The organism is Streptacidiphilus sp. MAP12-20 (assembly GCF_041262525.1).
Taxonomy (GTDB): domain Bacteria; phylum Actinomycetota; class Actinomycetes; order Streptomycetales; family Streptomycetaceae; genus Streptacidiphilus.
The window spans coordinates 400596-457096 of sequence record NZ_JBGCCK010000001.1; the positions used below are offsets into that span (position 1 = coordinate 400596).

At 69.4% G+C, this 56501-nt stretch carries 55 protein-coding genes (1 of these 55 only partly in view); 33 read left to right on the top strand and 22 right to left on the bottom strand.

Annotated features, from left to right (window positions below; translation table 11 throughout):
• Positions 1-20: 20 nt before the first annotated feature.
• The 4 genes from ABIA32_RS01785 (at position 21) to ABIA32_RS01800 (ending at position 5565) form a co-directional block, all read left to right on the top strand.
• Entirely contained in the window at positions 21-1241 is a 1221-nt protein-coding gene (locus tag ABIA32_RS01785) for a DUF3631 domain-containing protein (protein WP_370091869.1), read from the top strand.
• Between the two features lie 556 nt (positions 1242-1797).
• Complete coding sequence (locus tag ABIA32_RS01790; RefSeq protein WP_370091870.1) at positions 1798-2784, top strand: DUF2637 domain-containing protein; 987 nt, start codon at positions 1798-1800, stop codon at positions 2782-2784.
• Between the two features lie 383 nt (positions 2785-3167).
• Positions 3168-3809: a hypothetical protein gene (locus ABIA32_RS01795; protein WP_370091871.1), complete on the top strand. Its 642-nt coding sequence runs from the start codon at positions 3168-3170 to the stop codon at positions 3807-3809.
• The gene (locus ABIA32_RS01800) at positions 3799-5565 is read left to right on the top strand and encodes a relaxase/mobilization nuclease domain-containing protein (protein ID WP_370091872.1); all 1767 of its coding nucleotides are present in this window, start codon (positions 3799-3801) and stop codon (positions 5563-5565) included. The genes ABIA32_RS01795 and ABIA32_RS01800 overlap by 11 nt, the downstream gene beginning before the upstream one ends.
• 118 nt (positions 5566-5683) lie before the next feature.
• Here ABIA32_RS01800 and ABIA32_RS01805 read toward each other — a convergent pair whose 3' ends face one another.
• Positions 5684-6313, bottom strand: a complete 630-nt coding sequence (locus tag ABIA32_RS01805; RefSeq protein ID WP_370091987.1) for a DUF1963 domain-containing protein — start codon at positions 6311-6313, stop codon at positions 5684-5686.
• Positions 6314-6416: 103 nt separating this feature from the next.
• Here ABIA32_RS01805 and ABIA32_RS01810 point away from each other — a divergent pair, with 103 nt between their 5' ends.
• Positions 6417-6932, top strand: a complete 516-nt coding sequence (locus ABIA32_RS01810; protein ID WP_370091874.1) for a DUF2199 domain-containing protein — start codon at positions 6417-6419, stop codon at positions 6930-6932.
• A 41-nt stretch (positions 6933-6973) separates the two neighbouring features.
• Positions 6974-7324 carry a hypothetical protein gene (locus tag ABIA32_RS01815; protein ID WP_370091876.1) on the top strand — a complete coding sequence of 117 codons (351 nt, stop codon included), beginning with the start codon at positions 6974-6976 and terminating at the stop codon, positions 7322-7324.
• A gap of 20 nt (positions 7325-7344) precedes the next feature.
• On the opposite strand, the gene ABIA32_RS01820 is transcribed toward ABIA32_RS01815, so the two are convergent.
• The 5 genes from ABIA32_RS01820 to ABIA32_RS01840 form a co-directional block, all read right to left on the bottom strand.
• Positions 7345-7593 (bottom strand): hypothetical protein, encoded by a 249-nt coding sequence (locus ABIA32_RS01820; protein ID WP_370091878.1) that lies wholly within the window; start codon positions 7591-7593, stop codon positions 7345-7347.
• 137 nt (positions 7594-7730) lie between these two features.
• Complete coding sequence (locus ABIA32_RS01825) at positions 7731-8483, bottom strand: hypothetical protein (RefSeq protein WP_370091879.1); 753 nt, start codon at positions 8481-8483, stop codon at positions 7731-7733.
• Positions 8484-8621: 138 nt separating this feature from the next.
• Positions 8622-9440, bottom strand: coding sequence for a hypothetical protein (locus tag ABIA32_RS01830; protein ID WP_370091881.1), 819 nt, complete (start codon positions 9438-9440; stop codon positions 8622-8624).
• 251 nt (positions 9441-9691) lie between these two features.
• Complete coding sequence (locus ABIA32_RS01835) at positions 9692-10867, bottom strand: XRE family transcriptional regulator (protein ID WP_370091883.1); 1176 nt, start codon at positions 10865-10867, stop codon at positions 9692-9694.
• 25 nt (positions 10868-10892) lie between these two features.
• Positions 10893-12527, bottom strand: coding sequence for a helix-turn-helix domain-containing protein (locus ABIA32_RS01840; protein WP_370091884.1), 1635 nt, complete (start codon positions 12525-12527; stop codon positions 10893-10895).
• Positions 12528-12751: 224 nt separating this feature from the next.
• Here ABIA32_RS01840 and ABIA32_RS01845 point away from each other — a divergent pair, with 224 nt between their 5' ends.
• From ABIA32_RS01845 to ABIA32_RS01895, 11 genes are all read left to right on the top strand, one after another.
• Positions 12752-12913: a hypothetical protein gene (locus ABIA32_RS01845; RefSeq protein WP_370091886.1), complete on the top strand. Its 162-nt coding sequence runs from the start codon at positions 12752-12754 to the stop codon at positions 12911-12913.
• Entirely contained in the window at positions 12910-13398 is a 489-nt protein-coding gene (locus tag ABIA32_RS01850) for an ATP-binding protein (protein ID WP_370091887.1), read from the top strand. Before ABIA32_RS01845 ends, ABIA32_RS01850 begins: the two co-directional genes overlap by 4 nt.
• A gap of 173 nt (positions 13399-13571) precedes the next feature.
• Positions 13572-14087: an HIT family protein gene (locus ABIA32_RS01855; protein ID WP_370091889.1), complete on the top strand. Its 516-nt coding sequence runs from the start codon at positions 13572-13574 to the stop codon at positions 14085-14087.
• Entirely contained in the window at positions 14084-14911 is an 828-nt protein-coding gene (locus ABIA32_RS01860; protein ID WP_370091890.1) for a phytanoyl-CoA dioxygenase family protein, read from the top strand. The genes ABIA32_RS01855 and ABIA32_RS01860 overlap by 4 nt, the downstream gene beginning before the upstream one ends.
• Positions 14908-15855: an NmrA family NAD(P)-binding protein gene (locus ABIA32_RS01865; RefSeq protein ID WP_370091892.1), complete on the top strand. Its 948-nt coding sequence runs from the start codon at positions 14908-14910 to the stop codon at positions 15853-15855. The genes ABIA32_RS01860 and ABIA32_RS01865 overlap by 4 nt, the downstream gene beginning before the upstream one ends.
• A 161-nt stretch (positions 15856-16016) precedes the next feature.
• On the top strand, positions 16017-17387 hold the full coding sequence (locus ABIA32_RS01870) for a D-arabinono-1,4-lactone oxidase (RefSeq protein WP_370091893.1): 1371 nt from the start codon (positions 16017-16019) through the stop codon (positions 17385-17387).
• A 44-nt stretch (positions 17388-17431) separates the two neighbouring features.
• Positions 17432-19531, top strand: a complete 2100-nt coding sequence (ligA, locus tag ABIA32_RS01875; protein WP_370091894.1) for an NAD-dependent DNA ligase LigA — start codon at positions 17432-17434, stop codon at positions 19529-19531.
• A gap of 278 nt (positions 19532-19809) precedes the next feature.
• Positions 19810-20394 (top strand): suppressor of fused domain protein, encoded by a 585-nt coding sequence (locus ABIA32_RS01880; protein ID WP_370091895.1) that lies wholly within the window; start codon positions 19810-19812, stop codon positions 20392-20394.
• 418 nt (positions 20395-20812) lie between these two features.
• A complete protein-coding gene (gene istA, locus ABIA32_RS01885; protein WP_370091896.1) occupies positions 20813-22288 on the top strand; it encodes an IS21 family transposase in 1476 nt (491 codons plus the stop codon).
• Between the two features lie 62 nt (positions 22289-22350).
• Positions 22351-23124, top strand: coding sequence for an IS21-like element helper ATPase IstB (gene istB, locus ABIA32_RS01890; protein WP_370091897.1), 774 nt, complete (start codon positions 22351-22353; stop codon positions 23122-23124).
• 440 nt (positions 23125-23564) lie between these two features.
• A complete protein-coding gene (locus tag ABIA32_RS01895) occupies positions 23565-24125 on the top strand; it encodes a hypothetical protein (protein WP_370091898.1) in 561 nt (186 codons plus the stop codon).
• Positions 24126-24226: 101 nt separating this feature from the next.
• On the opposite strand, the gene ABIA32_RS01900 is transcribed toward ABIA32_RS01895, so the two are convergent.
• Together ABIA32_RS01900 and ABIA32_RS01905 are read right to left on the bottom strand one after the other, a co-directional pair.
• The gene (locus tag ABIA32_RS01900; protein ID WP_370091900.1) at positions 24227-24934 is read right to left on the bottom strand and encodes a hypothetical protein; all 708 of its coding nucleotides are present in this window, start codon (positions 24932-24934) and stop codon (positions 24227-24229) included.
• A 151-nt stretch (positions 24935-25085) separates the two neighbouring features.
• The gene (locus ABIA32_RS01905; RefSeq protein ID WP_370091901.1) at positions 25086-26747 is read right to left on the bottom strand and encodes a hypothetical protein; all 1662 of its coding nucleotides are present in this window, start codon (positions 26745-26747) and stop codon (positions 25086-25088) included.
• Here ABIA32_RS01905 and ABIA32_RS01910 point away from each other — a divergent pair.
• Positions 26746-26943: a hypothetical protein gene (locus ABIA32_RS01910; RefSeq protein ID WP_370091903.1), complete on the top strand. Its 198-nt coding sequence runs from the start codon at positions 26746-26748 to the stop codon at positions 26941-26943. The genes ABIA32_RS01905 and ABIA32_RS01910 overlap by 2 nt on opposite strands.
• Before the next feature lie 82 nt (positions 26944-27025).
• Here the strand turns inward: ABIA32_RS01910 and ABIA32_RS01915 are convergent, their stop codons facing one another.
• The 5 genes from ABIA32_RS01915 to ABIA32_RS01935 all read right to left on the bottom strand — a co-directional run bounded on the left by ABIA32_RS01915 (position 27026) and on the right by ABIA32_RS01935 (position 30894).
• Complete coding sequence (locus ABIA32_RS01915; RefSeq protein WP_370091905.1) at positions 27026-27871, bottom strand: hypothetical protein; 846 nt, start codon at positions 27869-27871, stop codon at positions 27026-27028.
• 372 nt (positions 27872-28243) lie between these two features.
• Positions 28244-28753: a transposase gene (locus tag ABIA32_RS01920; RefSeq protein WP_370091988.1), complete on the bottom strand. Its 510-nt coding sequence runs from the start codon at positions 28751-28753 to the stop codon at positions 28244-28246.
• Positions 28714-29400, bottom strand: a complete 687-nt coding sequence (locus tag ABIA32_RS01925) for a hypothetical protein (protein ID WP_370091906.1) — start codon at positions 29398-29400, stop codon at positions 28714-28716. Before ABIA32_RS01925 ends, ABIA32_RS01920 begins: the two co-directional genes overlap by 40 nt.
• Positions 29400-29993, bottom strand: a complete 594-nt coding sequence (locus ABIA32_RS01930; protein WP_370091907.1) for a TetR/AcrR family transcriptional regulator — start codon at positions 29991-29993, stop codon at positions 29400-29402. Before ABIA32_RS01930 ends, ABIA32_RS01925 begins: the two co-directional genes overlap by 1 nt.
• 145 nt (positions 29994-30138) lie before the next feature.
• Positions 30139-30894 (bottom strand): TetR/AcrR family transcriptional regulator, encoded by a 756-nt coding sequence (locus ABIA32_RS01935; protein ID WP_370091908.1) that lies wholly within the window; start codon positions 30892-30894, stop codon positions 30139-30141.
• A gap of 93 nt (positions 30895-30987) precedes the next feature.
• On the opposite strand from ABIA32_RS01935, the gene ABIA32_RS01940 reads away from it, so the two are divergent.
• The 4 genes from ABIA32_RS01940 to ABIA32_RS01955 all read left to right on the top strand — a co-directional run bounded on the left by ABIA32_RS01940 (position 30988) and on the right by ABIA32_RS01955 (position 33756).
• Positions 30988-32079: a lipocalin-like domain-containing protein gene (locus tag ABIA32_RS01940; protein WP_370091909.1), complete on the top strand. Its 1092-nt coding sequence runs from the start codon at positions 30988-30990 to the stop codon at positions 32077-32079.
• Between the two features lie 462 nt (positions 32080-32541).
• Positions 32542-32820: a CopG family transcriptional regulator gene (locus ABIA32_RS01945; RefSeq protein WP_370091910.1), complete on the top strand. Its 279-nt coding sequence runs from the start codon at positions 32542-32544 to the stop codon at positions 32818-32820.
• Complete coding sequence (locus ABIA32_RS01950; RefSeq protein ID WP_370091911.1) at positions 32817-33236, top strand: PIN domain-containing protein; 420 nt, start codon at positions 32817-32819, stop codon at positions 33234-33236. The genes ABIA32_RS01945 and ABIA32_RS01950 overlap by 4 nt, the downstream gene beginning before the upstream one ends.
• A gap of 190 nt (positions 33237-33426) precedes the next feature.
• Positions 33427-33756 (top strand): hypothetical protein, encoded by a 330-nt coding sequence (locus ABIA32_RS01955; RefSeq protein WP_370091912.1) that lies wholly within the window; start codon positions 33427-33429, stop codon positions 33754-33756.
• Positions 33757-34728: 972 nt separating this feature from the next.
• Here the strand turns inward: ABIA32_RS01955 and ABIA32_RS01960 are convergent.
• Positions 34729-37506 (bottom strand): hypothetical protein, encoded by a 2778-nt coding sequence (locus tag ABIA32_RS01960; RefSeq protein ID WP_370091913.1) that lies wholly within the window; start codon positions 37504-37506, stop codon positions 34729-34731.
• Between the two features lie 387 nt (positions 37507-37893).
• Between ABIA32_RS01960 and ABIA32_RS01965 the strand changes: the two genes are divergently transcribed.
• The gene (locus tag ABIA32_RS01965) at positions 37894-38181 is read left to right on the top strand and encodes a type II toxin-antitoxin system Phd/YefM family antitoxin (RefSeq protein WP_370091915.1); all 288 of its coding nucleotides are present in this window, start codon (positions 37894-37896) and stop codon (positions 38179-38181) included.
• The gene (locus ABIA32_RS01970) at positions 38178-38444 is read left to right on the top strand and encodes a Txe/YoeB family addiction module toxin (RefSeq protein ID WP_370091916.1); all 267 of its coding nucleotides are present in this window, start codon (positions 38178-38180) and stop codon (positions 38442-38444) included. The genes ABIA32_RS01965 and ABIA32_RS01970 overlap by 4 nt, the downstream gene beginning before the upstream one ends.
• Positions 38445-38873: 429 nt before the next feature.
• Here the strand turns inward: ABIA32_RS01970 and ABIA32_RS01975 are convergent, their stop codons facing one another.
• Entirely contained in the window at positions 38874-39335 is a 462-nt protein-coding gene (locus tag ABIA32_RS01975) for an SRPBCC family protein (protein ID WP_370091917.1), read from the bottom strand.
• Between the two features lie 320 nt (positions 39336-39655).
• Positions 39656-41638 carry a YncE family protein gene (locus ABIA32_RS01980; RefSeq protein WP_370091918.1) on the bottom strand — a complete coding sequence of 661 codons (1983 nt, stop codon included), beginning with the start codon at positions 41636-41638 and terminating at the stop codon, positions 39656-39658.
• A 691-nt stretch (positions 41639-42329) separates the two neighbouring features.
• Here ABIA32_RS01980 and ABIA32_RS01985 point away from each other — a divergent pair.
• The gene (locus tag ABIA32_RS01985; protein WP_370091919.1) at positions 42330-43628 is read left to right on the top strand and encodes a magnesium transporter MgtE N-terminal domain-containing protein; all 1299 of its coding nucleotides are present in this window, start codon (positions 42330-42332) and stop codon (positions 43626-43628) included.
• Positions 43625-45442 (top strand): Nramp family divalent metal transporter, encoded by a 1818-nt coding sequence (locus ABIA32_RS01990; protein WP_370091921.1) that lies wholly within the window; start codon positions 43625-43627, stop codon positions 45440-45442. The genes ABIA32_RS01985 and ABIA32_RS01990 overlap by 4 nt, the downstream gene beginning before the upstream one ends.
• A gap of 124 nt (positions 45443-45566) precedes the next feature.
• Here the strand turns inward: ABIA32_RS01990 and ABIA32_RS01995 are convergent, their stop codons facing one another.
• Positions 45567-45977 carry a (2Fe-2S) ferredoxin domain-containing protein gene (locus ABIA32_RS01995; RefSeq protein ID WP_370091923.1) on the bottom strand — a complete coding sequence of 137 codons (411 nt, stop codon included), beginning with the start codon at positions 45975-45977 and terminating at the stop codon, positions 45567-45569.
• Positions 45974-47989 (bottom strand): heavy metal translocating P-type ATPase, encoded by a 2016-nt coding sequence (locus tag ABIA32_RS02000; protein ID WP_370091924.1) that lies wholly within the window; start codon positions 47987-47989, stop codon positions 45974-45976. The genes ABIA32_RS01995 and ABIA32_RS02000 overlap by 4 nt, the downstream gene beginning before the upstream one ends.
• A 102-nt stretch (positions 47990-48091) precedes the next feature.
• Here ABIA32_RS02000 and ABIA32_RS02005 point away from each other — a divergent pair, with 102 nt between their 5' ends.
• Positions 48092-48469, top strand: coding sequence for an ArsR/SmtB family transcription factor (locus ABIA32_RS02005; RefSeq protein WP_370091925.1), 378 nt, complete (start codon positions 48092-48094; stop codon positions 48467-48469).
• Between the two features lie 74 nt (positions 48470-48543).
• Here ABIA32_RS02005 and ABIA32_RS02010 read toward each other — a convergent pair whose 3' ends face one another.
• A complete protein-coding gene (locus ABIA32_RS02010; protein WP_370091926.1) occupies positions 48544-48807 on the bottom strand; it encodes a hypothetical protein in 264 nt (87 codons plus the stop codon).
• A 107-nt stretch (positions 48808-48914) separates the two neighbouring features.
• On the opposite strand from ABIA32_RS02010, the gene ABIA32_RS02015 reads away from it, so the two are divergent.
• Entirely contained in the window at positions 48915-49739 is an 825-nt protein-coding gene (locus ABIA32_RS02015; protein ID WP_370091927.1) for an alpha/beta fold hydrolase, read from the top strand.
• Between the two features lie 21 nt (positions 49740-49760).
• Here the strand turns inward: ABIA32_RS02015 and ABIA32_RS02020 are convergent, their stop codons facing one another.
• Positions 49761-50891 (bottom strand): N(5)-(carboxyethyl)ornithine synthase, encoded by a 1131-nt coding sequence (locus ABIA32_RS02020; RefSeq protein ID WP_370091928.1) that lies wholly within the window; start codon positions 50889-50891, stop codon positions 49761-49763.
• A gap of 265 nt (positions 50892-51156) precedes the next feature.
• Here ABIA32_RS02020 and ABIA32_RS02025 point away from each other — a divergent pair, with 265 nt between their 5' ends.
• From ABIA32_RS02025 to ABIA32_RS02040, 4 genes are read left to right on the top strand one after another with little or no spacing between them, the layout of a single operon-like run.
• Entirely contained in the window at positions 51157-51369 is a 213-nt protein-coding gene (locus ABIA32_RS02025; protein ID WP_370091929.1) for a hypothetical protein, read from the top strand.
• 33 nt (positions 51370-51402) lie between these two features.
• Positions 51403-52437 carry an alcohol dehydrogenase catalytic domain-containing protein gene (locus ABIA32_RS02030; protein WP_370091930.1) on the top strand — a complete coding sequence of 345 codons (1035 nt, stop codon included), beginning with the start codon at positions 51403-51405 and terminating at the stop codon, positions 52435-52437.
• A 56-nt stretch (positions 52438-52493) separates the two neighbouring features.
• Complete coding sequence (locus ABIA32_RS02035; RefSeq protein WP_370091931.1) at positions 52494-53411, top strand: alpha/beta hydrolase; 918 nt, start codon at positions 52494-52496, stop codon at positions 53409-53411.
• 51 nt (positions 53412-53462) lie between these two features.
• Positions 53463-54212: a maleylpyruvate isomerase family mycothiol-dependent enzyme gene (locus ABIA32_RS02040; protein WP_370091932.1), complete on the top strand. Its 750-nt coding sequence runs from the start codon at positions 53463-53465 to the stop codon at positions 54210-54212.
• Between the two features lie 23 nt (positions 54213-54235).
• On the opposite strand, the gene ABIA32_RS02045 is transcribed toward ABIA32_RS02040, so the two are convergent.
• Entirely contained in the window at positions 54236-54805 is a 570-nt protein-coding gene (locus ABIA32_RS02045; protein ID WP_370091934.1) for a hypothetical protein, read from the bottom strand.
• 188 nt (positions 54806-54993) lie between these two features.
• Positions 54994-56139, bottom strand: a complete 1146-nt coding sequence (locus tag ABIA32_RS02050; protein ID WP_370091935.1) for an FAD-dependent oxidoreductase — start codon at positions 56137-56139, stop codon at positions 54994-54996.
• A 145-nt stretch (positions 56140-56284) separates the two neighbouring features.
• On the opposite strand from ABIA32_RS02050, the gene ABIA32_RS02055 reads away from it, so the two are divergent.
• Positions 56285-56501, top strand: the beginning of a protein-coding gene (locus ABIA32_RS02055; protein WP_370091936.1) for a TetR/AcrR family transcriptional regulator. It continues 398 nt past the right edge of the window; only the first 217 of its 615 coding nucleotides appear in the window; the start codon lies at positions 56285-56287; its stop codon lies off the right edge, out of view.

A 56501-nucleotide genomic window follows, 5' to 3' on the forward strand; every position in this document is an offset into this window, starting at 1 on the left:
GCCGCCGAGTGAGGATCTCCATGACCGAGAGTACAGCCCCCGACCACCCGACCGCAGCCCCTCTGGCCGCCGTGCCGTCCTCCCCAGCCTGTGGACAGCCGGATGCCATCACCCCCACGGCCGCATCCGACGCCGCCGTGCTGCTCGACGAGCTCCGGGCAACCCTGGCCCGCTTCGTGGTCCTGCCCAGCGAGCAGGCCCTGGACGCGACCGTGCTGTGGATCGCTGCCACCCACCTGCAGCCGGTGTGGCAGCACGCCCCGCGCCTCGCGGTGGTCGGCCCGGCGAAGCGCTGCGGCAAGTCTCGCCTGCTCGACCTGCTCACCGAGACAGTCCACAACCCCGTCATCACCGTGAACTCCACAGCGGCGGCCATCTTCCGCTCCATCTCGGACGAGCCGCCGACCCTGCTGGTCGACGAGGCCGACACCATCTTCGGCAGCCCGAAGGTCGCCGAGAAGAACGAGGAGATGCGCGGCCTGCTCAACGCCGGGCACCAGCGCGGCAGGCCCGTCCTGCGCGTGGTCGGCAAGGAGCACGCCCCGCACTCCTTCGCCACCTTCGCCATGGCAGCGCTCGCCGGCATCGGCGACCTGCCCGACACGATCATGGACCGGTCGGTCGTGATCCGGATGCGTCGCCGGGCCGAGGGCGAGCACGTCAGCCCCTACCGCACCCGCCGCGACAGCCCCGCCCTCCACGCCCTGCGGGTCCGGATCGCGCGCTGGACTGCCTCGGTGGCGGACCAGGCCCTGCACCTGGAGCCGAGCATGCCGGTCGAGGACCGGGCCGCCGACACCTGGGAGCCCCTGGTCATCGTCGCCGACCTCGCGGGCGGCACCTGGCCCGACCGCGCCCGCACCGCCTGCCGGCGGATGGTCGCCGCCGAGGCCCAGGCCGAGGAGGACAACCCGTCCAACGCCCGGATCCTGGCCGACATCCGCCGCGCCTTCGCCGCCGCCGGGGACCCGGAGAGCATGTCGACCGACGCCCTGCTCTACCGCCTCAACTCCGACCCCGAGGCCCCCTGGGCGGAGACCGGGCGCGGCGGGCTGAACCCACGTGCCCTGTCTGGGCTGCTGCGCGAGTACGGCATCCGCTCCGGCAACGTCCGCATGCCCGACCAGACCCAGCTCAAGGGCTACCTGCGCACCAAGTTCACCGACGCCTGGAAGCGCTACTGCCCCACCGTCCACCCTGTCGAGGACGCGGACGCCAGTAGAGGCGCGCACACCGGCTGACGCCGCGCCGAGCACCTGACCGGCCGGCACCGGATTTCCCCAGAAAATCGCGCCCGATTTCACCGGAAAAGGCGCGCCGATTTTCCGGGAAAATCCGCCGCCACCGGGCACACGCCGCTCTCACCGCAGGCAGGGCGTTCAGAAGCTGAACGCCGAGCCGTTCAGAATCTGAACGCCGCCGTGTACAGCTTCTGAACGGCCCACCAAGGCCCGCCCTGCACACCCCGTCTCGTGCTGTCCCTGCCGTCCCAGCCGTATAACCGCAGGTCAGAAGGCATCTGGCCAAGACGGCACAGCGTCCCAAGACGGATAGAGATCCGTCCTCGCCCCGCGCCGACCAGCACGACCGCCCCACTCGCTGCCCCCGTCGGCACGCAGCCACCCCAGCGCTGCCAGGCCCGCGCCGCCCGCCGAGACGTGTCCCGGACGGCGCGAAGACGCCACGTCGGTGCCCTGCCGTACCGGCTCTGACCTGCGACGGCAACGGCAAGACGGCCAAGACGGATCACCGCACACCACCACCCGAGACCTCACCCCGAAGGGGCACCCCGCACCCATGCTTGACACCATCCTGTCCGCCACGCCCACCAGGCCAGGCGGCCGACACCGCGCCACCTGGTGGGACCGGCTCGCCATCGTCCTGCTCGGCATCGCCGGATGCGCCCTGTCCTACGACGCCCTGCGGCAGATGGCCACCGCCGTCCACGTCCGCCCCACCCTGACCTACCTCTTCCCCGTGGTCATCGACGGCTTCATCGCCTACGGCGTCCGCGCCCTTCTGGTCCTGCGCGAAGCCCCGCTCCCGGCGCGGCTGTACGCGTGGGGGCTGTTCATCGCGGCGACCGCCGCGAGCATCTGGGCCAACAGCGTGCACGCCCTGGACCTGAACCGGCCCGGCGCGGTCACCCTGCACCTGGGCGACACCACCGTCACCGTGCTGTCCGCCATCCCGCCGCTCGCCCTGGCCGGGGCAACCCACCTGCACCTCCTGATCAAGCGATACGGCGGCACCCCTGCCGAGCCCGCCCTGGCCCTGGCGCCCGCAACTCCCGCCGGGGTTCAGGACGGTCCGCAACCGGCACCCGCCCAGGCGGCGGAGGTTCCGTACACCGCGTCCGCAGCTCTGCCCGTGGCGACCCTGCCCCTGCCGCGGACCCTCCAACCCGTCGCCCCAGCCGCCCCCGAGAGCACCACCTCGCACCCGGCCGACGAAACCGAGCCCGAAGCCGGGCACGACGGAGCTGGCGATCCGGACGACGTCCTCCACGAGCCCGCCGAGGACCACGAATCCGCAGGCCAGGTCCCGCAAGGGGATTCGGGGCAGTCTGCGGTGCCGAGTCCGGGAGGACGCCCCGCGCTCGCCTCCATCGCCGAGCTGGCTGACGTCATCGCCGCCGCCCACCCCGACGGTTCCGGACTGACCCGCGACAGCGCCCGAAAGGCCGTCACCGACGCCGGACTCGGAGCCGGCACCGAACGGCTCGCCGAGGCCACGGCCCTGGTCCGGCAGCGCACCGAGGCCCGCCAGCACCCCGCCTACTGACCCCGCATCAACGGGCCCTGCCCGGAACTGGACCGGTTCCGGGCAGCGCCCTCTTCCCCGCCCCCTACCCCAGAAGTCAGGCCGAGCCAAACCGGCGAGTCCCCGCACACTCACCACCCAGCAGACCCACCGAGCACGGACAGGAGTCCCCGCCCCTCGTGAGCCGCAATCCCTTCTCCCGCAAGACCCGCACCACCGAAGCCCCGCCAGCCGCTAGCCTCGCCGCAGGGCAACCGCCCACGCTCGACCGCCCCAACATCGGGGACGGCCTCCCCTCGACAGCGGAGCAAGCTGGGGCGAAGTCCACATCGCCTAACGGCGATGCGGACTTCGCGCTTGTGCCCGCCCCGGCGGGGGCGGGTACCGGCCCGGCCCACGGGGCCGTGACCGGAGCAGTGGGCGTGGTGGAGGCCGAGCGCGGCCACCACCAGGGCCAGCAGTTGCTCGCCGAGCCGAGCGAACCCGACGACGACGCTGTCGTGCGCTTCGCGCCGACCGTCATCCCTGACGTGTTCGTCCACCGCGGCGTCGCCGCGAACGACATCCCCGCGCCCGCCCGCGACAACGCCGTGCCGGGCGCCGAGCGTCGTCGGCACCTGAGTGATGTGCTCTACCGGCCTCGCTCCGGCATCAAGCGCTCGGTGCAGCTGACGTGCTCGGCCGAACCGTCGGAACGCGAGTTCCTCAAGCGCGCCGCTCGCGAGTCCGGTCGCTCGCTATCCGGGTACCTGATGGACGCCGGGCTCGCGTTCGCACACGCCTACCTTCCCGACGACCAGCGCCCTGAGGGGGTGCCGGCGCTGCCGTCGCCGCAGGCCACCCAGGACCTTATGGTTCTGTTCGGCAAGCTCATCCGGGAGTTCCACCGCGTCGGCAACAACCTCAACCAGCTGATGCGCGCCGTGCACTCGGGTGTGCTGCCCGACCGCGCCGAGGACGTCCTGGACGAGTTGCAGCAGGTCGCGGTGCTGGCCCGCCGCGCACTGGAGCAGGTCCTGGCCGGGGGTGGTCGCCGTGGTGCCTGACGTCTCCACCGGTGACCGCTCCCGCGGCCTGCTGTCCTACCTCTTCGGTCCGGGCCGCCGGGACGAGCACACCGACCCGCACATCGTCGCCGCGTTCGCCATGCCCGGACTCGTTGATCCCGGACGCGTCCCCCTCGACCAGCACCAGGCCACCCTCACGGACTTGGCCGACTACCTCGACCAGCCCGTCCGCCTGCGCGAGCAGCGACTGGGCAAGAAGGTGCCGCAGCACGTGTGGCACTGCCCTGTCCGCACCGCACCCGGGGACCGCTACCTCACCGACGAGGAGTGGGCCGAGGTCGCGCGCCGCATCGTGCACGCCACTGGCATCGCGGAACACGGGGACGACGCGGCCTGCCGGTGGATCGCCGTGCGGCACGCCGAGGACCACATCCACATCATGGCCACCAGCGTCCGCGAGGACGGCCGCCGACCCCGCAACAAGGGCGACGGCCGCCGCGCCCAGGCCGAGTGCCGGCGGATCGAGGAAGAACTCGGACTGCGCCGCCTCAAGTCCGGCGACGGCACCGCGCCCAAGACCCCGACCAGCGCGGAGCGTGCCAAGGCAGAACGCCAAGGACGTAAGAACACCGCGAGGGTCTGGCTGCGCGAACACGCCTACGCCGCCGCAGCCGCCGCCCAAGGCGAGGAGGAGTTCTTCGCGGTCCTCACCGCACTCGGCATGAAGGTCCGGCCCCGGCTCGGCCCCGTCACTGGGGAGGTCACCGGCTACAGCCTCGCCGCACCCGGCGACACCAACAGCGCAGGAGAGCCGATCTTCTACGGCGGCTCCTCCCTTGCGCCCGACCTGTCCCTGAACCGGCTCCGCGAACGCTTCACCCCCACCCAGAAGCAGGAAGGAGAGCAGACCGGCCGGGCTGTGCGCGCGGACCGGGTCGACGCGGGCAGCACCTGGCGCCGTGCCGACACCGAGCTGCGCACCGCGTTCGCGCTCGTCGCCCAGGCGGCGGAGGGAACGGCGGGGGAGCAACTGGACGCCCAGGTCCAGGCGCAGGCGGCGGCGTTCGCCGAACTGCTCCACAACACCGCCGCCGCGGCACCGCGCCAGCTCCGCGCCGAACTGTGCGCGGCAGCGACCGCGTTCGGCCGAACCAACCGCTCGGCGATCCGCGCTGAGCACCGGGCAGCCGACGCACTGCGCCAGGCAGGAAGGGCGCTGCTGACCGTGCCGGGCAGCAAGGACGGCGACTTCGTCACCGCCGCACTCGTCTCCGCCGTCTTCCTGCTCATCGCCCTGGGAGAGTGGCACACCCAACGCGGCCACCAGCAGCAAGCCGCAGCCGCCCACCAGTCCCTCGCTCACCTCCGCACCGCCCAACAGCAGGCCGCGCAACCCCGACTTGCTCAGCTCACCGACCGCACCCCCAACCGACAGGAGGCCGACCGGCTCGCCGCCGTCGTTCAGACGGTGGTGCCCGAGCAAGCCCAGCGGATCCTCACCGACCCCGCCTGGCCCGCCCTGGCCACCACGCTCGCCCAGGCCGAATCCGCCGGCACCCCAGCCCACCGCGCCCTCGCCGACCTGACCGGGCAACGCGAACTCGCCACCGCCGACCGCCCCGCCGAAGTCCTCCTCTGGCGCCTGCGCAACCACACCGCCGACCAGATCAACCGCCGCACCAACGCCGCCACCCACCGCAGCGCGGCCCGTCGTCCGCCCACGACACCTGGCCTTGGAGTTGTGCCCGCCCAGCCACGGCCGACCGACACCGAGCACCGACGCCGCACCCGCTGATCCATCCCGGCCCGCGCCCTGGCGACGGAGGATTTCAATGCGAAAGCCAGCGGCTTTCGTTTTGAACGGCCGGGATTTCAACTTGAAATCCCGGCAGCCTGTGACCGCCGAGCGCAGCTCAGCACTGCCACAGGAACTTCGCACGCCCGCACGGCTCACAGGCGAACGCATAGGCGCCGCCGCACCCCCCGAAGTTCATGGCAGTGCTGTGATCCGGGCCCTCCTCCAGCTGAACGACCAACGGCATGGGGGCGGCGCACGACGGACAGGACGGGGTCTCGTCGCCCTGAATCCAGGCAGGGACACCGCCGAGCTGACCGAGCACGGCGGACGCGGGACGGTTGTTCTTCGCCGCCCACGCTTCGCCGGCGTCGTCGTAATCGGGCTCGTCCACCTGCTCCAAACTGACCGCCCGAACGGAACCGAGCAGAAGCACAGCCTCATCGACGTCCCCGACCGGCAGGGGCAACGGCTCAAGGCCATCCGAGGAGAAGAGCAGAGTCTGGTTCCCGCCGGAGTCCGGCTCCCAATCGCTGCACATCCCCGGATCGTTCTGGCACGCGAACAGGGCCAGGACCCCCCGGTCCTCAACGCCCTTCCCGAGATCGTCCAAGACCACCTGGGCCAGGAACTGCATCGGGCCGCTGCACGAGGCACAGCAAGGCCACGGAGTCCCGGCCGGAGCCAGAGGCACACCGCCAGTCCGCGTCACCGGAGCAGTCGGCGCAACCGGACCTGCATCGATCATCAGAGTCGTCACGGCCAGGACTCTAGAACAGAGCAGCGACACAACCGGCTGGCCCCCGACCACCCCCGCGGCAACGTCACAGGCGGTCACTAAGCTCCCCCGCATGACCACCGACCTGGGATACACGTGCTCCTGCTGCGGACAGTTCCACGCGGAGCTGCCCATGAGTTACTCGACCATGGCGCCCGACGTCTGGGACGAGGCGTTCGCGAACGCGTCCGACAGCATGCTCTCCTCGGACCAGTGCGTCATCAAGGCACAGCACTTCTTCGTCAAGGGCATGATCGAGATCCCGGTCATCGGCAGCGATCAGGTGTTCTCCTGGGGAGTCTGGGTTTCCTTGAGCCGAGACAATTTCGGCCGAGCCCTGAACGTGTGGGAGACCCCGGGCCGGGAGTCCGAGCCGCCCTACTTCGGCTGGCTGACGACCTCTCTCTCCACCTACTCGCCGAACACCCTCAACCTCAAGACCAACCTCCACACCCGGAAGGTCGGACAACGGCCCCTCGTCGAGCTTGAGCCCACCGACCACCCGCTTGCCGTCGAGCAGCGGACCGGCATCACCTTCGACCGCGTCCGCGAAATCGCAGAGTCCGTCCTTCACCCCGGCGCTGCGTGATGAGCCCCACCGGAGAAGGCCCAGTCAAGACGCTCTGGGAGATGAGCGAGCGCGAATACCTCGCCAACGTGGGACGCCGGCCAGGCATGTTCGTGGGAACAGCGTCCTTCCACGCCGTGACCGCGTTCCTGACCGGCTACGACCAGCACGCCCAGCGCCACGGCGGCCCCGGACTCACAGGATGGCCCGAGTGGGTCGTCCGTCGTCGCGGGCGCAGCTGCAACCACGGCTGGCCCGGACAAGTCCTCCACATCGCTCTCCCCGACGGCTGGGACAACATCTGGAAGCTTCCGCCGGACGACGAGAAGCACGCGATCGAGGTCCTCTTCCAGCTACTCGACGAGTTCGTCACCGAGCGTGAGGCGTCATCGACCGGTGATCCGTCCAACTAGCGTGTCCCGGCTTACCGGTGCTATCCGTGACCGAAGAAGCGCTCGTCCACGAGCGCGGACACGGCAGATTCGATGTTCTCGCGCGTAACGCTCGGGACCACCAGTAGGCACCTGGCTGTGAAGCGCCCAAGCCGAGCCATGTCACTGGTTACCGACTGGGCGAGTCGAACCGGGTCGTACACCTCGACGACTGCCCTGCCACCGTCCCCGACGACAGTCACGTCTAGCCAGCCCTTAGCCTCCTGAATCGCCCAGTCATACTCGTCCATGGGCACAGGCCATTCGATCCGAAAATCCATGGTCGAATCCTGCCCCTCCCAGGACTACCGCGACATGCGAAGCGAGAACCCAGAGAAGCTGCCCCTCAGACACTCGGGGTGCAACTCGCCACCCAGATCGATAGCGTTCAGGTCGACTCCTGGTCGAGCTGCGGATAGCCGATCTCGGAGATGTCCTGGGCCAGGTCCGCCAAGCTGACCTCAGGGTTCAGCAACGATACGAGTTCCGGGTTCAGCGGTCGCAACGCATGGACCTGGCTCACCGCCCCCAGGTCGATCGAAACCTCGTAGTAGTCCTCGGCGAAACGCTGGAACGCTTCCGGAGACCGGTCGACCAGGAGGCCGAACAAGCTCGTCGCCCCGTCGGGATCCACAGAGCCCGCGGGGAAGTCGATCGTCCCGTGGTGCCACCGCTCATCCGCCGTTCCCCGCCACAAGCACGCCGTCACGACGGGCACGCCCTCGTGATCGGTGAATGCCGGCTCTTCGACGAAGGACCTGAAGAGCTCGGGGACTTCGTCGAGTACTCCTGGCCAGGGCTCGCCGTCATTGCCGAAGGGGCTCATCGGCGATTCGTGGTTGAAGCCGCGCACGTAGGCCCCGGCCGCCGAGAACACGATCGAGTACTCGTCCCCCGACCCGTTGCGCATCGAGGCCATCTGCTCGCCGTCGGCCCAATTGGTGTTGAAGGAGTAGTACCGGCCTTCCCAGTCCGGGCTCAGGATCGCATCCAGCATCGCCAGCGAACGGCACAGGTCCCGCAGCTCGGCGATGGCGGGGAGCTGGCGGGCTACGTCATAGACAGTCACGCGCTCATCCAACCCGACGCCACCGACACCCCGGCCCAACCAGGGGCGTCGTGAGCCACCCAGTTCCAACATGCGTGGCCAGTCTCTAACCATCGGGTCCCGGCTCACCTGGTCAGGGCCGCAGGATGGCTCACCTTCAGAGAGGCAGGACAACAACCGCTACAGCTTCCAGTCACGTCATGCCAGTGGCAAGCGCCTGGGGGTGTCCTGTCAGAAGCGGCCGAACCAGCGGCGCTTGGGCCGCGGCTGGGGCGCGGCGTCCTTTGCCGGGGCCAGGGGCGGGTCGTCGTACTCGCGGGAGATCACCTGGACCTGGCCCGACGCGACGTCGTGGCGCACCGTGTCCAGGCCCTGGCGTTCGAGTTCGGCGATGGTGTCGGCGTGGGTGCTGGTGTTCAGGGCGAGCATCGCGACCTTCGGGTGCTTCGGGCCGAGCTTCACCTCCTCGCCCAGCAGGACCTGCATCAGGCGGTCGGCGGAGGCCGAGGGCAGATCCTCGTCCACGGCGACGTGCAGCATCAGGTGTTCCTCGCCGCTGGCCCGCCACCGGACCTGCGCCACCCACACCGAACGGACGGCGGGGAACTCGCGGACCCGCCGAACCACTGCGTCGCGCAAGGCGACAGCCACGGGGTCGGTGGACCAGTCGAGCTTCATTTCCGCCCCGGGCCCGTAAGCTGCCCAGTCCCGCAGCACCTGCTCGGGAAAGATCGCCTGCCCGTTTCCGGAGCGGACCCCGAGCCTGGCGACGCCGGTCTTCTCCAGGATGTCCCTCAGCCGCGCCGCGTCGCAGTGCACCATCCCGGCGGCCGCCGGGAGCAGCTGTGCGCCGAGCGCTGCATCGGTGAACCCGAGCAGCGTGGGCGGCTGCTCACTATCGGGGAGGAACGTCACCGATCCGGCGTCGGTAACGGGGACGAACAACCCGCCCTCGAACAGTGCGGCGAGCACCGCCTCCGGCGCGGGCTCGTGCCCGTCCGCACGGCGATCGAGAAGGTCGGCGAGACGTACGTTCGAATCCTCGGTCACGCGTGCAGCGTAGTACCCGGTCGGCCGCCGCCAGTCCGCCCCATCGGCATCCGACCACCGGTCCGCGCAGGTGTCTCCAGCCGCGGAGCGATCTCCCACCAACCGCAGACTACGGCTTCCAGTCACAATCGCTTCGTCGAATGGCTCCTCGGAAAATCTGACCCCCTCGCCAGCCTGACGCCCTTCCCGGTGAGCAAGGTCAGACCGACGACGGCAAGGGGTTCGGAATTTACGAGTTGAGCCTGACGGGGTCAGCTCAGCAGTTGGGCGCGGTGCTTCCAGGCCAGGTGGAGGAGGGCCGCTCCGGCGGGCTGCATGGGTTCGTCGTGGGTGAGGCGCATGATCTGGTCGGCGCGGAAGGGGATGCCGGAGGCCCGGCCGGTGCCGTCTTCGAGTTCGACGCGGTGGCCTTCGTCGTTGGTGGTGACGAGACGCTGGAAGGTCTGGTCGAAGAGGTCGGCGTCGAAGACGGCGACAGTGAGCATGTCGGTGACGTAGGTGAGCGGGTCCATGCCCAGGCCGAGCCAGAAGACGCGAAGCCGACCGTCCGTCCTGGCGTGCCAGAGGCTCCGGTAGAAGCCCCAGGCGTCGTAGTCGATCGGTGCGATGCCGCTGCCGTAGTCCTCGGTGCTGCCGAGGAGTTCCTCGCTGAGCTCACGGCTGATGGACCGCCACAGGTCGAAGTCGTTGGCCTGGTTCCATGCGGCGTCGTGGGAGGGCTGGAACATGCCGACCGGCATCACCTGGTAGAGGCCGCCGCCGCTGGCGACCTTGGCCGGGTCGCGCCAGTGGAGGACGAACTCGGCGTCGCCGGTTGCTCGGTCGAGGCGGAGCACCATGGTGCTGGTGGCGGCCATGACGGGCCGCCGGGCCAGGTCGGTCGGGTCGCCGACCATCGCCCGGAACGGCGTCGTGGGTGGGCCAGCCTGGCCGTCGAGTTGGGCTGCGGTGAACTCGTGGGCGGCGGCCTCGCAGATGTCGATCACGTCGAAGTACGCGCCCAGCCCGAAGGTCAGGCTGGGACGAACACCGCCGTCGACATCCAGGAGTCGGTAGCAGGAGCGGTTCTCGAAGAGACGAGGCCGGGCCAGGTGCTCGACGGCGTCCGAGTAGCGCCGGAACCGGGTGCGGTCGTCGCTGATTGGTCGGATGCGGTCGAGTTCGGAGGCGTCGCCGTCGATCGGGGTGGCCGGCGCCTCGTCGGCCCAGGCGAGTTGGACGTCCTCTAGTGGGACCGGGTGGTCGGGAATCCAGCCGGGCCGGGCGAGCAGGCGGGTGCCGGGGATGAAGTCCTCGGGCTTGAAGTCGCGCAGTGCGGCGTCGGTCAGCTCGTGCCGGTGGCCGTTGAGGTAGGTGCGGGTGCGCAGCCAGGCGTCGCGGCTGGCAGCAGGGTCGTCCTCGATGCGCGTCGGTCCTGCGGTCGCCACGGCGCTCCTTGCGTGTACTGGGCCGCTACGGCGCGCACGGCGAGGGTGCGAGCAGCAGGCGGCGGTGTTTCCAGGCCAGGGCCAAGCATGCCGCGCCCGGCGGGGCCAGAGGCTCGTTTCTGAGGAATCGTGTGATGTTTTGTTCGGTGAAGGGGATTCCTGTTGCCGGTTGCTGTTCGGGCAGGGCGGCCACGGTGATGCCTTCGGCGTTCTGCGGGGCGATGTCTCCGAACAGCTCGTCGAAGATGCCGTCGTCGATGACCAGGACGCTCGGAATGGTGGCGGCGAGCGTGAGGGCGTCGCAGCCGACGCCGAAGCAGTAGGCCCGCACCGCGCCGGTCTCCCGGCCGCGTTGCAGGGCGCGATAGAGAGTCCAACGTTCGTAGTCGAGGGGGCGGCCGGCGCTGCCGTCGAACTCGGGCGCGCCCAGGAGTTCCTCGTTGAGCTCGCGCACAATGTTGCGCCACAGGTCGAAGTCGGGGCCGTCGGGTGGGGCGAGGACGCTGCTGGGCTGGAACTCGCCTGCGGGGATGGCGTCGTAGAGGCCGCCGGCGGTGGCGACGCGGCCAGGGTCGCGCCAGTGCAGGAAGAACGTCGCCTCCCCGTCCGGTCGTCTGCGCAGCAGCAGGGTCGTGATGGCGGGGATCATCGGACGGATGCGCAGGTCGAAGGGGTCACCGACGGCTCGACGCAGGGCCAACTGGCCCCAGCGAGGGTGGTCGCTGCCGCTCTCTGTCGCGGCGGCGAACTCGTGGCCGATCGCCTCGCACAGATCGAGCTTGTCGAAGTAGGTGGCCAGAGAGAAGCGCAGCTCTCCAGCGCCGTCGCCGCCCCACCGGACGCCGGTGAGACGGTAGCTGGGCCGGTTCTCGAACAGCGTCGGCGAGTCGAGGTAGCGCACGGCCAGGGTGTAGCGGTCGAAGCGCTGGTCCGGGAGCCGCAGCGGGCGCGTCCCAAGGCTCTCGTGCGCCGTGCCGTCCAGGATCGGCACCACTGGCGCGGGATCCCACCGCAGGGTCACCCGCTCCAGCGGGACCGGCTCCTGGGCTAGCCATGCCGCTGGCGCGAGGAGGGCGCTCGACTCGACGCGAAGGGTCGGGTCGTAGAGCTGGGCTGCAGCCTCGGACAGCACAGCGCGCTCTGCATTCAGGCGCCGCCGAACAGAGCGCCAGGCTTCCTGGCTGGCTTGCACCACCGGTTCCGGATGCTGGTCCTGGCGTGGCAGATGCGGCCGGTCGGCCGCACCCGACTCGGTTTGGGGGAGCGAGAACCAGAGCAGGCCGGGCGGGACGCGTAAGGCGCGCGCGATGTGGATCAGGGTGTCGAGGTTCCGCGGAGGGCTGCCCGACTCCATCCGGCTCACCTGGGCCTGGGTGAGGACGAGCCAGTCGCCGACGCTGCTCTGCGGGATGCCCCGCCGTCCGAACGCGGCACGGTGGAACGGGTGCTGGCGGTAGGCGCGGATGACCTGCCCCATGTGCCGGTCGGACAGAGCCTGGCGCAGCGGCGCGGCATCCCAGAAGTCATCCGGCACTTCCGGCGCTGCGCTGGCCTTGGACTGGTGCTGGCACGGCGAGCACAGCCCGGACTGGTTATCGGCGGCGAGGTCCGTGCCGCACAGGCGGCACTCGCGCACGGAGATCGAGAGAGAGCCGGGCACGACACCTCCTACCAGGCCGCTACTGGGAGTGATCTGAAGCATAGTCACCGCACAGGCGCCTGGCCGGGAGATCTATGCATCCCACGTATACGAGCGACTGTTTCCCGGCATGGAAGGCGTCACGGTGCGCCGGGAGAGTCGGTACCCGAGCACGTTGCACCGGGTTCGCAGGCACCCGGCATCTCGACCAGGGCCACGGTCCTCGAATCCGCAGGAGGTACCCGGTGTATCCCCCCGTCCCGACCTTTCCGGCCCTGCCCACGCGCGTTCGCGGCGATCGTGCCCGCCAAGCCAGAGCCCGGCACGAGACGGGCGACTGGCAGGCGTGGCCCGAGCCCGAGCAGCCCACCGCCACCGATGACGACCAGCAGCGGGAGGAGGCATGACCGACGACGTCTTCGGTGCTGCCTGGCCGCTGACGCCGTTCGACGGCGCGGTGGGCTTCGCCCGCAGGCTCGTGCTCGCCACCATGCGGCTGTGGGGCTTCGAACTGGGCGACCGGGCCGACGACGTGGCGCTGCTGGTCAGCGAACTGCTCACCAACGCCTTCACCTACAGCAATGGCAAGCCGGTCACCCTCGGCCTGTACGCGAGCAGCAGCGAGCACTCGCTGACCCTCGACGTGCTCGACGCAAGCAGCGACCACCCCCAACTCCGCGCCGCAGACGACGACGCCGAGCACGGACGCGGCCTGTTCATCGTCGACCACCTGACCGAGGGCCGCTGGACCTCACAAGCCACCGACCACGGCAAGCGGGTCCTGGCCACCCTGACCCTGCCCGCCCAGCCGACTGCCGCACAGCGGCAGCAACTGCGCCAGCGGATCCAGGCCGCCCGGCCCCGCCCACCCGTCTTCAGCTTCGCCTCCTGATCGGGGCTGGTCGGCGTCAGCCCTTCGACGTGCTCCCCCACGACGGACCAGCCGCCGACCAGCCCACCCTCCCGGCACTGACCCGAAGCGTCCATCGCCCTCGGGCCATGCCGCCATGCCCACCTGCCCTCCGGCTCGCGAACAGAGCCCCCCAGAGAAGGGCCCATCACTCCATGACCGTGACCTTCGACCCCCAGTGGCTGTCCCGCTACCCCGCGCAGGACCCCGACAGCACTGCGGAGTCCCCCTGCGTCTTCTGCGCCATCGCCCGCGGCGAGGCGGAAGCCCACGTCGTCTCCGAGACACCGGACACCGTCTGCTTCCTGGACCACCTCCCGGCGACCTACGGGCACGTCCTCGTCGTCCCCAAGCAGCACCACCAGGACCTGTTCGACATCCCGCAGGAGTCCTTCCAGCAGGTCATGGCGGCTGCGAAGCAGGTCGCGAACGCGCTGCGGGACTCCTGCGGCGCAACTGGCATCAACCTGGTCCACGCCACCGGCCAGGCAGCCCACCAGAGCGTTTTCCACTTCCACGTCCACGTCGTGCCGCGCTACGACGGCGACTCGATCGTCGTCTTCCCTCGACTGGCCGACCCGGCCCACAAGCACGAGGTCGCACAGCGCCTGCGCACGGCCCTCACCGACCCGCTGCCGCCCGAGGCCGCAACAGAAAGTAGCCAGCCGTGACGACTTCACCCGACGACGCCGTCGCCCAGTTCACTGACCAGGGCTTCGTGTTCCTTCAGCAGGCCGTCCCCGACAGCGTCGTCGGCACGCTGGACGCGGCGCTCCGCAAGCTCACCGACGACCGCGGCCCGGACCTGACGCACAGCTCGTTCAACACGAACCCGGCCCTGACGCACGTGCGCGACGCCGCGAACATCCTCGCCGAGTACCAGTCGCTCTTCGAGTGCGCCGATCTGATGTCCGTCCCGCACCGGATCCTGGGCGGATCGCTCCAGGTCCTGGGCACCGAGGTATTGCGCCGGGATATCTATCCGGAGGCCCACGAGCCGTGGCACCGCGATTCCGGGCACTACCTGGAGCGACCGTACGACGAGCGCAACGGACCGCTGCACCTGAAGGCCCAGGTGTTCTTCACCGACACCCGGCCCAAGGACAGCGGCAACCTCGTCCTCATCCCCGGCTCGCACCGGTGGCCGGCCAACCACCGGAACGACGCCTACTGGAAGAGGGCGAACGACGCCCTCGCCCAGGGCGTGCTTCCCGACGGGGCCCTGAGCATCCACGCTGAGCCCGGTGACGCGGTCGTCTTCGGCAACACCATGTGGCACGCCGTGCTGCCCAACCGCACTCAGGAGCGACGCAGCGCGATCACCCGCTTCGGGCAGGCGTGGCTCCGCCCCTACGACCACCCCTGCGACCCCGCCACCGCAGCCGGCCACCTCTCCCCGCAGAGCCGACGACTCCTCGGCTACCACGGGAGTGAGGTCAACCCGGTGGACCTGTACAAGGACCTGACGAGCACCGAGAGCTGGTGCACACGATGACGGACACCCTGAACGTCGTCACCGTGCTCGGGGCGACCCGCAACTTCTTCAAGGTCGGCCACTACACCCTGCGCCGCCTCGCCACCGACGCACCGCAGCTCACGCTGCGCCTGGCCATCCCCGAAGCGCACCTCGCCGGGCGGGCCGTGAGCGACATCGACGTGCAGCTCAGGGACTGGAACCCGGCGGTGCCCGCCTCGCTGGCCGAGGCACTGGCCGGGACCGACACCATGCTGATGGTGCCCCCGATCGACCGGCGCGTCGACATCGGCGGCATGTATCTCCGGGCTGCGCAGAAGGCCGGCGTGCGGCAGATCGTCTGCCTGGGTATCCAGTTCGCCCAGGGTCAGGGCGCCATGGCCGACGAAGCGGCAGAGCTCGAACGGCTTCTGGAGAAGTTCGGCATCGCCTATGACCTCGTCCAACTGCCCATGTTCCTGGAGAACATCCTCTACCAGTGCCAGTCGATCGCCGAGACGGGGATGTTCACCTTCCCCGTCGACGCCGACCAGCCGTTCTCCTACATCAGCTGCGACGACGCCGCAGAGCTGTTCGTCCGCAAGATCCTCGCGCCTGACACGGTGGACCTGAGCAGCACCTTGATGAGCCATCACACCCAGGCGACCTGCGCCCAGTGGGCTGCGGTCCTCCAGGAGGTCTCCGGCCGGCCGATCACGTTCGCGCGCCAGGCAGACGAGCACTTCGTGACCAGCCTGGCCAAGTACGGGATGCGCCGCCCGGCCGCGGAGCAGGTCCTCGGCCTGTGGGAGCAGATCAGCTCCGAAGGCGACGCCGCCGCGACCCGGGCTGCCGAGCAGCTCCTGGGGCGACCCACCACCGATCTGCAGAGCTGGACGACGGCCCGCGCCTGCTGCTTCGGCCCCGCCTTCACGTCGTGCCCCCACCCCCACCCGCCGAAGCAGCACATGTTCGGCGCCGCCTGAACTCAGACGGTAGGACGCGGCGCGGGCCCGTAGCGGCCCGCGCCGCACTCCTCCGCCCTGCACCCATGAGGAGTGCGGCGGCGTGATCGAGCACCAGCAGCCCAGCACCAGGACGCCACGGACACCGGCGCGTCTGGCGCGACACCGTGAGGACTTCTCCCATGACACTCACCAACTGGGGCGGCAACACCACCATCGCCGCCCAGGGCGGATGGACCCGCATCACGTCCCTCGAACAGCTGGAGTCGTTGCTGACCCGCGAGGACGGAAAGCTGCGCGTCCTCGGGTCCAGGTTCACCTACCCGACCCAACTCCAGTGCCCGGACGGGACGCATGGCATCCTCCTCGACCTGCCCGGCCGCGGCACCGGGGAACTGCGCGGAGACCACCTGTACGTCACGGGGGACACCCTGCTCGACGACGTCTGGCGGGCATTCGACCGCCACGGACTGGAGCCTGCTGCCTGCCCGCCCGTGATCACGAAGCAGACCGCCGCCGGCGCCCTCGCCACCGGCACCCACGCCCAGGGCCTGATCAGCGGCACCTTCTCCGACTGTGTGGCCGCCATCGAGCTCATGGACGGGACCGGAGTGATGCACCGGATCACCCCTCGTGACACCGACGACTTCGACGCCTCCGTCCTCAACCTCGGCTGCCTCGGTGTGGTCGTCGGCCTGGAACTGCACGGCCGACCCGCAGCCGAACTGCTCTGCAGCCGCTTCACCGGCGTCGAGGACAGCCTCCCCGAGCACTATGCCGCCTGGAACCGTGAATCCGTGGCTGCCAAGAGCTGGTGGTTCACCGAGCACCAGGTCGTGCACACCTGGGTCACCCACGACGACGCCTGGACGCCCACCGACACTGCCCACAGCCTGTCTGACCTGGACCACATCGTGACCCGCACCCGCCGTCAGCTGATGGCCGACATCGGCGACGGCCAGGGCCGCACACCGGCCGCCCAGACGCTGGAGAAGTTCCTCGGCGCGACCGACGCGAAGGGGACACTCCACGAGATCTTCAAGAACGGCATCCCAGCCCCGCAACTCAACATGGAGATCGCCGTCCCCCTCGACACCGTCCCCGAGGCGTACGCGGAGCTCAAGGAACTCCTGCACGCCTCTCCGTACAAGCTGCACTACCCCGTGATCCTCCGTAGCACTGGCTCGGCCAGAGGCCACCTGAGCCCGGCGCGTTCAGCACCGGCCACCTACTTCGGTTTCGTGTCCTACATGACCGCTGAGGGGCTGATCACTGCAGCCCGCCCGCTGTTCGACGACATCCAGCGCCTGCTCTACGGCCTGGGTGGTCGACCCCACTGGGGCAAGTACTTCACCCCGGAACTGCTGCCCGCCTCCAACACGGACGGCTTTGACCAGTTCAGGCTGGCCCTCGACAGGTTCGACCCGCGGCGACGCTTCGAGAACGACACCTTCTACCGCGCCCTCGGGCTCTCTCCGGCACGGTGCACCGGATCCACTCAGCGGCGCCTCGCCGGCCCCGCTCGTCGGCCGTCCCAACGGCATCACAGATGACACGTACTTGCGCTACCGCCGTCGTGTCAGTGTCGGTCACCAGAATGAGCGGCATGACGAAGCCTTCCGCAGCTGCGCCCGCTGTCGACCTTGCTGATGAGGTCGCCTACCTTGAAGCCGTCGCGCAGGCGCGCAAGGCCGCCGACGCCTACTACGGCTCCGGTGAGTCGGAGCTGGATGACGACACCTACGACCGGCTGCTGCGTGGCATCACCGCGTGGGAGGCCGACCACCCCGGGCAGATCGCGGCCGACTCGCCGTCCCAGCAGGTCGCCGCGGGTGTGACTACGGGCGACGTCGCGCACACCGTGCCGATGCTCAGCCTGGGCAACGTCTTCTCGGACGAAGAACTGACGGCATGGGCCGCGTCGCTGCAGCGGCGACTGGGCGGCGAGGCGGTCGCCGGCTGGGCCGTGGAGCCCAAGCTCGACGGCGTGGCCCTGGCCGCCCGATACCGCGAGGGCCGACTGGTGCAATTGGTCACCCGCGGCGACGGAACGACGGGGGAGGACGTCTCCCACGCCATCGACGACATCACCGGCCTTCCCGCGCGGCTGACCGAACCGGTCACGATCGAGGTCCGGGGTGAGGTCCTGATGACAGAGGCTCAGTTCGAGGCCGCGAACGAGCAGCGGACCGCGCACGGGGCCACTGCCTTCGCCAACCGACGCAACGCCTCCTCCGGCTCCCTGCGGGCCAAGGACCGGGCCTACCGAATCGAGCAGACCTTCCTCGCCTACGCCGCCCTGGCTGACCCCGAGCACACCACCGACCCGGCCCTCGCCGAGCTCACCCACACCCAGCTCATCGCCCGGCTGGCCGCCCTTGGGCTCGGAACCACCGCCGACACCCCAGTCGCCACCGTGGCCTGCACCACTCTGGAGCAGGTCATGGGCCGGGTGCGGGAGATCGGCGCCCTGCGTGCGGAGCTCGACTTCGAGCTGGACGGGGCCGTGATCAAGGCCGACAACCCCGCTGACCAGGAGCGGGCCGGGATGGGCTCGCGGACGCCGCACTGGGCCACGGCGTTCAAGTTCCCGGCCGCCCAGAAGATCACCGTGCTGCGCGCCGTGGAGTGGAGCGTGGGCCGCACCGGCGTGATCGCCCCGCGCGCCGTTCTGGACCCGGTCGACGTTGCCGGCACCACCATCACCTACGCGACCCTGCACAACCCGGCCGACATCGCCCGTCGCGGCCTGATGCTCGGAGACCACGTCACCGTCTATCGCGCCGGTGAAGTCATCCCCCGTGTCGAAGGTGCCGTGGCCAGCCTGCGTACCGGCGACGAGCAACCGATCGCCTTCCCCGAGGTCTGCCCGCGTTGCGGTGCCGGGATCGACCGCAGCCAGGAGCGCTGGCGCTGCGAGCGCGGACGCGCCTGCGGCCAGGTCGAGGCCATCCGCTACGCCGTCTCCCGCGACGCGCTCGACATCGACGGCCTCGGCGAGAAGATCGTGGTCCAACTTGTCGACAAGGAGTTGATCGAGGACTTCGCCGACCTGTTCACCATCACCCGGGAGCAGCTGCTGACCCTGGACCGCATGGGCGACAAGAGCGCCGACAACCTGATGGCCGCCATCGAGACCGCCAAGACCAAGCCGCTCAACCGCGTCTTCTGCGCCCTTGGCGTCCTCGGCACCGGCCGTTCCATGTCGCTGCGCATCGCGGCGTACTTCGGCTCCATGCAGGCCATTCGCGACGCCGACGCCGTCGCGCTGGAGGAGGTGGACGGGATCGGCAGCGAGAAGGCCCCGGTGATCGTGGCGGAGCTGGCCGAGCTCGCTCCGCTGGTCGACAAGCTCGTCGCGGCCGGCGTGAACATGGAGCAGCCCGGCTTCGTCCCGCCGGCTCCGGCGGACGCCGAGGCCGAGGGGGAGAGCAAGGACAGCGAACTGCCGCTGACAGGGAAGACCGTGGTCGTCACCGGAGGGATGACTGGACCACTCGCGGACCGATCCCGCACCGAGATGACCGAGTTGATCACCAGGGCCGGGGGCCGCGCTTCCTCCAGCGTCTCCGCCCGCACCCACCTCGTCGTCGCCGGAGAGAACGCAGGCAGCAAGCTCGCCAAAGCCCAGGAGCTGGGCATCGAAATCAGCACACCGGAGGAACTCGCAGAGCGCCTCGCTGCGTACCTCATCTGAGTCGTGCGTCGCTCAGCAATGAAGCAACACGACCGGCGGGGGCGGGCGCCGGAGGAGCCCCCGCCGGGGAACCGCGCGGCTGGAAGCCATACGCGCTTGCGGAGGGCAATTGACCTCAGCAATGAGGTGGAGCAGGCGCGGCACTGCCGGATCGGCCGAAGGTCGATAGCGACTTGTAGCACCTTCTCTGAACTGTCGCTTTGTGCTCGTGCCGTTGACCTGGGCTGGGTGATGGGTCGGCGTCGACGCCCAGGACAGCACCTGAGATCATCCCGGCCATGTTCATAGCGAAGCGCAGGCAGCAGGCCATCGCGGGCGTCGAGTCTCACGTGCGGGACTTCTTTGCTGGTCACGAACAGGTTCAGGCCCACGACTACGACTTGGGGCTGGGTCGTCGGGAAGCCGTCCCGGGGCTGCGCATCATCGCGGCCAGTCCGGGTCCTCGCTGCAACGCCTGGACATATGTCACCGCCGGGTGCTGGTCTGCGGTCGAGAAGCACGGGCACGGAGTTGAGTTCGCCCTGACCGCTCCGGCCGGCGACGTGAGTTTCGTCGATCTGCTCGCGAAGATCGCGTACTACCACGCCGGACACCATCTCGATATTGAGCACAGCATGCCCATCGGCGAGCCGTGGATGCCTGGTTCGTCTTGCGACCATCTGCTCATCAGCCTGCCCTATCTCCACGACCCGGAGCTGGAACACTGCCCGCTCCCAGACGGACATGCCCGCATCCTCTGGGCCCTCCCGGTGACGGCCGCTGAACTCGCCTATCGCCGCGAGCACGGCCATGAAGCGTTGGAGCAACTCTTCGAGGAACGCGAGATCGAGCCCACGGATCCGAAGCGCGCTTCTGTGGCCTGAGAGGCTGTCCCTGGCTTCGGGTCGGAGTCACTACTCAACTGTTGGGGGAACGATGGAGGAGCCGCCGTTCGGCGTGTTGTTGACGACGAGTGGGGATAGCGGCCTCGCTTTGGTTCAGGCGGTTCGGACCATGACTTGTCTGAGCGCCTGGCGGAGCAAGCAGTTGCTCGATGCCGCGCCCACCACTCTGATCGCTGAGACATGGTTCGAGTGTCGGCGGCCGTGGCAAAGTCCAGGTGTGCGGCCAGTTGAGTCCCGGCTGATGGCCACCAGAAATCCAGGTGGATGGCCGTCCGGCCTGCGGTGTTCCTGATCGCTTCCTTATCTGAAGGAGACCCCTTCGTCCGGTTTGCTGGTGTTTGCGAAGCATCAGCGAACTGGTCGAAGAGGTCCTGTGACGAAGTCTGACAGAGAGATCATGGAGATATTCGAGGCGTATGACCTGACCGAGACGGTCTGGTCGGCGGCCGCGCTCACGGGGCACGACCCGAAGACGGTCAAGCGGTATGTCGAGGCCCGTGCCAGCGGCCGGAACCCGTTCGAGCGCGAGCCCCGGCCGAAGATGATCGACGGCTTCCTGGAGAAGATCGAGGAGTGGGTCGAGCAGTCGAAGGCGTCGATCCGCGCGGACGTGGTCCACGACAAGCTCGTGAAGATGGGCTTCCAGGGCAGCGCGCGCTCGACTCGGCGGGCGGTGAACGCGGCGAAGACCGCGTGGAGGGCGGGCAAACGGCGGACCTACCGGCCGTGGATCCCCGAGCCGGGCCGCTGGTTGCAGTTCGACTGGGGCGAGGGGCCGAAGATCGGCGGGCGTCGGACCTGGCTGTTCTGCGCGTGGCTGTCCTGGTCGCGGTTCCGGGTGGTGATCCCGGTCTGGGACTGCACCCTGGGGACGTTGGTGGCCTGCCTGGACACCACGCTGCGGCGGATCGGCGGGGCTCCGACCTACGTGCTGACCGACAACGCGAAGACCGTCACGGTCGAGCACATCGCCGGGATCCCGGTCCGGCATCCGCAGATGGTCGCCGCGGGCCGGCACTATGGCTGTCAGGTCGTCAGTTGCGTTCCCTACGACCCCGAGTCCAAGGGCGGGGCGGAGGCCACGGTCCGGATCGCAAAGGCCGACCTGGTCCCGACCACGGCGAACCTGCTGCCCGCCTACGACTCCTTCGCCGAGCTCGCGGACGCCTGCCGAAGCTGGTGCGACAGCGTGAACACGCGCCGGCACCGCGCGACCGGGCAGATCCCATCCGACCGCCTGGACGTCGAACGGACCACGCTGCACGTCCTGCCGATCGAGCCGATGGCGCTCGCGCTGGGCGAGGAGCGGGTGGTCGGCTCGGACCGCACGGTCAGCTTCAACGCGGTCCGCTACTCGACGCCGCCCGGCTACACCGGCGCCCGGGTCTGGTGCCGGGTCGTCGGCGACGAGCTGTCGATCACCGCCCGCACCCCGTCCGGCGACCTGGCCGAGATCTGGCGGCACCAGCTGTCCACGCCCGGCGTCCCGCAGATCATCGACGCCCACTACCCCGACCACCCCGACGGCCGCGGCGTTCACCAGCCGAGGCTCCAGCCCCGCTCGGAGGCGGAGATCGCGTTCGTGGGCATCGGCCCCGGCGCCGGCCGCTGGCTCAAGGAGGCCGGCCCCGCCGGGGCGGCCCGGATCCGCGCGAAGATGGCCCACGCCGTCGAACTCGCCACCGTCCTGGGCACCGACCGGGTCGACCAGGCCCTCGGGCTCGCGGCCGCGGCCGGGCGCTTCGCCGAGGACGACCTGGTCTCCATCCTGGAGCACATCGCCGCCAACAAGCCCGCCGCGCAGGTCGTCCGCGCGGACGAGGCCCACTCCGTCCAGAACGGCACGATCGGCTGGCAGGCCCTGGGCCATTGAGCCGCCCCCGCCCCGGCACCGATTCTGACCGCACGTCAACGCACGAGAACGGCACGTTCATCATGAGCTTTCCCCACCCGCCGGCTATCCCCGAGGAACTCGACAAGCTGATGCGCCGGATGCGCCTGCCCTACATGCGCAAGGCCGCACCCGACGTCCTGGCCACCGCCCGCGCGCAACGCTGGGATCCCGCCGAGGTGCTGCGGCTGCTGATCTCCGAGGAGGTCATCGGCCGCGATGCGGCCACCCGCCGCCTTCGCCGGCACGCGGCGAACTTCCCGACCGGCAAGACCCTCGCGTCCTGGCGGGCCGAGGACTCGACCATCCCCGAGCCGACCCAGAACTCCCTGGTCACCCTGGAGTGGATCGGCCGGGCAGAGAATCTGGTGATCGCCGGCCCGTCGGGGACCGGAAAGTCGCACTTCACCGAGGGGCTGGCCCAGGCCGCGATCGAGAAAGACCTGCGGGTGTCGTGGTTCACCCTGGAGACCCTGGCCGCCGCGATCGGCAAGTCGAAGGTCGACGGGTCGACCGCTCGAACCGTCGCCCGGATCTGCCGGGCCGACCTCATCGTCGTTGATGATATTGGCCTATTGCCGGTCGGCGAGGACGCCGCCGAGGCGTTCTACCGGATCATCGACGCGGCCTACGAGCGCCGCTCGATCGCGGTGACCAGCAACATCCACCCGTCCGGGTTCGACACGATCATGCCCAAGACCCTCGCCGGGGCCAGCACCGACCGGCTCATGCACCACGCTCACCTGGTCCAGACCTCCGGCGACTCGCACCGCCTCGCCGAAGCCCTCGCCGGCAAGGGAGTGGTCCCCTTGAACTGACCCCCACCCCCAGGAGCACCACTGGCCACAGGCATGGATTTCTGATGGCCACCAGCCTGGACACCCGAAGACCGCCCACCTGGGCATCTCAATGACCGTTGACAGTTCGAGCGGGCAGAACAGGCTGCCAGGCGCCTCAACGAGCTGGGCGCCAGAGCTGAATTGGCCTGCAGGTGGTGCGAGCGGGTGATGTCCCCTGAGGACTGTCCGGTGGATCCGGAACCGTGCTCGTCGCCCTACATGTCCCCGGACGCTTGCCCGGCGAGTCGCCCCCGACGCAACGCGTGATGTGAAGAGCTTCCAGGGCGGATCACATCAGGCGAGCTGGCTGAGCGCTCGTAGGGGCGGTCACTGACCTGACCTGCGACGGGCTTTGCCTCGCGGTCGCTTCGGGCGGGGATCCGATCGAACACTGCAGGAACTCCATTGAAATGTGAGGTGTGGTCGTGCGCAGGGATGTGATGCGGTTCGCCGAGTTGGCGGGCATGTCGACCGAACCGAGTGGCCTGTCCGTGCCGTGGGAGCGGTCGCGTGAGGTGTGCGGTGTCGACTTCCCCGCGGACTACCGCGAGTTCGTCGACACATTCGGTCCCGGCGAGGTGCGCGGTTACCTCTGCGTGAGTGCGCCGCGGCCCTTCCACGGGTCCCCGCCGGACGAGACGGGGTTCCGGAACTTCCTCTGGTCCACCCACGACTTCGCTCCTGCGTTCAAGAAGATGCGGGAGCATGACCCCGAGGCCAACCCGTATCCGTTCTGGCCAGAGCCGGGTGGAGTGATTCACTGGGGCGGCACCTGGCAGGGAGACCAGTTCTTCTGGCTGACCAGCGACCCTGACCCGATGGAGTGGCCAGTCGTGGTCTGGTTTCGCGGCTCGCTCGACTGGCGCCGATACAACATGCGCTTCGTGGCTTTCCTGCTGCACGCACTATCAGGTGTTGACCGGGATATGCGTGATCTGCTGGACTGGCCGGACGAGCCGATCTGGGCTCCGTCGAGTTGAAGGCGCGCCTGCCAGGGCAGGCGAACCCCCCTTGAGCAGTCGCGGGTTTAATGATCACCTGCTCCAGGTGCTGCGGGGGTACCGAGCGTCGTGGAATCCCACTACGGGGTTGGGGCTGCGTGGAGCGCGAACTCGGGGACGGATGACCAGTTCAGCTGCTGGCCCAGGTGGTTGGCTGTGATCTCCGCGAGATGCTCTGCCCCGGCCCGATAGATGCGAGCGCATGTGATGGCTCCGTGCAGAGCGAGTGAGTGCTTCCCGTTCTTCATGGGGCGGAGGACTGATGTCGCCGGGCGAACGTTCGCCTTGACCGGGCCGGGCCACGTCTCGCTGCTCCAGCCACTCGCCAGGCCGTGCGCGAGGCAATGACGAACCTGCATCCAGGCTTGAGCGTCCGATTTGGCGTCATCCCAGTTGATGTCTCGTTCAGTCCAGAACGTCTTGCCAATGACTGGGGGTGCCCAGACCTTGAGCGTGAACTGTTGGCCGAATGCGGGCTTCAGCTGGGGGAATTCACGGCCGACGACGCCTTCGATGTCCGTGACGTCGGGGTTCGTAAGGTTCATCTTCTTCGCGATCTGAGCGAAGCTCTGACCTTGGAGGTACAGCACGGTGGCAAAGAAGTCTTCGGCGAAGCCCTCGAATGCTGAGAGAACGCCTTGTGCGATGGCTGGCGCCAGAGCCGCCGCGTTGCCTGCGTGACCTTGCTTCCTGGGGTGCAGAGCCAAGAGCCTGGAAGGCACGATCAAGGACCGGGCGAACCGATCAACGCTCCCCTGAAGACTCGGAACAAGTACGGCAGTCGCCACGAGCGTCCCTCCTGCACTGACGGTCTGAAGATCCAAAGCATTCCACTGGACCTGCACTGGCGTCAGGGGCTTCGGCGGTTGCGTCCGGGGAAGTGGTGTAGAGGTTGCGGGCCAACGGTCGACAGCTTTGGGAACCGTGTGGCTGGGAGCCTCAGCCCAGGACCGTGCATTCCAGGATTCTCCCGTCCCAGGTGCCGAGCAGGATGGTGCCGGTGTCCGAGAGAGCCAGGGACAGGGCCACGCCGTCCACACCGTCGACCTTGATGCGGTAGCGCCATCGAACCTCTCCCGTGTGGGCGTCCAGCGCGATGAGTTCACCGTTGGCGAAGGCCACGTAAACGGTTGCGCCGTCCGTGTCGAGAGCGGTGGGGGCGTCGTCGGCGGCGAACACCCAGTTTGGCTCGCCACCGGGCAGCGAGCGGCGCACGACGAAGGCGTTGCCCGGCAGCAGCCCCGCGCCGTTGTGCACGGTGCCCGCATGCACGACGGAGCTGCCGAGGTCGTCGTTGAGCCAAGCGCCGGGGCCGCCGAAGAGGTGGCCGTTGCGCTCCGTGTCCCATTCCAACGGGAACAGTGCGCGCACGGTCGGCTCGCTTCCGTCGTCCGGTAGATCGACGGTCGTGACTGCCTTGTCGAGGTGGTGATGTGGGCCGGCGCCGGCGAGGAACAGCAGAGCGGGGCTGCGACGGACCGCGAGGTAGTGGTTGACAGCGTCGTAGCCGCTGAGCCTCACCCGGCCGAGTTCCTCATGGGGGTCGTCGGAGCTGATCAGCCGGGTCGCCGGTTCAGGGTGTCCGGTCGGGATCATACGACGGGTGTCACGCAGGCCGAGTCTGCCGTCTCGGTTCGCGGTCACCACCGCGGGGCCGTCCGTGTCCAGGGTCTCCAGTACTCGCCCGTCCTCCAAGGACAGGCGATCGACGCGGGTGGGGAGGTCGTGCCATCCGCGCTCGGTCCGGACGTATCTGCCAGGCACCGTGACCCAGGCCGATCGCCCATCGGATGCGAGGTGGAGCTGGCGGCCTCCGACACCGTCGGGTATCGACCAGGCTTGCTCTCCATCGGGCAGCCACGACTCGGCCGCGACACCGTCCAGAGCGGCGAGCACCCTTCCGTCGCCGTGCGACTCCACCGCCCACACCTGGCGACGCGGCGCCCAGGAGAGCCCGTGAGCCCGGCAGATCTCCGCCAACGACTGCTCGGCCATCGCTCCGTCATCGGGGCGGGTGCACGGCACGCGCGGGCCGACCTGCTGTTGCGTGGTGAAGGCCCGGTCCGGCACCGTCGTCCAGTCGTCGCACGCGAGGCTGAAGGCATAGCCGTGGGTGTGGGCCTCGTCGTCCTCCCAGTCGTCGAACGGAGAGGCGATGACGGAGAGGGTGCTTGTGCTGCTCCAGTCCAGGGATCGGATCTCACGCCCGTGCTGCAGGACGGAGGCGGAGCGGCCCGTGGTGAGGTCCACGAGCAGCAATTCGCCCTCGAAGGAGTATCCGCCGTCGTACTGACCGGTCCCCACGGCTGCCAAGGGAAGACTGGGATGGATCGCCACGACGCTCACCGGCCAGCGGGACGACGTGACCGTCCGGCAGCGCAGGCTGTCGAGAGAGAAGACCCCGATGCGGTACTGGCGGGCGTGGCCGTTCAGCAGTCGTCCCGACCATTGCATCGCCCCGAGGTCGCCACCCACGACCACGGCGTTGTGCCGCGTGCTGCGCGCCACGGCAGTCGGCCGGCCGATCGGTGCGAAGGGGGAGTCGCCCAGGATCCGTGTGATGGTCAGGGCTGACGTCGTGATCGGTCCGGGGTCGGTCATGTCCCAGAGCATGCCTGGTCAAGAGGCGGCTGTCAGTCGGAATATTCGTGTGCCCTGGACCGTCCGCGCCTCGCGCACGAACCTGGCTAATGTCCGCAAGCCGGGTGAGGAAGGCGCCGACGAGCCGGAAGCCGTCGAGCAGGTCCGCCTGCAGATCTGGCCCGCGCTTCACACTGCGCCGGTCGTGATCAAGTGATGGCAGCCGACCCGCTGAAACGCCAGGGAGCTGAGGCTCAGGTCATTATCAGCTTTGCCGGGCGTGCGAGGTGATCACGAAGTCAGCCGCCCGAGAGGCGCCTCCGGAGCCAGGAGCGATGTTTCGGACGGGTCTCCTCCCCCGTGAGCGGAACGTTGGCTGCTGCTATGCAGCCCTGGGTCACCGCTGCGAAGAGCTCGCGGGAGAGCCGCTCGTACTCCGTGTGGATTTCGGCGTCGGCGAACCCGAGATCGTTCCATGACCCCATGCCGCCGAACACCCAGGAGGACTGGGCCGCTGCGGCGAGCTGCCGGCTGGCAAGGTCGTACCGTCCCTCTGGGAAGAGATCCTGGTGATAGAGGTCTTCGAATGTGTCGGCGCCGAGCAGAGCTCGTGCCTTGGCGAAGACGGAATCCCACGGACGGAGCTCGTACAACTGTGAGAACTGGGCTACGGCCTCCAGCGCTGAGTCCAGGGCACCCTTTGCGTCAGCCACGGGGATGCGGAACGGGTCGGGGGTGAACGTGACCTCGTCGCAGTGGTAGTCGATGTCCCAGACGCGACGGTCTGCTGCCGCAGGGTCGCCGGCCTTCCAGGAGGCCCGCCAGAGCTGGTTACCCTTGGGGCCGGTGGTGAGCAACCCTGCTTGCAGCCCACCCGCGAAGGCGGCTGCGACATGCGCCTCAAGGGCCTTTCCCCCGTTGGATGGCTGACCAGGAGCGGCGAGCCAAATGCGGTCGACTCCGCGAGCGGCCAGCTTCTTGAGCCAGGTGCCGGTACCGGGAACCTCGGCGAAGGTCACGGTCCGGGCGAACTGGAACGTGCTGTTGCTCTGGTCCAGCGCCGGTGCCGTTCGGCCGCCGGACTCTTGCAGCCAGGCGCTGCCGTGCGTGGCCAGGGCGAAGTACTGGGCGAGCTCACCGTTCATGGCGGGCAGGTTACTGGCATCGGCCTTCCCGGCAGTTGCCGGGTTCGGGACGAGGTCGATGACGCCGCAGGTCAGAGACCGCTTCTCAAGCACTCGGCCAGTTGCACTTTCAGTTGCATTCGCCTGCGTTCAGCGGGGTTCGAAGGACAGCCTCCAGGCAGCTGCGCCGCAGGTCAGGACGGTGGCGAACCCGCCCGGATGTCCGGACGAACAGTTGGAAAGCGTGTTGGGGGCAACCCCTCACGAGTTCGAATCTCGTATCCTCCGCACCCGCCCACCAGGGCAGACGAGGGCCCCGACCGTTCTGCGGTCGGGGCCTTCGTCGTTCCGTAGTTGCAGTTCTAGTGCAGCCCCGCGTAGGTCCTGCGAGGGTCATGCGGCCTTGGGTGGGGTTCCGTCGTAGGTCCAGCGGAAGGGACGGGCTTCGTTGTCGTAGGCGAGGGTGAACTCCCGGATCTGGTCGATGAGGTCCTGTCGGGAGCTGAATTCGCCGCGTCGTAGCAGGCGGCGGGCCAGGATCGAAAAGTAGAGCTCGACCTGGTTGAGCCAGGAGGCGTGCTTGGGCGTGTGGTGGGCCACGAAGCGGGGGTGCGCGGCCAGCCATGTCCGAGTGGCCTTGGACGTGTGCGAGGCACCGTTGTCCACGTCCAGGTGAATGTTCAGGGCGCGGTCGATGGCGCGGTCCAGTAACCGAAGGAACCGGATGAAGGTGGCCGAGTCGTTGCGGGCGATGTCCTCCACGAGGACTCGGCCGGTGTGGACGTCCAGCGCTGCGACTTGGACGCGGTGCCGTGGCGGCGGTATTCGAACTCGCCGCGTTCGGCGTCGCCGGGACGCGCGGGTCAGGTCGTGACGGCTGGCTGGGATGCCGTCTTGGGCCAGGTTTCCTGTGTGGGTGCGTCCACGGTGGCGAGGGCGTCGGGGTGGGTCTTCAGTCGGAGTACGAGGCCGATGTAGAGGAGGTCGAAGACGCTGCACAGGGCGCCGATGCCGACGATGAAGGCGGAGTGGCCGAGCACGCCGATGGAGATGGTGGGTGCCAGGGTGCCGAGCCATTTCGCCACGGCGATGGTGAGGGTCTGCCCGCGCAGGCTCTGACGTGCGATCAGCATCGCGATGAACAGGCCCGACATCAGCAGGTTCTGCAGGAAGGCCGAGTAGCGGGCGCCCGCGTCCGTGCCGAACTGCTCGATGAACAGCCACTGGACCGCGAAGGACGTGGCGAACAGCAGCACACCCCAGGCGGTGAACAGGGACCGGGTCACGAAGCGTGGGAACTCCGCACGGCCGAAGGCGAAGAAGGTGTAGACGATGACCAGGTCCGCCAACGCCCAGATGAGATTGACCACGGTCTGCGGCGACATGCCGCCGAGCAGGTCGTGCACCGCGTAGGTGGTCTCCCAGGCGAAATTGAGGCCCAGTGCGGCCATGGGTATCGCGTAGGTCCGGTGGCGGAACCCGATGCGGATCGCGCTGACGTAGACGATCGTCCAGGCCAGGCCGCTGACGGCGGTGAGGAACAGGTCCATCAGGAGTCTCCGAGGGCAGGAGTGGTGCGGTAGCGGCGGATGAGATCGGTCACCGCGTCGCGCAGCCACTGCGGATCACGGGCCGGGTCGGGGGTGAGGGCGGTCAGGACGAGGCCCTGCATCGAGGCCGTCACGGTCAGCGCCGCGCCCGTCGAGCCGAGGTAGGGCTCCAGGAGGCGGGCGAGCCGCTGGTCCAGGAGGCCCTTGACCGGCCCGAGTTCCGGATCGTGTCCGGTAGCGATGATCATCTCGAAGACGGCGATCGCGTCGGTGCGCCGATCGGCGACCAGATGCGCGGTGAAGTCCCCGCACAGCTCCGGCAGGGCGTCGGGCTGCGCCTCGCTGTGGCTGATGAGCGCGCGGAACTCCAGCCCGATGCGTGAGCCGGCGTGCTCGAACGTCGCACGGCGCAGGTCGTCGATCGACGGGTAGTGGTAGGTGACGGATGCGAGAGACACGGTGGCGCGCGCGGCGACGGAGCGGTGTGTGAGCGCACCTGCGCCCTGCTCGCCGACGATGTGCACGGCCGCGTCCAGCAGCAGCGCCCTGCGGGCTTCGCCGCGTGCCAGTCGTCCGTCGGCCACCTTGGACATCGTCCCTCCTGGCATCTATCGGTACGGATGTGCAGTTAACTAGCGGTACCAATGTACCGCTAGTTCGACCCGTGGTCCCCCCTTGTGAGGGGAATTCTCGGGCGCCGCTGGCCGCCTGGTCCTCGCTGCGTACCGAGCCTGCGCGTCAGGCGGTGGCTTGCTGTTCGCCTTGGGAGTTTCGGATTCCGTTGATGATGACGCCTGCCACGGCTTCGGCGTGGCGATGGATCGCATCCTCGTCGAAGGTGTCGGGGGCGCCGAGGAGGCGCGCTTCGACGGGGCTGGCGAACAGAGCACCGCCGCCGCTGACGACCAGGTAGTGGAGGGTGGCGTAGGGCAGCGGGCGGATGCGGCCGGCTGCGACCAGTCGGTCCAGGAGCTGCTCGACCAGCGGGCGCAGCGGGTTGATGAAGCGGTCGACGACGAAGCGGACCCGGGGGCTGTCGACGGCTCCTTCGTGGCTCATGATGCGGTGCAGTTGGGGGTAGGCCGCCGCGAACACGACCTGCCGGACGATGCCCTGGCGCAGCGCTTCGAGGTCGTCGAGTTCCGGCGTGTTCGTGGCCTGCTGCCAGATGCGCACCGATCCGGTGGCCGCGTGCTCCATCGCGGCGAACCAGAGTCCCTCCTTGGATCCGTAGCGCGCGGTCAGCAGGGCATGGCTGATGCCGAGTCCCCGGGCCAGCTCGCGCACCGACATGCCGTCGTAGCCCTTTTCGGCGAACGCCTCCAGGGCGGCCTGCAGCAGTCGGCCGGTGTCGAGCTCCTCGCCCGCGCGCGGGCGCCCCCGTCCCCGCGAAGGCGAGGCATCGGCCATGGCGGCGACCTCCTGATCCGTAAATGTCCAGATGGTCATTAGGCTACGCCAAGCCTCGGACTCCGGCTTGCGCGAACCGGACATAAGACGCATCCTAGTAGCGAGGGTAAATAGACACCTGGTAATTAAATCGTTGCTGGCGAGCCCCGCTGCGACGCCCCGAGGAGGAGCGCAACCATGTCCCGGAACCACACCGCCCCCGCCCGGATGGCCGACGCGCCGGAGGTCTACGCAAAGCTCGGCATCGAACCCCACGCCACCAAGCCCTGGGAGGACGGCCTGCGCACCGACGGCTCGGCCGGTACCTACGAGTGGTGGTACTTCGACGCACACCTGGACGACGGCGCCAAGCTGGTCGTGGTCTTCTTCACCAAGGAGTTCACGGACATCAACGTCCCTCTTGCGCCCGCGATCCGGATCGACCTGACCCTGCCCGACGGCACACAGCTGGAGCGGTTCGTCCACCCGGACCCGACCACGTTCTCCGCCTCCAAGCAGACCTGCGACGTCCGGATCGGTGCCAACGTCTTCACCGGAGACCTGCACACGTACACCATTCGCGCGGAGGTGGAAGGCGTCGCGGTCGACATCACCCTGACCGGGCAGGTCCCCGCCTGGCGCCCCGAGACCGGACACGTGGTCTTCGGCGAGCAGGGCGAGCAGTACTTCGCCTGGCTGCCGTCCGTGCCGCAGGGCAAGGTCGAGGCCACCTACAGCGTCGACGGCCACGCCACCACGACCACGGGCATCGGCTACCACGACCACAACTGGGGCAACGCCTCGATGCTCAAACTCATGCACCACTGGTACTGGGCGCGCGGCGCGGCCGGACCGTACTCGGTGATCGCCTCGTACATCACGGCCCAGAAGGCCTACGGCTACGCCGAAGTCCCGATCTTCATGCTGGCCCGCGACGGCGAACTGATCGCCGACGACGCCACCAAGGTCGCCTTCGAGCAACTGGGCCGCTACACCGACGCCGAGACCGGCAAGCCCGTCGCCGGCGTCACCCGCTACACCTACACCGACGGCGACGAGCGGTACGTCGTCACCTACACCCGCCACTCAGACCTGACCGCCGTCAAGTTCATCGACGACCTCAAGGGCCCCAAGAAGGCCGCAGCCAAACTCATCGGCTTCGACGGCGCTTACCTGCGCTTCGCGGGCGAGCTGCGCGTCGAACGGTATCGGGGCGATGAACTCGTGGAGAGCCACAGTGACGACGCCCTGTGGGAGCTCATGTACTTCGGCAAGGCCCGCTCCTCTTGACCGGCGGGGGTGGGGGCCGGAGGAGCCCCCGCCGGCAGTCCGCGCAGTAGGAAGCCGATCAATGGAGCGGAGGGCAATGAACCTCTGCTCCAGCAGTCGGAGCGTAGCGGGCGCGGCACCGCCGGATCGGCCGGGAGGCCGATAAGAGCGCAGCTCAGGCCAGGGCAGACGGGCGCTGAGCCAGTGGCACTTTCAGCTGCATTCGTCTCCGCTCAGCGGGGTCCGAAGGGTAGCCTCCGAGTGGATACGTCGCAGGTCAGGACGGTGGCGAACCCGTCCGGACCCCCGGGCGAACAGTTGGAAAGCGTGTTGGGGGCAACCCCTCGCGAGTTCGAATCTCGTATCCTCCGCAGATAGAAGGCCCGCACTGAGAGATCAGTGCGGGCCTTCTGCGTTCGTAGTCCCATCTGAAGTCTCGATGCCCCATTGTTGGCGCTGGCTATGGCGAGTATGGTGGCTTGTATGGCATCTAAGAAGGTGACAGTCACCATCCCTGAGGAGTTGCTGGACGAGATCCGCGCGGATGCTGCCGAGCGTGGGCTCTCCGCCTATGTCGCTGAGGCGCTCCGGTTCAAGCGTGACCGTGATCGGCTCCAGGAGCTTGTCGTGTGGTTGGAGGAGGAGCACGGCGCGGTCACGGTGGACGAGCGTGCTTCGGCTTACGAGGAGTTGGATGACCTCGATTCGGAGCACGAGCGCCGACGCGCGGCCGGGCGCAAGCGCGGCGGAGCGGCTGCGTGAGGAAGCGCGGGGAGGAGTCCCGTCCGCTGCGTGTGTTCGTCCTGGACAGTGAGGCACTGTCGCTCGCGGTGAGGGGCGACCGCATGATGATGGCCCGACTGGACCTCGCGGCCCGAGGTGAGGCCGAGATCGTGACGTCTCCCATGACTCTTGTGGAGGCGTATGACGCGAGGACCACGGAGCAGCGTTGGGACTGGGTGCTGTCCCGCGTGAATGTGGCGGAGTTGGGCAAGGACGAGGCCCGGCAAGCGCGCCGGATCCTCGCGGATGCCGGACTGCACGGGCACAAGTACGCGATCGACGCGATGCTCGCGGTGGTGGCGCGACAGCAGCGTGGGCAGGTCACTGTGTTCACCTCTGACACCGATGACTTGGAGAAGCTGGTGCCGAGTCACATCGTCGTCAAGAAGGTCTGATACGAGCGCGAACCGTGGGCGCCCAGGCCGACCTGAAGTCGCCGTGGTCCCACACCGGGACCAACACGACCAGCCTGTAGGAAACACCATGGACCCAGCTCCGGACAGCCGCCCACGACGGGCGTGTGGGCCGCTAGCGGAGACCGCATGGCGTTACCGGGCCGGCGAGGGGCAGCCGGAGGACCTGCCGATGATCGCCGCCGAGGCGATCGCAGCCGGAATGGACACCCCGGCCCTGTGCGAACTTGCCGGCCTGCCCCGCAACGCGGACACCAACGAGATCCGGGACCTGTTCGAGCAGGCGCTTGCCGAAGTCGGCATCGAACTGCCCGCACCCGAGCTGGCGCAGCGGTACGCGCTGCGTCGGCTGGCGATGAGGCTGATCGACGAGGACCTTACGCTCACGGTGCTGGTCCGGGGTGAATGGGAGGAAGCGCCGGTCGCGACCGAGGAGGAGCGAGTGCTTGTTGCGCTGATCCCCGCCCTGTCTGTGCTGCCTCTACTACACGCTGCCCGTTGACCAGCAGAGCTGGCTTGCCACGCTCAAAGCCGCAGCATCGGCACTTCTGAAGTCCCCGCCGATCGGACCGGACGTTGCTCAGGCGGCGTGCTCGAGCTGCTCGAAGATGTCGGAGTCGGTCTCCTGCTGCCACCTGGGCAGGTCGTCCCGGTCGGCGACGTAGTCGGGCTTGGGGTCCCCGACGTTTTGCCGGTCGTGATCAAGCGATGGGCGCGCGCTGACTGACCGGCCGGAGGGTTGCAGTTTGGGTTGCCTACATCCCCGTTCGGGGGCGTCCAAGGGTTCTGGCGTCGGCCCTCGCGCCGCAGGTCAGGACGCTGACGAACCCGCCCGGACCCCCGGGCGAACAGTTGGAAAGCGTGTTGGGGGCAACCCTTCACGAGTTCGAATCTCGTATCCTCCGCACCCGCCCACCAGGGCAGACGAAGGCCCCGACCGTTCTGCGGTCGGGGCCTTCGACGTGTTCTCAATCCTCGTTGTCCTGGTCTTTGTCCACAGCGGGATTTTCTGAGGGGCCCCAGATGGCGGCGGCGATCTTCTGGGCCACTTCCTCCCCCCAGGCGGGCCTGGAGCGGGCATCCACGTAGCGCCCAGATCGCCGTTCGCGACGGGCTGGCTTCGCCGCCCTGGACACTGAGTTGCGCGCAGTGCCCTTCCGGCCTGCACCCTGTATGTCGTCTATAGCGACGACTCCGACAGGCGCGTGGATCTCTAGGCGGAACCCGTGGCACGCCACTTCCGCGCCAGACAGGCCGGGATGGAGCGGGGACTGGCGGGGAGAAGCGCGAGTGTTCTGGCAGGTAGCAGGAGCCCAGGTCGGCCTAGGTTACCTAGACGGAGCCTCCTAAAGCCGGTGTGCATGCGACTCGCCAGGGCCAGGATCGCACGTGCCATGAACGACGAAGGGCGCCGCGGAAACTGACTCCGCGGCGCCCTGCTGTCCTACCGTCCCGTCCAGGTGTCCTCGCCGGCCTACGGCTGCGTGTACTGGTAGCCGGACAGGTCCGCGATCACCGAGACCGCGGCACCGCCGCCGTTGTAGAGGTCCACGCAGCCGCCCGCGCCGACCGGCGTCTGGGTCATGTTCGCGATGGTCTCCCCCGGGCCCCAGTTGATGCTGGACGTGCCGGGGCGTGCGGTCCCGGCCGGGTAGGTGGACAACCAGCCGGCCTGGCTGCTGCCGGTCACCGTCAGGTTGAGCGCCGCGGCGGAGGCTCCGGCCCGAACCGGAAGGCAGAGCTGGAGCTGCTGGTGCGGCGCCAGCTGTCCGGCGGGTGCGCCGATCCCGTAACGGGTGTCCAGCGCCCGGGTCGGAGCCGCGGTGACGAACCCTGTCGTCGGGCCCGTGGCGCTCGTCGGCTGGTAGAGGCCGAGGAAGTCGACCACGAAGTCCGCCGGCCCTGCGCTTCCGTTGTAGAGCGTGACGCGGCCCTGCGAGTCAGCCGTCACCGTGGCCAGGTTGGCCGCCGGCGTTCCGACCGACCAGTTGAGGTTGGACGAGACGGGACGGGAGCCGCCGGTGGTGTAGACGGTGGCGAAGCCCGGACCGTGCTCGCGCGCTGCGGTGACGTTGACCTCGAGCGTGTCCGGCCCGCCGCCCGCGGGCCGCAGCGACGCCGGGAGTTGGACGGTGACCGTGCCGTGTCCCGGGACCTGGTGGGCCGAGGTCCGGGTGTCGAGGATGCGGGTGGGAGCTGCCGGCTGGTACTCGGTGCCGTCGACCGTCATCGACTGGGAGCCGATCTCGTCCACGACCAGGTCGATCGGTCCGGAGCTGCCGTTGGAGAAGTCGACGTACCCGTTGGCGCCGGTGCGCACCGTCGCCTGGTTCGCGATGGTCTGCCCGGCGCTGAAGTTGAGGTTCGACGCGGTCGGCGCGGATGTGCCGTCCGGGTAGGCGGTGACGAAGCCGGCGGCCCGGGTGTCGGTGGCGGTGAGGTTGAGCACCAGCGCCTCATTGCCGTCCTGCGGGTGCGCCAGAGCGAGCCGGAGCGTGCCGTGGGCGGGGATGGCGATGTGTCCGGCGGTGCGGCTGTCGTAGACGCGCTGGGGACCGCCGCTCAGGGGAACGAAGTCGGCGCCGGCGACTGCGGTCGCCTCCGCGGTCTCGGTCCGGCCGAGCACGTCGACTGCGGTCAGCTTGACCGGGTAGACGCCGGAGTGCGGGTAGGCGTAGGTGGCGTCCTGCCACATGCCCCAATCGCCGACCACGCCGTCGCCGTGGTCCAGCGTCAGACTGCGGTAGATTTCGCCCGGCGTAACGGAGATGGAGAAATCCATGGTGCCGGGGGAGTACCCGCCCGTGCGCAGGGGCTTTGCGCTCAGCACGGGCTGCTCGACCGTGTCGCTCAGCACCTGCACGTCCCGGCTGTAACTCACCGAGTACCCGCCGGTGTTGGTGATGACGGTCGTGGTCAGGTAGGTGCCGGGCTGCGTGTAGGCATGCGGGAGGGCTGCGCCGACAGGGGCCGACTGCAGGGCGCTTCCGTCGCCGAAATCCACCGTCGCGGTCAGCTGCTCGTGCCAGGCCGAAGTGGGCACCGGCACGGCCTGGCCGTCCACCGAGGTGCCGACCGTGGTGACCTGGGGGCTGGTCGGAGCGGAGTATCCGATGGTGTCCTCGACCTCCCACGCACCCCGGTCGTAGAAGTTGTACGGGCCGGCACCCAGATGCGGGAAGCTGGGGTCGGGCACCCGCGAGTGGCCGTACAGGTCGGTGCTGAGCTCGCCGGGGGCGGACGAGTCCGCCGCGTCGACGACGCCTGTACCCGCGGGAAAGCCGGTTCCGGGAGCCATGACGATGTCGTGAGCACCCTGTCCGGTGGCAGTGGCGAGCCCCGCGCTGGTCGAGTAGTCCGTGCCTCCCCAGGAGTAGGCGTCCGTACCTGCCTCGTACTCCTTGAAGGTGTTGTAGCCGTCCGAAACCTGCGGTGCGGCGGCAGCAGAGACGGAGAGTGCTGGGGCCTGGGAGGCGAAGCCGACGTTGTTCTCCACGGTGGTCGCCGAAACGGCTCCGTCGACCGCGATGGCCGGGGCCTTGAGGGGCGAGTTCAGGGAGTTGCCGGTGACCGCGACCCCGGATGCCCCCGAGACGTGGATCAGTGCTCCCGGCGCTGATGAGTAGTCGCGGAGGTAGTTGGTCGTCACCGTGACGTGCTGAGCACCGGCCTGGACGAGCACGTCGCTGCCGCTGAGCATCCCCTGGATCTGGGTGCGTGACACCGTAACGGACGACGAGCCGCCGTCGATGTTGACGCCGTTCACTACGGCTGGGGAGGCCAGGTCCACGGACTGGAGCCGGTCGAGCACGATGTCCTGCGAGCCCACGACATCGACCAGGTCGGCCCCAGAGCTGGCCTGGAGCTGCAGGTTCTCCACGGTGATGTCGTGGACGTCGCGCAGGGTCAGCGGCGCGCCCTTCGACACGGGGTACAGGTAGTCGCCCGATCCGTCGATGGTGATCGGGGCGCCCGGGGCGCCCGAGTGCGTGAGCACGAGGGGCCCGTAGAAACTCTCTCCGGTGGGGCCGGTCAGCTTGACGGTCTGCCCGGGCTGCGCGGCGTTCACCGCGGCTTGAAGTGTGCAGTAGGGCAGCGACGCACTGCCAGCGGCGGCGGCCGTGTCGCTGCAGCTTGCGTCGTGGTTCACATAGAGCGTGCCGGCCGTCGAACTGTCCGCGCGGGCGGTGGTTGTCATCGCCACGGCGAGGGCCAGGACGACGGGGACGGAAACAAGACGTGCGCGTGGCACAGTTCCCCCTTCACGGGCGTGCCTTCGATCATCCGAACAGAAGGCGCACGTGATGCTACTGCTGCGCACAAAGACCAAAGCCGTCAGATCGACTGCAACCGACCCGATGGCTCCGGAATTCTTAGCTCCTCGTTACCAACCGACTCGTCACAGAGCAACGTGTCGTCAGCCGCGGTAGCCGGGGAGGCCCAGTGTGGCTGATGACCTTGACCGGAACGCCTCCGGCCGTGGTCGAGCATGACGTCGATCCCGGTTTTCGGGCAGTGACTTGCCCCGCTTCAAGGTCGATGGTGAAGGCCTCGCCGACTTGAACCAACTGACGGCTCGCCGCGCGGATTGTCAGCCGTACCTGCGATTACCTGACCCACCTTGCTTATGTACGTTATTATGTACGGCATGAAGACGATGAGTGCGACCGAGCTCCGCGGCAACCTCGCCGCCGCGCTTGATGCCGTCGAGAACGACGCCGAAGAACTCGTCATCACCCGTGCCGGCCACGAACCGCTGGTCGTCGTCTCCCTGGCTGAGTACGCCTCGCTCCGAGAGACCGACTACCTGCTTCGATCCCCGGCCAATGCCGATCACCTGCGCCGCTCCCTGCAGGAATACCAGGAAGGCCGCGCTCAGACCCGCGAGCTGATCGACCCCGACGGCCTCACCGAGCAGTCCGAGTGAAGGTCCGGTTCACCGAGCGCGGCTGGAGCGACTACTTGTCCTGGCAGGCGGACGACCGCCGACTGCTCAAGCGCATCAACCAGCTGATCGACGACATCCGCCGCAACGGCAAAGAGGGCATTGGCAAGCCCGAGCCCTTGCGCCATGAGCTCGCTGGGGCCTGGTCCCGCCGGATCGACCAGGAGCACCGCCTGATCTGCGTCCTCGACGAGCAAGCCGACACCGTGTGCGTCATCGCCTGCCGCTACCACTACAGCAAGTAGAGCCTGTACGTCCTGGACGGCCTCGCCGCTGGCGGTTGCCGCCCGGCCGAAACAGCGCAGACCGGACCTCATGTAGGGGAGCGCCGGTAGTTGCATTCGCTTGCGTTCACAGATGTCTGGGCGGGCGTCCGCCAGTCGCATCACAGGTCGGGGCGCTGACGAACGCCACGGGACACCCAGGCGAGCAGTTGGAAAGCGTGTTGGCGGCAACCCCCTCACGAGTTCGAATCTCGTATCCTCCGCACCCGCCCACCAGGGCAGGCGAAGGCCCGGACCGTTCAGCGGTCCGGGCCTTCGTCGTTCACAGTCTCAACGGCGCTTCCGGTCGGAGCGTCGGCGCTGCTTCATCCCCAGGGACCAGCGCATCCGGCCCGGAGAACCCACCGCCGGCAACACCCTTTGCCTTCGCTGCTGGCCGCGGGCTCCGCCTCAGCTGCCGCCGCCGAGCCGCTGGGCCAACACCCGGCCGCGCTCGGCCTGCACCGCTCCGGCCTTCCCGGCGGCATAGCGGAGCAGGCCGAACGGCGTGTGGAGACGCAGGGTGTCGACCACCAGGGAGCCGCCGTCGCCCAGGGCGGTGATGGCGAAGCAGTAGTCCATCCGCACGCCGCCAGGACTGACCACCTTGCCGCTGACCATCGCCTCGCCCGGCAGCCGGGCGTCCTCGGTGCGCAGGCTGACCTGGATGACATTGTCGTGCCGGACCAGCCCGAGGAACTGGAAGCGTTCGACGGCCACGTAGTGCGTGATACCGCCCTCGCACCGCACGTCCCGCACGTCCACGAGCAGCGGGGAGAGGCCGATGTAGTTCTCGGGCTCCGCCAGATGCGCGAGCACGGCAGCGGGCCCCGCCGCGATGTCGTAGCTGCGGCTCAGTTCGGTGCTTGGCACGTCCAACTCCCCTGCCCGGTCGGGGTCCGACCGTCGTCGTGGATCGGGAACGGTCAGTGGATGATCGCACCGTCCAGGCGCCTCCGCCAGGCTGTCGCGAGTGGCTCCTCGGGCGGGGTGGATCCGGGCTCTCGGCGGAGGAAGGGTCGGGGCTGCCCGAGGCGGGGCTGGGCTCGAGGCGCACCGTCCGCAGTGTTTCGCGCGGGGGTTCCGGATGACACCGGCGATCCTCGGGGACAAGCAGGGCCGCGCCGTCGGCCAGAGGCCGGCGGCGCGGGCGGGTGTGGGCGGGTGCGGGACTTCGGTGACCGGCGGACCGGTCAGCTGGTGACGCTGAAGTAGAGCCAGCCGCCCCAGGTCGCCGCGTTGACGCCGTCGCCGCCGTACTGGGGCACGATGCGGAAGTGCGAGCCCAGCGGGAAGCCGGTGACGTTCAGTTGGATCCAGACCACCCCGTTGTTGTCGAGGTAGAAGCAGCCCTGCGGGGTGAGGTTGTGCCAGCCGCCCGAGTAGTACCACTGGGCGTACAGGGTGATGCACTGGTTGCCCTTGTTCGGGCCCACCGCAGTGCCCATCGCCGGCAGCTTCGACTTGTGGAACAGCTGGAACTTGTAGCCCGCGTACCAGTTGCTGCCGTAGGAGTTGGCGAGCACGTCCGCGATCGCCGCGTAGCCGTTGATCCACCGGCCCGCCCAGGCGGTGCCGTAGAAGTAGTCACCGGCGAACCAAGCGGAGAAGCGGGTGTTCCGGGTCACCTTGTACCAGGCGGAGAAGTTGCCGTACCGGTCGACCGCGCCGCTCGCGACGAGCGTCTGCGGCAGGCTCACTGGCATGGCGTAGATCCCGACCGTGTGGCCGTTCCAGGTCCTGCCCAGGTGCGCGGTGATGTGGGCCCAGCCGTTGTAGGCATAGCCGGTGCTGTTGGTGGAGATGGTCACCGTGGTCGCGGTGCGGGCGATGTTGATGGTTGCCGACGCGGTAACCGCGCTGTGCTGGCCGTCGCCGGCGTAGCTGACCCGGTACGTGACCGGCCCGCCGATGGTGGCCGTGTCGGCGAAGTGCCAGCTGCCGTCCGCCGCGGTCACGGGCTTGATCGCGCTCAGGACCCCCGCGGGGTGCGCCAGGTCGACGCGGGTTACCGAGAGTTGGGTTCCGCCGGGAATCGGCAGCGTCGAGCTCAGCTTGCCGCTGACGGTGTACGCCTTGCCGCGGATGCCCGACGCGGGCGCGGAGGCGGTGAGCGTCGGGAGGACCTTGGTCGGGTCGGTCAGGACCTGGAGGCTGTACGTGGTGCCCGAGGCGGTGTACGCGCCCGCGATCGCGAAGACGCGTGAGTCGTCGGGGGCCCAGGCGAGGTCCGCCGGGGTGGTCGATCCGGCCCTGTACATGCGCAGTGGGGTTTGGGTGTTGGCCTTGAGGATGGAGACGGTCGCGCCCCAGGCCTGGGCGACGTACCCGTCCGGGGAGACGCTCCCCACAGTCGCGTTCGGGTAGCTGCTGACGTGGCTGAACTTGCCGTTCGCGTACGCGTCGAGGAGGGTGCCGTTGACGAGCACCTGAGAGGCGCCCGGCACCAGGCTGATGTCGTAGATGCCGGAGTTGAGCGAATAGTCGGCCCAGTACCAGGCGGTCAACTGCGGTGTTCCGGTGGAGACGTCGAGTACCGCCATCGAGTCCGTGGACGCGCCGGTGTCGGCGAGTGCGAGCACGCCGGGGGCGGACGGCTGGGTGCTTGTCAACGCCGGATTCCAGAGCCCGAAGGGCTTGGTGGCCGGCATCTGACCAAGTGTCACCGCGCTGGCCCCGCCCGAGGTGTTCACCGAGGGGTCGACGGATCCGAGGTTGCCTGACCACTGGTCGCCATAGGTGAACCAGAGTTTGCCCGAGGTGAAGGCGAGGTGGGTCGGCCCCTTGTTGGTTGCCACCGCGTAGCGGGTCTTGACCGCGAGGGTGCTCGCGTCGAGCGCCACCACCTCGTGGGTGCCGGGAGCGGCCGCGTACACCGTCGCGCCGTCCGTGGAGACGGCCAGGCCGGTGACGCCGCTGATGCCGCTGATCGTGGCGACGCTGTTGCCGTCGTAGTCGGCGGCAGTGACGGAGCCGGCCGTTTCGTCGCCGACGAAGACCCGGTGCAGGGCTCCGTCCACGGCCATCCCGCCCAAGGCGGAGACGGTGACCGGTCCCGATGCCGCGGCGTGCGCGGTGACGCTGGTCCGGCTGGTGTGCTTGACGGGGCGGGCCGAGCCGGCCGCCGCCGCGGGCCCGGCGGTGGCGACGCCGAGCAGGACCGCACAGGCGGTCACGGTGCATAGGCTGCGCTTGCGCACAGTGCTGAACCCCCAGGAAGAAAGCCCGGAATGACCGGGAGGCGTGGTTGCCGCGCGGGTCCTGCCGTGGTGAGCCGGCGGAGGCGTCGCGTGTTCGGCAGGTGGAATCCTAGGCCAGCAGAGGCCTGGTGCGAACGGCTTTTCGAGGCGTTCTTCAGGGGCAGGGCCCGTCGGCGACGCAGACGCTGGAAGACGTGGACGAAGCCGACGCCGGTGACCGCGAACCGGGCCAACACCACGTCGGCCACAACGTGCCGGGTCCTCGAAGCGTGCATGGTGAGTCCCCTTCATACGTGGTGAGGCGGATCAGTTTTCACCCCCCTAGGCGCGGACGAAACGGCTCCGGCAGAAGTAGGCAAAGGGTCTTCCATCTGCGGTGATCCGGAACGAGCCCGAGCTTTTCGGTGATCCGCCTAAAGGCTTGACGCTCGTCACCCGGCTCTCCCTCGAACCCGGGATCCACGATCTGCACTGGCACCTCGACGACGACACCGGTCCGACTGAACAGCGAGCCCTGGCCTGACCTGCCTCCCGACGAGGGTGACCACTCCGGTCGCCGCCCACCATCTGAAGGTCGCCGGCCGCGCATTGGTCTCCCCGGAGGCAGTTGCGCCGCGCCGTGGTGCGTCCCGTCGACCCGTGGCCTCCGGCGGGCTAGCTTCGTGACGTGGACCGTGCCGTGTCGTTGTCCCAGCTCCTTCGCCGCCCGCTGGTCGGGCGCGACGGGCAGGCCGTGGGCCGCCTGTCCGATGTGATCGTCCGTCTGCGCGGACGCGATTACCCCGTCGTCACCGGGCTCGTGGCTCAGGTGGGCCGTCGGGAGGTGTTCCTGCCGGTCGAGCAGGTCGTCGGCTTCGAGCACGAACAGATCCCACTGGCCAGCGAGGTCGTGGACCTGCGTCCCTTCGACCGGCGCGAGGGCGAGGTGCTGCTGCGCGCGGACGTACTCGGCCACCGGGTCGTCGACGTCGCGGACGTCGATTTGGTCCGCGCCCACGACCTCCAGCTGCGCCGACGCGACGACGGGTGGACCGTGGAGGCGCTGGACACCCAGCCGCACCGCCCCGGCCTGCTCGGACTCTTCGGAACCCGACCGGAGCCGAAGTGGCGGGACTGGAAGTCCTTCGAACCCCTCATCGGCCACGCCCACTCGGCGCGGGTCCGCGGGCCGTTCGGACGACTCGGCCGCCTCAAACCGGCCGACCTCGCCGACCTGTTGGAGGACGCCAACCGCACCGAGTCGCACGAGATCCTGGCCACCGTCCACGCCGACCCGGAACTGGAGGCGGACGTCTTCGAGGAGCTCGAGCCCGACTCGCAGACCCGCCTGCTGCGGGAGAAGAGCGACCAGCAGATCGCCGAAGTCCTGGCCCGGATGCACGCGGACGACGCCGCCGACGCCATCAACGACCTGCCCCAAGCCCGGCGCCAACCCGTCCTGGACGCCCTCCCCGCAGGCCAGCGAGCCAAAGTCCTGACCCTGATGGGCTTCAACCCCTCAAGCGCCGGCGGACTGATGGCCCTGGACATCCTCACCGCACCCCCCGACGCCACCGCCGCGCAGGTGCTGGGCCGGGTCCGCGAGGCCCGTACCCTGCAGCCGGAGGCGCTGACCAGCGTCCACGTCGTGCAGGACGGCAATCGGCTGATCGGCACCGCGACCCTGGTGTCCCTGCTGCAGGCCGATCCCGATGCCCGGCTCGACCAGATCATGGTCACCGAGCCCGTCCGTGTCGGCCCGGACACCGACATCGAAGACGTCGCCCTGCTCATGACGGACTACAACCTGCTGACGGTCCCCGTGGTGGATGACCAGGACCACGTCCTCGGGGTCATCACGGTCGACGACATCCTGGAGACCGTCATCCCCGAGGACTGGCGCCGCCGCGAACCCGCACCCCACCCCGCCCACCGCACCGAACCCGGCGCCCAGGCGCCGGCGCACGACACGGACAGCGGTCCATGAACACCCCCGACCAGCCGGCCGAGCCGCCTGAGAGGCCCGGCCGGTCTCCCCAGCCGCAGCCGCAGCCGCAGCCACAGCCGGAAGCACCGCACCAGCCCACGCCCCCTGCGCCGAAGCCCGCGGTCGCCCCGAAGCCCGCGGTCACCCCGAGACCCGCGGTCGGCCCGAAGCCCGCACCGGCGGCCAAGCCCTCACCCGTGCCCCGGCCGAGTGCGGTGCTGGACGAGGCCCATCTCGGCGACATCGAGGGCGCGTTCGGCCGCATCGCGCGCGACCACGCCGAGGAACGCCCCGGCATCAAGACCCGGCTGCTGACGCTGCTGGCGATCGTCGGCCCCGGCATCATCGTCATGGTCGGCGACAACGACGCCGGCGGCGTCGCCACGTACGCCCAGGCCGGGCAGAACTACGGCTACTCGCTGCTCTGGGTGCTACTGCTGCTGATCCCGGTCCTGATCGTCAATCAGGAGATGGTGGTCCGCCTCGGTGCGGTCACCGGCGTCGGACATGCCCGGCTGATCAACGAGCGCTTCGGCCGGTTCTGGGGCTGGTTCAGCGTCGGCGACCTGTTCGTCCTCAACTTCCTCACCATCGTCACCGAGTTCATCGGCATCTCGCTGGCCTCGGAGTTCCTCGGCGCGTCCAAGTACTGGGTGGTCCCGGCCGCGGCGGTGCTGCTGATCGCGGTCACCGCGAGCGGATCCTTCCGGCGCTGGGAGCGGGCGATGTTCGCGCTGATCGCGGTCAGCCTGCTGCTGATCCCGCTGACGCTGCTGTCCGGGCCGCGCTGGGGTCAAGCGGCCCGTGACTTCGTCGTCCCGGGCATCCAGGGCGGCATCAGCGGCGACGCCGTGCTGCTGATCATCGCGATCGTCGGCACGACCGTCGCGCCGTGGCAGCTGTTCTTCCAGCAGTCCAACGTCATCGACAAGCGGATCACCCCGCGCTTCATCGGCTACGAACGCGCCGACACCGTCATCGGCTCCGTCGTCGTGGTCGTCGGCGCGGCCGCGTTGGTGATGATCGCCGACTTCGCCGCCCGCGGCACCTCCTTCGCCGGGCACTTCACCGACGCCGCGGGCGTCGCCCAGGCACTGCAGCAGCACAGCCACGCCCTCGCGGTGATGTTCGCGATCGTGCTGATGGACGCCAGCATCATCGGCGCCGCCGCCGTCACCCTGGCCACCAGCTACGCCTTCGGCGACGTCTTCAACCTGCGCCACTCCCTGCACCGCGGCTTCGGTGAGGCCAAGAAGTTCTACGCCTCCTACAGCCTCATGGTCATCCTCGCCGCCGGCATCGTGCTGATCCCCGGCGCGCCGCTCGGCGTGATCACCGAGGCCGTCCAGGCGCTGGCCGGACTGCTGCTGCCCTCGGCCAGCGTCTTCCTGCTCCTGCTCTGCAACGACCCCGAGGTGCTGGGCCCGTGGGTCAACCCGCGCTGGCTCAACCTCCTGGCGACCCTCATCATCGCCGTCCTGCTGCTGCTCTCCGGCACTCTGATGACCGCCACGCTCTTCCCCACCATTGACGTCAAGGCCCTCACCATCTGGCTCGCCGTCACCCTCGTCGCCGCGTTGGCAGCGGCGGCGATCGGGCTCCGGATCGCACGCCGACGCGCAGGGCCCAGGGCGGCGCCGCAGCAGGCCATGTCGCCGACCGAGAAGCTGGCCTGGCGCATGCCGCCGCTCGCCCTGCTCAAACCCGTCCAGTGGTCCCCCGGACTGCGCCTGGGCATGCTCGCCCTGCGCGGCTACCTGGTCCTCAGCGCGGTTCTCCTGCTCGTCAAGGCCGTCCGCCTCGGCGGCGGATGACCCGTTGAGCTCGCGCCAGCGGCTGCACGGTTCAACCGCGGTTGCGGGCAGCCTCGACGAGCAGGTGCGCGAGTTCTCCGGGCCTCGACCGTCGCCTGCGCGCGCTGGCCCGTGGGTTGGGGGATCAGTGTTCGAGTTCCTGGCGCACACGCCGGGAAGGTTGGAAGGCGTAGAGGTCCAGGATGTCGGGCGGCTCGGCCAGTCCGGGGCCGCCGGCTTCGACCCAGGCGGTGATGTCGGCGGCGGCGTCCGGGTCGTTGACCAGGCCGAGCCAGACCGGGCGCCCGCCCGCCTCGCGGCCCTCGCTGGAGGGTTGGACGACGATGACGTTGGCTTGCTCGCAGGCGTCCAGGCAGTCCACCCGGCGCACCATGGCGACCCCCGCCAGGGAGGATTGCAGGGCGGCGAGTTGGGCGGCGTGGTCCAGGCGCGGGACCTTCGAGGTGGTGCCGCAGCAACAGCCCCGGCACACGGTGACCGTGGGTCGGGCCGCTCCCGGGGTGGGGGCGGCCTTGCGGGGGTGACGCTTGCTCACCGCACGCTCCTGGTCGCGGCAGCCCCGGTCGGGGCGGCGGCGCGGCGCCAGGCGGCGTCGCGGAGCAGTCGCAGGCCGTTCAGGCCCACGATCACGGTGGAGCCCTCGTGGCCGAGGACGCCGAGGGGCAGCGGCAGGTGGCCGACCAGGTCCCAGATGACCAGGGCGGAGATGAACACCGAGGCGATGACCAGGTTCTGCACAACGAGCTTCCGCGCCCGGCGGGACAGGGACACGACCGTGGGGACGGTGGCGAGTTCGTCGCGGACGATGACCGCGTCGGCGGTCTCCAGCGCGAGGTCGGAGCCGGCCCGGCCCATGGCGATGCCGGTGTGGGCGGCGGCCAGGGCGGGGGCGTCGTTGACGCCGTCGCCGATCACCAGCACCTTGCGTCCACGCGCCTCCAGGCGGCGCACCGCCTCGACCTTGTCCTGCGGCAGCAGACCGGCGTGGACCTCGTCGCCGGGAATGCCGACCTCGGCCGCCAGTCGTGCGGCGGCGCGCGGGTTGTCGCCCGTGACGAGCACCGGGGTGGTACCGGTCAGCGTGGTCAGTGCGGTGACCGTGGCGGCGACGTCGGGGCGCAGCCGGTCCGCGATGCCCAGCACGCCGACCGGGACGCCCTCGCACTGGACGAGCACGGCGGTGCGGCCCCCGTCCTCCAGCTCCGCGGCGATGCTGGTCGCGTTCGCCGCCGGTGCCCCGCTCGCGTGGTCGAGGAGGCGGGCCGGGGCGCCGACCGTGACCGCGGTGCCGTCGACGGTAGCGGTGACGCCGACGCCGGGGGTGGAGGTGAAGTCCTCGGCGACCGGCAGTTCCAGGCCGCGACGGCGGGCGGCGTCGACCACGGCGCGGGCAAGCGGGTGCTCGCTGGGGTGCTCCGCCGAGGCAGCGAGGGTGAGCAGGGCGTCCTCGGTCAGGCAGGAGCCGTCCAGGGCGCGGATGTCGGTGACGCGGGGGGTCCCCTCGGTCAGGGTGCCGGTCTTGTCGAGCGCGACGGCGTCGACCTGGCCGAGCCGCTCCATCACCACGGCGGACTTGACCAGCACGCCGTGGCGGCCGGCGTTGGCGATGGCGGACAGCAGCGGCGGCATGGTGGCCAGCACGACGGCGCAGGGCGAGGCGACGATCATGAAGGTCATCGCGCGGAGCAGCGAGCCGGTGACGGCCGCGCCGAAAGCGAGCGGGATGAGGAAGACGGCGAGGGTGGCGAAGACCATGCCGAGCGAGTAGCGCTGCTCGACCTTCTCGATGAACAGCTGCGTGGGGGCCTTGGTCTCCGACGCCTCCTCGACCATGGCCACGATGCGGGCGATGACCGAGTCGGAGGCGTCTCGCTCCACCTTGACCCGCAGGGCGCCGGTGCCGTTCAGGGTGCCCGCGAAGACCTCGTCGCCTTCCTGCTTGGCCACCGGCAGCGGCTCGCCGGTGATGGTGGCCTGGTCGACCTCGCTCGCCCCGTCCAGGACGCGGCCGTCGGCGCCGACGCGCTCGCCGGGGCGGATCAGGATGGTGTCGCCGACGACGAGCTGGTCGGTGGCGACCGTCTCCTCGGTGCCGTCGTCCAGCAGGCGGGTCGCCGTGGTCGGGGCGAGGTCGAGCAGGCCGCGGACGGAGTCCTGGGTGCGGGCGGTGGCCAGCGCCTCCAAGGCGCCGGAGGTGGCGAAGATGACGATCAGCAGCGCGCCGTCCATGACCTGCCCGATCGCCGCCGCGCCGAGCGCCGCGACGATCATCAGCAGGTCCACGTCCAGGGTCTTCTCGCGCAGCGCCTGCAGCCCGGCCCAGCCCGGCTCCCAGCCGCCGGTCGCGTAAGCGATCGCGTAGAGCGGGCCCCAGGCCCACGCCGGGGCGCCGGTCAGCTGCAGCGGCAGCGCGATCAGGAACGCGATCGTGGCGGCCGCGGCCCAACGAGCCTCGGCCAGCGCGAAGACCCGCGTCCGCCGCTTGGGGGCCAGGGCCTCGCGGGAGGCCGCGGCGGTGGCCGGGCGCTCGGTGAGGGTTGTGGACACGGCGGTATTCCTTCGCACGGGCAACAGGGCGGGACAGGCTGGCCCCATCACCATACAGGATCGCTTGAACAGCTATTCACACGTCTCCGGTAGGATGCGGACATGGGCCACGGAATCACCGAGAAGCAGCGCGCCACGTCACGCGAACGCCTGGATCACGTCGGCAGCGCCAGCGTCGCCACTCTGCTGCAGGCCCTGGCCACCCCGTCCCGGCTGCTGATCCTGGCTCGCCTCGCCGAGGGCCCCTGCGCCGCCGGTGATCTGGCCGACGCCGCAGGACTGGAGCGCTCCGCCTGCTCCCACCAGCTGCGGCTGCTGAAGAATCTCGGCCTGGTCAGCGTGGAACGCAATGGCCGCTCCATGGTCTACGCCCTCTACGACAACCACGTCGCGGAACTGCTCGACCAGGCCATCTACCACGTCGAACACCTCCGCCTCGGCATCACCGACACGTCGGAGGACGCGCCCGCCGCAGACTGACTGCGCGATATCGCGCAGCCGGTGCGGCACTGGTCACCACTACAGCGGTATGCGGATGGGCGGGTGTCGCTCCCTCACCACGCGACGGGGCCCAGGCGGTCGATGAAGATCCCTGTCGGGCCGTCGGCGTCGAGGGTGGCGAGGTGGACGATCGGGTCCGCGCCCTCGGCGGCGGTCAGTTGGCCGGTGTGGTGGTTCATGTCGGTGGCGGCGAACGTGTGGTGGGCGACCTCGCCAGGGGTGGCGAGGTTGAACTTCACCCGAGGGAGGGCCTGGGCGTAGCGGATGGTGATCATGTTGAGGGCCGCCTTCGAGGAGGTGTAGGCGAGCTCGTGCATCTTCGGCCGTACGCGTGACGTTCGGCCCGTCGCGGTTGCAGGGGCCGGGCCTGCGGTGCCTCAATGGCCCTGGCAGCGACCGCCGCCCTTCGGTGAGGAGACCGGGCATGCCGCTGGTCGGAGTGAACGGCGTCGAACTCTTCTACGAGGTCGGCGGGAGCGGCGACCCGCTGGTCCTGGTGCACGGCTCGTGGAGCGACCACGGCGGCTGGGCCCCAGTCCTTCACGCCCTCGCGCTGAGATTCCGGGTGCTCGTCTACGACCGGCGGGGCCACAGCCTGAGCGAACGCCCGCCAGGGCAGGGATCCCGGTTCGAGGACGAGGAAGACCTGGCCGCGCTGATCGAGACCCTCGGGTTCGCGCCGGCGTTCGTCGCGGGCAACTCCTTCGGTGCGTCGACCGCGCTCGGTCTGGCAGCCCGGCGTCCGGAGCTCTTCCGAGGCCTCATCGCCCACGAACCCCCGCTCATGGGCATCGTCGCCGATACCCCCGAGCTGTCGCCGCTGATGGCGGCCGCCGGCGAGAGGATCGAATCCGTCCTCGCCCGTCTGAGGGCGGACCAGCCTCTCTCGGGAGCGCACCAGTTCGTGGAGGAGGTCGCCCTGGGGCCCGGCGCCTGGGACCAGCTGCCGGAACAGCTCCGCGAGACGTTCGTCATCAACGCCCCCACCTTCCTTGACGAACAGACCGACCCGGAGTGGGCGAATCTCGACCTCGCCCGGCTCTCCCGCTACACCGGGCCCACCCTGCTGACGAAGGGGACGGAGAGCCCGCCGTGGTTCGCGACGATCACCGCGCGGCTCTCCAGCGCGCTGCCACAGGCGCAGACGCACACCTTCGAGGGAGCCGGGCACATCCCCCACGTCAGCCACCCGGACGCCTATGCGGAGCGTGTGACCAGCTTTGTCGAAGGAAGCAAAGGGCCTGAATAGCTGGACGGAGCCCTCTGCGTTCTACCCCTTGAGGTGAGGGTAGTCGGGAGACCGGTGCTGGAAGGCCAGCACTGCTGGGTTCTGAATGGTGCCGTCGCGGATCTCGATGGCGCGACGGATGGTCTCGCTGGCCTCCCAGCTGCTGGGGCCGTCGAGGACCGAGCGCAGGTGTGGGATCAGCGCCTCACTGTTCTCCCAGGTGGCGGAGTTCCACAGGTAGGAGGGGCTGTGGTCCACGCCGTAGTAGTGCACGTTGTCGCCGACGGTGAACATCGGTTCGGTGAAGGTGGTCGGCCGCGCCCAGCTGAATCCCATGCCCTCGTCGCAGGAGACGTCGATGACGAGGGTGCCCGGCGCCAGCGTGTCGAGGTCCTCGTCGATCAGGAACGTCAGCGGTGCCCCGGTGTCCTGCAGGACGCAGTTCACGATGATGTCGTGCACGGAGAGGAACTCCGCCAGCGGTATCCGGCCGTCCTGGGTGAAGGCGTGGCTGCGGCGCGGGTCAGCGGTGCCGTCCGCCTCGTCGTGGTCGAACTGGACGATCCTCGCGGAGTGGATCGGTGAGCTGACCGCAGTGACTCCGCGGGCAGTGAGCACGTCGACGTTGTGCACGCCCTGGGAGTTCAGGGCTGTCACGGCTCCTCGGGCTGTCGCGCCGAAGCCGATCACGACCGCGCGCAGCCGTCGGCCGTAGTCGCCGGTCAATCCCCGCAACTGCATGGCGTGCAGCACCGAGGAGTACCCGGCCAGCTCGTTGTTCTTGTGGAAGACATGCAGATTGAACGAGCCGTCACCGGTCCAGTGGTTCATCGCCTCGAAAGCGATGAGCGTCAGTCGATGGTCGATGGCCGTCTGGGTGACCCCCTCATCCTGGACGCAGTGCGGCCAACCCCAGAGGACCTGCCCGTCGCGCAGCTCGTCGACATCCTCCGGCATCGGCTTGGCCATCAGGACGATGTCGCACTGTGCGATGAGCTCGGCCCGTGGGAGCAACCCGGCGACGAGGGGGGACAGTTGCTCGTCGGAGACACCGAACCGCTCTCCGTAGCCCTGTTCAAGGTGGATGCGTCCACGGAGGTCGAGGTCAATCCGCTCGAAGTGCGCGGGATGGATCGGCAGTCGGTGCTCGTTTTCCTTGCCTGACCGCGCCATGATTCCGATGTTGAATTGGTGCAAAGCGCCCCTTTGATTAATTCAGGTGTAGCACGCCGCACCTAATCGCGAGCCCGGGTCGGCACCGGCCCATCGGAGGTCCGCAGGGTCTAGGTGCGAGCCTTGCCAGCGGCAGGATGTGCGCCGGCTTGGGGCGCGGTCATGTCGAGAAGGATCATGGCGTCGTGGTCGGGGGTGCCGGGTTCCGCGACGTAGAGCGCACCGCCTGGGCCAGACCCTGCACATCGTCGAGGGCGTCGCGCTGTTGGGCAGCCGCGACGGCACCGTCATCGAAGCCCACCCCGGCGACACCGTGTGCACCGCGCCGGGCGAGGAGCACTGGCACGGCGCCGCCCCTGACCGTCTCATGGCCCACCTGGTCCTGATGGACGGCGACACCAGCGACGCCCCCCAGACCACCTGGGCCGAGCAGGTCGCCGACGACACCTACCGGGCACCCCGGACCCCCACCCGCTGAGCAACACTCACCGCACTGAAGGACACCCACGCCATGCGCGCAACACTGCTCTACCAAGCCGGCGACGTCCGCGTCGAAGACGTCGCAGACCCCAAGATCCAGCAGCCGACGGACGCGGTCATCCGCATCGTGGTCGGCTGCGTCTGCGGCAGCGACCTTTGGCCGTACAAGTCCCAGCCCTACACGGACAACCCCCGCCACATGGGCCACGAGTTCATCGGTGTCGTCGAGGAGATCGGCACCGAGGTGAAGTCCGTCAAGACCGGCGACCTCGTCGTGGCCCCGTTCACCTACTCCGACGGCACCTGCGAGAACTGCCGCCGGGGCCTGACGACCTCCTGCGTCCACGCCGGCCAGTGGGGCGTGGGCGGCGTCGACGGCGGGCAGGGCGAGGCCGCCCGCATCCCGTGGGCCGACGGCACCCTGGTCAAGCTCCCGGTCGGCGAGGACTCCGAGCTGCTGCCGGACCTGCTGACCCTCTCCGACGTGCTGTGCACCGGCTACCACGCCGCCCGCACCGCCGGGGTGAAAGCCGGTGACAGCGTCACCGTCATCGGTGACGGCGCGGTCGGCCTGTCCGCGGTCATCTCCGCGAAGCTGCTCGGCGCCGAGCGGATCATCCTGATGGGCCGCCACATCCAGCGCACCGACCTGGGTCGCGACTTCGGCGCCACCGACGTCGTCGCCGCACGCGGCCAGGACGGCGTCGCCGCCGTACGCGAGCTGACCGGCGGCACCGGCACGGACCGGGTGCTGGAATGCGTCGGCCTCAAGGACGCGCTCGTCCAGTCGGCCGGAGTGGTCCGCGACGGCGGCGTCATCAGCCGCGTCGGCGCCCCGCAGTACCCCGAAGTCCCGCTCGGGTTCGTGGAGTTCATGCGCAACATCACCCTTACCGGCGGCGTCGCGCCCTCCCGCGCCTACATCGAGGAGCTCATGCCGCACATCCTCAGCGGTGAGATCCATCCGGGCCGGGTGTTCGACCGCACCGTCTCCCTGGACGACGTCGCCGAGGGCTACCGCCTCATGAACGACCGCGAGGCCCTCAAGGTCCTCATCCGCCCCTGACCAAAGGCACCCCGGCACCGCACCAACCACCACCCCCGCACAGCAAGGAAACGACCATGGAACGCATCACCTTCCAGAACAAGGGCAACACCGTCGTCGGCAACCTGTTCAAGCCCGAAGGCTTCCAGCAGGGCACGACGTACCCGGCGATCGTGGTGACCCACCCCTTCGGCGCCGTCAAGGAGCAGGTCCCCACCACCTACGCCAAGCTGCTCGCCGCCCAGGGCTTCATCACCCTGGTCTTCGACGCCTCCTACCAGGGCGAGAGCGGCGGCGAGCCGCACTTCTCGGAGTTCCCCTCGGCGCGCGTCGAGGACATCCGCCGCGCGGTGGACTTCCTGAGCACCCACCCCGACGTCGACGAGGACCGCATCGGCGCCCTGGGCATCTGCGCCGGTGGCGGCTACACGGTCAACGTGTCGCAGACCGAGATGCGGATCAAGGCTGTGGCGGGCGTGAGCACCTTCAACCTCGGTTCCGCGCGCCGCGACGGCGTCGGCGGAACGCAGTCGGCGGAGTACCGCACCGACCTGCTGGAGCGTTCGGGCAAAGCCCGCACCCGCGAGGCGGCGGGCGGTGAGGTCGAGATGTTCTCCCTGATCGCTGACAACCCCAAGTTCGACATGAACGACCTGTCCACCATCCCGATGATGTATCAGGAGGGCTACAGGTACTACTCCGAGATCGACCCCAACCCCAGGTTCATGGGCACGTTCGCCCTCTCCAGCCTCAGCCAGCAGATGGCGTTCTTCCCCTTCGAGGGACTCGAGTTGATCTCCCCGCGCCCGCTGCTGCTGATCGCCGGAACCGAGGCCGACACCCTCTACATGAGCCAGGACGCCATCGAGAGGGCGAAGGAGCCCAAGGAGCTCTACCTCATCGACGGCGCCTCACACATCGACCTGTACTGGAAGCCGGACTACGTCCCGCAGGTCGCCGAAAAGCTCACCGCGTTCTTCGCCAAGCACCTGTAGTCCGACCGCGAGAACACGCCCGGGGCCCGGGCGGCCGTAGAGTACCGGCCCGTGACTGACACCATCGAACTCGGCGGGGCGGACATCGCCGCCCTTCTCGACGCCGTCCGCTGTTCCGCCGCGCGGCTCGCTGCCACCCTCGGCGCTCTCACCGACCTTCAGGTCCGCGAGCCGTCGGCGCTGCCCGGATGGAGTCGCGGCCACGTCATCACCCATGTCGCCCGCAGCGCGGACGTCTACCGATGGCTGCTGGCCCTCGCCCGTACCGGCAGCGAGCCCGGACCGCGCGCCGACGGCCCCGCGCTGGAGCGCGCGTTGCGCGAGGGCGCCGGACGCGATGCTGCCGCACTCGTCGCCGACGTGTGCGGCAGCCTGGAGCGGATGCTCGACGAGGCCGAGGCCATGCCCGTCGAGCGCTGGCCCACGATGGTGACCGCCCTCGCGGGCTGGCGTCACCCTGCCTGGTTCACCCTTCACCGCGCCTGGCGCGAACTCGAAACCCACCACGTCGACCTGGGCCTCGGCCACACCACCGCCGACTGGCCTGCCGAATACGTCATCTGGGCCCTCGAGGCCACAGTCGCCACGCTGTCGGCACGCGACTTCCGTGTCTCCCGCATCGAGGCCACCGATCTGGACCGCGCCTGGACCGTTGCCCCGACCGGCCCCACCATCACGGGCGCAGGCCACGCCCTCCTCGCCTGGCTCTCCGGCCGCGGCACGGCCGCACCTCTGCAGCCGGATCACCCGCTGCCGACCCCGCCTCCCTGGCCGCTCCCGCCCTACCCCGGCTGGTCCTGACCCGACGGTGAGAGTGCGTTCGGTCAGTGGGAGGTGGCGGGGCAGTTGTTCCATTCCTGGGACAGTTGCTGGGGGATCAGGTTGAAGCAGCCGCCCGTGTCGGGGAACGAGGCGCTGCCGTTCATGGCCCATGGGTTGCCGCCGGCGAGGATGAAGTACTTGCGGACGCTGCCGTCGTCCTGGGCGGCGACCTTCTCCTCGTAGGTCGCACCGGGGGTGAGGTCGAACGCGGTCGCCGCGTAGTACACGCCCTTGCACTGCCCGTAGAGGAACTGGCCCGGCCGCGGCTGAATGTGGGTGTGGCCGGTCGCCGCGGCGTAGGCGTGGGTGACCGCGGCCTTCACCGCCGGGGTGGCGGTCCGGTTCGCGCAACCGACGATGTTCCCGAGGTTGTCCATCGATGGCGACTGCTGACCACTGGGGTCCTGCACGGTGCCCACGGTCGAGGTCGGCGCAGCGACCGCCCCCGACGTCTGCCCGCCCGTCGGACTCGGTGCCGCGCCCGCAGTGGAGTTGCCGGAGGCGCCCGGCGCACCGGTCGAGCCGGAACCCGAACCGCCGTTGCAGGCGGCCAGCAGCAGCGTGGCTGACACAGCGACAGCGGCCGCCGCGAGAGCGCGAGGCAGGTTGGAGCGCATATGGGAGTCCCCCAGAAGACAGTGACCGATGCCGGAGAGCCTGTTGCGCGTCCGGCGCATGTCATCCTCGCGCGCGTACTCGACGAGCAACTCCCGTTCCCGTAACAGCCACGCAACTGCCGGCATCATGGCGCGGGCGGGGGTCAGAGCTGAGCGTCGTTGTCATCGCCGAAGTCGGGCAGGTCGGTGGTCAGCAGGTGCTCGGCGCCGCCTTCGAGGAGGGTGGCCGTCTCGGTGGAGCGGGCGAGCATGGTCTTCTCGTAGGTGCGGATGGCGTCGGCGACGGTGGCCGAGTCGGCGAGAGCGAGGGCGAGTTCGCAGGCGTCGAGCATGGCGAGGTTGACGCCGACCCCGAGCGGGGGCATGAGGTGGGCGGCGTCGCCGAGCAGGGTCACGGTCGGGTTGTGTTCCCAGGTGTGCGGGACGGGGAGGGCGAAGATCGGGCGGTCGACGTAGGGACCGTCGTTGTCGGTGATCATCTGGCGCAGGCGCGGCGACCAGTTGCCGTACTGGTCGAGGAGTTGGGCGCGGATGCCGTCGGTGTCCTCGGCGGTGAGGCCGCTCTGTCCGATCCAGTCGACCGGGACCCGCTGGATGAGATAGGCGCGGATGTGGTCTGCGCTGTTGCGCTGGGCGAACAGACCGCGGTCGCCGTCGGCGGCATGGGCGCCGCCCGGGCCGACCAGCGCAGCAATATCGGGGTGGCGGTCGTCGACATCGGAGAACCGAGCCTCCAGGAAGCTCACCCCGGTGTACTCGGGGACCGCGCGGGACACGGCCGGGCGTACCCGGGAGAAGGCGCCGTCGGCGCCGATGACCAGATCGGTCTCGACGGTCGTGCCGTCGGCGAAGTGCAGCTGCCGCGGCCCGTCGGCGGGCCCGCTGATCGTCTCGAGGGCGCGGCCCCAGTGCACGGTTCCCGGTGACAGGGAGTCGAGCAGCAGGTCGCGCAGTTGGCCGCGGTCGATCTCTGGCTTGAAGAGCTCGTCGGCCTCCGGGACCTTGTGGGAGGTCATCGTGCCGGTCGGGTCCAGCCGGCGCATTTCCTGCCCCTCGGGGCGGGCCAGCCTGAAGAACTCCTCGAGCAGGCCGGCTTCGCGCAGGGCGATCTGTCCGTTGTCGGCGTGCAGGTCCAGGGTGCCGCCCTGGTTGCGGGCGTCGGGGCCCGGGTCGCGGTCGTGGACGGTGACCGCGACGCCGCGCCGCTGGAGGATGCGCGCGCAGGTCAGCCCGCCGGGTCCGGCGCCGATGATGCTGATCCTGGCCTGGGAGGGTGCTACGGAGTTCATGGTGTTCCCTTCGACGTCGCCGGATCACGGCCGCGGCCTGGCCTGGACGGCGCCGCGGACTCGTCAGGCATCGTCCAAGATATTTGTAACCGCTTCAAATATGCAACCGTTCCAATTCTATCGCGTGGCGGATAGGGTTGCAGGCATGGCAGAGACGATCGACCCCGCAGGAGCGGGCGGGCGGCGCGAACGCAAGAAGGCCGCCACCCGCCAGGCCATCGCCGACATGGCGCTGCGGCTGTTCCTGGAACGCGGCTACGAGCAGGTGGGCGTCCGCGAGATCGCCGAGGGTGCCGACGTTTCGGTGTCGACCCTGTTCAACTACTTCCCCGAGGGCAAAGAGGCCCTGGTCTTCGACGAGG

Excerpts from the sequence above, each read along its gene's own strand:
- ABIA32_RS02010 (WP_370091926.1), bottom strand. The coding sequence starts at position 48,807 with ATGCACGAGCTCGCCTACACCTCCTCGAAGGCGGCCCTCAACATGATC.
- ABIA32_RS02020 (WP_370091928.1), bottom strand. The coding sequence starts at position 50,891 with ATGGCGCGGTCAGGCAAGGAAAACGAGCACCGACTGCCGATCCATCCC.
- ABIA32_RS01785 (WP_370091869.1), top strand. The coding sequence starts at position 21 with ATGACCGAGAGTACAGCCCCCGACCACCCGACCGCAGCCCCTCTGGCC.
- ABIA32_RS02030 (WP_370091930.1), top strand. The coding sequence starts at position 51,403 with ATGCGCGCAACACTGCTCTACCAAGCCGGCGACGTCCGCGTCGAAGAC.
- ABIA32_RS01850 (WP_370091887.1), top strand. The coding sequence starts at position 12,910 with ATGACCGACGACGTCTTCGGTGCTGCCTGGCCGCTGACGCCGTTCGAC.
- ABIA32_RS01905 (WP_370091901.1), bottom strand. The coding sequence starts at position 26,747 with ATGACCGACCCCGGACCGATCACGACGTCAGCCCTGACCATCACACGG.
- ABIA32_RS02005 (WP_370091925.1), top strand. The coding sequence starts at position 48,092 with ATGGGCCACGGAATCACCGAGAAGCAGCGCGCCACGTCACGCGAACGC.
- ABIA32_RS01880 (WP_370091895.1), top strand. The coding sequence starts at position 19,810 with ATGTTCATAGCGAAGCGCAGGCAGCAGGCCATCGCGGGCGTCGAGTCT.
- ABIA32_RS01940 (WP_370091909.1), top strand. The coding sequence starts at position 30,988 with ATGTCCCGGAACCACACCGCCCCCGCCCGGATGGCCGACGCGCCGGAG.
- ABIA32_RS02035 (WP_370091931.1), top strand. The coding sequence starts at position 52,494 with ATGGAACGCATCACCTTCCAGAACAAGGGCAACACCGTCGTCGGCAAC.
- ABIA32_RS02050 (WP_370091935.1), bottom strand. The coding sequence starts at position 56,139 with ATGAACTCCGTAGCACCCTCCCAGGCCAGGATCAGCATCATCGGCGCC.
- ABIA32_RS01910 (WP_370091903.1), top strand. The coding sequence starts at position 26,746 with ATGTCCCAGAGCATGCCTGGTCAAGAGGCGGCTGTCAGTCGGAATATT.
- ABIA32_RS01810 (WP_370091874.1), top strand. The coding sequence starts at position 6,417 with ATGACCACCGACCTGGGATACACGTGCTCCTGCTGCGGACAGTTCCAC.
- ligA (WP_370091894.1), top strand. The coding sequence starts at position 17,432 with ATGAGCGGCATGACGAAGCCTTCCGCAGCTGCGCCCGCTGTCGACCTT.
- istB (WP_370091897.1), top strand. The coding sequence starts at position 22,351 with ATGAGCTTTCCCCACCCGCCGGCTATCCCCGAGGAACTCGACAAGCTG.
- ABIA32_RS01955 (WP_370091912.1), top strand. The coding sequence starts at position 33,427 with ATGATCGCCGCCGAGGCGATCGCAGCCGGAATGGACACCCCGGCCCTG.
- ABIA32_RS01820 (WP_370091878.1), bottom strand. The coding sequence starts at position 7,593 with ATGGACGAGTATGACTGGGCGATTCAGGAGGCTAAGGGCTGGCTAGAC.
- ABIA32_RS01965 (WP_370091915.1), top strand. The coding sequence starts at position 37,894 with ATGTACGGCATGAAGACGATGAGTGCGACCGAGCTCCGCGGCAACCTC.
- istA (WP_370091896.1), top strand. The coding sequence starts at position 20,813 with ATGGAGATATTCGAGGCGTATGACCTGACCGAGACGGTCTGGTCGGCG.
- ABIA32_RS01925 (WP_370091906.1), bottom strand. The coding sequence starts at position 29,400 with ATGGACCTGTTCCTCACCGCCGTCAGCGGCCTGGCCTGGACGATCGTC.
- ABIA32_RS01930 (WP_370091907.1), bottom strand. The coding sequence starts at position 29,993 with ATGTCCAAGGTGGCCGACGGACGACTGGCACGCGGCGAAGCCCGCAGG.
- ABIA32_RS02015 (WP_370091927.1), top strand. The coding sequence starts at position 48,915 with ATGCCGCTGGTCGGAGTGAACGGCGTCGAACTCTTCTACGAGGTCGGC.
- ABIA32_RS01790 (WP_370091870.1), top strand. The coding sequence starts at position 1,798 with ATGCTTGACACCATCCTGTCCGCCACGCCCACCAGGCCAGGCGGCCGA.
- ABIA32_RS01855 (WP_370091889.1), top strand. The coding sequence starts at position 13,572 with ATGACCGTGACCTTCGACCCCCAGTGGCTGTCCCGCTACCCCGCGCAG.
- ABIA32_RS01945 (WP_370091910.1), top strand. The coding sequence starts at position 32,542 with ATGGCATCTAAGAAGGTGACAGTCACCATCCCTGAGGAGTTGCTGGAC.
- ABIA32_RS01805 (WP_370091987.1), bottom strand. The coding sequence starts at position 6,313 with ATGATCGATGCAGGTCCGGTTGCGCCGACTGCTCCGGTGACGCGGACT.
- ABIA32_RS01825 (WP_370091879.1), bottom strand. The coding sequence starts at position 8,483 with ATGTTGGAACTGGGTGGCTCACGACGCCCCTGGTTGGGCCGGGGTGTC.
- ABIA32_RS01815 (WP_370091876.1), top strand. The coding sequence starts at position 6,974 with ATGAGCGAGCGCGAATACCTCGCCAACGTGGGACGCCGGCCAGGCATG.
- ABIA32_RS01865 (WP_370091892.1), top strand. The coding sequence starts at position 14,908 with ATGACGGACACCCTGAACGTCGTCACCGTGCTCGGGGCGACCCGCAAC.
- ABIA32_RS01935 (WP_370091908.1), bottom strand. The coding sequence starts at position 30,894 with ATGTCCGGTTCGCGCAAGCCGGAGTCCGAGGCTTGGCGTAGCCTAATG.
- ABIA32_RS01870 (WP_370091893.1), top strand. The coding sequence starts at position 16,017 with ATGACACTCACCAACTGGGGCGGCAACACCACCATCGCCGCCCAGGGC.
- ABIA32_RS01915 (WP_370091905.1), bottom strand. The coding sequence starts at position 27,871 with ATGAACGGTGAGCTCGCCCAGTACTTCGCCCTGGCCACGCACGGCAGC.
- ABIA32_RS01990 (WP_370091921.1), top strand. The coding sequence starts at position 43,625 with ATGAACACCCCCGACCAGCCGGCCGAGCCGCCTGAGAGGCCCGGCCGG.